This window comes from Halomonas dongshanensis (genome assembly GCF_024790395.1).
GTDB classification, from domain to species: Bacteria; Pseudomonadota; Gammaproteobacteria; order Pseudomonadales; family Halomonadaceae; genus Vreelandella; species Vreelandella dongshanensis.
The window spans coordinates 402,690-458,943 of the sequence record NZ_JAJISC010000003.1; the positions used below are offsets into that span (position 1 = coordinate 402,690).

The window sequence follows — 56,254 nt, forward strand, 5'->3', positions numbered from 1 at the left end:
CGTGGGACTGTTAGCAGCCGTAGGCGTGCCGCAGTACACCAGCCATCTGGATCGCTCTTCCGTGAGTGCCTGTATGACCGAACTCAGCGCCTATAGAACCGATGCCCTGACTACCTCCATGTTCGAAGACGCCGACACCGATCCGCCAACCTTTCCTTTTCAAGCCTGCGATATTGGCGAGGGTGACTATGGTGAGCTCGCTGCTGCTTTTCAGGCCAACGGCGAGGAGGGCAGCACCTACCCCGTTAGTACCTCGCGAGTTGAAAACGGCATCGAAATTCATCCTGATGGCACCATACGCCGCGCCGAGAGCTGATGATATCTTCTTGCCCAAACGCTCTGCCTTCTCGCTACTGTCATATCGAGCGGCTATGCTGATCGACCATTACAGTAATGTACCGCTAAGAGCGAGTTGATCGTTAAGAGCGTGTGAACATAGGAGAGAGCATGAGCCGCGACACCCACGAGCAGCGTTTGGCCAAAACCATCGAGATTGCCGAGCAGGCAGGAAAGATGATTCTGCGTGCGCGCCAAGAACAGCGCTTTGGTCAGCGCCTCAAGGCAGGTGAAGAGCTCGTCACCGATATCGATGTGGCCGTCGATCGCTTTATCAGCGAGGCGCTGGAGACAGCTTTTCCTGGCGAAGCGCGTTTGAGCGAAGAGTTGGCTCCCGAGCAGCAAGAGGTAGGCAGCGGGCCGCTGTGGGTGGTCGATCCTATCGATGGTACCGTCAACTTCGCTCATGGGCTGCGGCACGTCGCCGTTTCGATCGGCTGGATGGAGGAGGGCGTCACCCAGGTGGGTGTGGTGCACGCCCCTTTTCTCGATGAAACCTTTACCGCCCTCAAGGGCCAAGGTGCCTGGCGCAATGGCGTGGCGATCGCGCCAAGTCACACAAGCGTACTCGAGCATGCGCTAGTGGCCACGGGCTTTCCCTATCAGCGCGAGCAGCGAAAGCACCTCTTACCACGGCTAACCAAGGTGCTGGCGAACTGTCGGGATGTGCGCCGTAACGGCGCCGCTGCGCTGGATATCTGTGACATCGCCTGCGGGCGACTAGATGCCTACTACGAATCGGTGTCGCCCTGGGATTTCGTCGCTGGCTGGTTGATCGCGAAAGAGGCGGGCGCACGGGCCGGACATCTTATCGAGGTGCCCGAGGGAACACCGGAAGATATCTTCTCGCGAGAGTTGCTGGTGACGGCACCCGGGGTTTTCGAAGCCATGCGCACGCTGCTGCAGGACGAGGCGTAGGGCCAAACTGCACGGCGTAACAACGCCTAGCTCCAATGTCATCTCGGTCACGTAGACAACCGCTTGAAATAAAAGCGCAAAAAGGGCTTTTCATTTGCGCTTTAAAACGCTACTATACGCACCGTCTTGAGGGGTTAAGCCCCGTAAGGCAGTCGGAGTGTGGCGCAGCTTGGTAGCGCGTTGCAATGGGGTTGCAAAGGTCGCAGGTTCGAATCCTGTCACTCCGACCAAAATACTTAACGAAAACGGCCACTTAGCTAATTGAGCAAGTGGCCGTTTTTGGTTTTCTGCGAGATAGGTAGCAAATAGGTAGCAAGCGCCAGCAACAAGTAGCGCTTAGCAAGTGCATCTAACGTGGCTCGTGTCCACTTACAAGCGATGTCGGATTATCGGACATCGCCCCCGTGAGCTCGGTAGCGCTCGAACCTATTAGGTGGGCAGCCAGGCGTCAGGTCATCGACGATAGCATCGTCAAGCGCCTCGATACGCTGGCGCAACTTCTGGATAGCGTGAACATCCTGTTTTCGCATCGCCCACACCAGTCGGCGCTCTAGGCGCTCGCGCTCCCCTTCGAGGCGCTCGGCGCGGTATTCGCCTGCGGGTCGCTCACTCCATTCAAGCTCGCGTCTTGGATCCATCATCACAGCACCTCACTTGAGCGATACGGGGTCAGCAAAAGCTGGAATGTTGGGTTTTGCTGGTAGCCGCCGACACCGCCAAGGCTCTGACGCTCGCGGTTCTCGAATAGGTCGGCCACCAGTAGCAATACGGCGGCGCGTACTGGGGCGGGCATCGGGTCGGGCAGGCCGTCGCCCAGATAATCGGCAATGTGGCCTTCGGCGGCCAGCAGCAGCCCGCCTATGTAACCATCTTCCTCATCGTCGAGAATACGTAGGTGATCTTTGGCTTCTTGCAGCGTGACGGTACTCATACGAAAAACACCTCTGTTTCCAGATCGGTCGGTGCCTCGGCGCTTTGGGCAGCGCCCATTGCCATCGCCAGGGCTTGAATGCCATCAATGCGCCCTGTGCGGCGCGACTTGTCGAGCTTGCGGGCGCCAGCGGGGTCAGTCACGGCAACGGCGTTGGCCGCGCACATCGTCAGTACGGGGTGATTGCCGTGGGCAAGGCGACCGTTGAGCAATTCGGCCTCGAGGGCGTCCAGGGCTGGGGCCATGTCGCGGAAGCCTTGTCCGTGCGGGGTTAGCGGCAAGTCGATACCCAGCCGGTCGAGCTCCTTGCGGAAGATGTCGATACGCCAGCGGTCAAAGGCTAGCGCGTGAAGATCCACGTCTTGCAGGATCTCCACCAGATCGGCGGCGACGGCTTCATAATCCACCGTGGCGCCGGGGGTAGTGCGCAGGAAGCCGGAGCGCGCCCAAACGTCATAGGGCGCACGGTCGGTTTTGGCGCGATCGAAGATGCCTTGCTCAGGTGTCCAGAAATATGGCCGCACCTGCCACGTGCCATCGACCTTGCCCACCAGCACCAACGCGGTAAGGTCGGTACGCGCCGATAAGTCGAGGCCGCCGTATACCGGCCCGTCGAAGGGCTCAGGAGGACGCGCGCAACTAGCCCACACGTCAGGGCTAATGAAGGGGCTATCGAGGCTGACACGCTGGTTGAGCAATAGATTACGCGCCGAGTTGGACATGCTGGGCATTCGCTCGGCCTGGGCCAGCAGCTCGCGCATATCGTCCATACTGCGGAAGATGCCCAAGGCGGGGTTTGCCGCCTTCCAGGCGTCTTCGTCCATCAGCTCGCACCCTTCGGGGGCGGAGTACAAACGGCAGACCGTGCGCGGATCCTCAGAACGCAGCGCGTCGTCGATCCATTGACTTAGCAAGTCGGCATCGTTGGCCGCCTGGGTGCTGATAGTGATCAGCAAGGGATGCTCGTGCGCCCCTTGGCTGGTCGTAATGGCATCGACAAAATCGGATTGCGGGCCGCGTACCTGTCCCACCTCATCCAGAATTGCCAGTACGGGTGAAAGCCCGTGAGCTGTTTTACCATCGGCAGCCAGTGCCTTGAACTCGGTGTTCATCGTCAGACCGATAAGGCGCTTGCTACTGGGCACGATACGCACGATGCGGGAAAGCTCGGGCGACATCTGAACCATCTTCGATGCGAGGTTGAAAACCAGCGCGGCTTGATCACGGCTCATGGCGCCGCTAATGAGCTGGCTATTTTGCTTCACCTCTGGCCCTACCAGGTGCGCTAGCAGCAGCGCGGCGATAAGGCCCGTTTTCCCATTCTTGCGACCTACCGACAGAATGGCGCGCCGTGTGCCGGCCGGATTGTCGTAGACATCGACGATGAACTGCTTTTGGAACGCGGCGAGCTGCAAGGGCTGGCCCACATTGGCGCCCTCGGGGGTAACGCAATAGCGTTCGATGAATTTGATAATGCGCTCTGCTCGCGTCATTGCAGGACGATCCTCGGAATCAGGCCATCATCCTCATCGACGCCGTGGCGTGCATCGCGCTCCAGCGCGGCGCCCTTGTTGATGTCCTGGGACTTGCCCACCACGCTGATGGTGTCGATCTTGAGTTGGCGCGCAGTGGCCAACGCTCGACGGCTCATCTTGTCGAGGAGCGTGCAGGCAGGGTGCACTTGATCGCCCAGTATCATGCCCTCTTGGTCAATCAGCGTTTCAAGCTGGGCGATGTCGCCATAGGCTCGTGCAAGCTGCGCAGCCAGAATCAAGTCGGCATCCGTCCACGTATCACGCGGCCTTGCCGTCACAATGGCGTTCCAGGCGGCGCGGTCGCTATCGCGTAAGCGAACGCCAAGCGGTGGGTCAATCGGCCCTAGTGCGACCGCCTGGGCGGCGGCAACGGCCGCTTTGGCGCTATCAGATCGGTGGCGTCGGGCTGTGGTTTTCATGGCAGTTAGCAATAAAAATGAGGTGAGGGGGCGGTCTTCATTGGATCAGTTGCTGGTGATTTTTCGCCACGGGCTGGCCGGGTCGAGCGGGATGCCGCTGGTATCGCACCCCACGAGCGCGCCGCCGCGCCCCTGTGTCTCGGCCATCGTCTTGCGTGAGTGGCATTCATGGCACAGTGGCTGCAGCGCTTCGCGTCGGTTGTCGTCGGTGTAGTCGCCGGACTGGTTGACGATGTGATCGACATCGGTGGCTGGGGTCACAATGCCCAGCGCCGCGCACTGGCGGCAAAGGGGCTCATCGGCCAACACCTGGGCGCGCAGGCGCCGCCAAGCGCCACTATTCAATGGGACGTTGCGCAGCTTCTTCATCGTCGATTCCTTCAATGGCGGGCAGGTTCTCCAGGCGCCGAACTTCTGAACGCAACATCCAGCGATCGTTGATGCCGCGCTCGTAGAACTGAGCTCGGGTCAGTGAGTCGCCGCGCAGCAGCGCTTCCACGTTGTGCTCCACATAGAAGCGTGCCGGGTCATTGATCAGTACGCGGTTGATGCCTTGCTCCCAAGCCACCAGATGGCGGCGCAAGGTATGCGTAACGAAGTAACGGCCCAGCTCGACCGCGTTCGAGTAGTTGGCCTCTCGTAGATCCCCAATCAGTACGGGCGGGACACGGAATAGGCGGGCCACCTCTTCGACGGATAGGCGCCGCGCCTCGATCCACTCGGCATCCTCCAACGTCATGCTGACCGGCTTGTACTGGGCGCCTTGAGGCAGCACGGGCGTTTTCCCGTGGTTGTTCACCCCCTCTTGGCCCGCTGCCCAGCTCTCGCGAATCTGCGTGTTCTGCTCTTTGCTTAGGCCGGGCGGGGCTTCGATCACGCCTGATAGCTTGGTGCCTTGCTCGAACATCTTGCTACCGTGGGTGCGTTCGGCCAGTGCCAGCCCTACGGTATCTCGCGCCACCTGAATAGGTGAGCGCCCAACGATGCCATCATCAGTGTGGTAACGAAGGTGCAGCACCTCATCGGCCAGCAGGCGACGAACGCGGCCACTCTCGTCGGTCACGTCATACAGCAGATTGCCTACTTGGTTACGCAGGATGGTGACGCGATCAGGGTGCAGTGGCAGGAGGGCTTGGGGCTGGCCGTTACCACCGCGCACGATCTCGGCGTAGGCATTCCCGCGCAGCAGAATATGGCGCTGCATCTGCTCGCGCAGCTCCAGGGCCGTCTGGTAGCCGTTCGGGGCATCGTGAAGTAGCCGATAGAGTGGGTGTTGCCGGGCCTTCTCGCGCCCTGTATCCGTTCGCCGGTATACGTCCAGGGGCAGGCTTCCCACGCTTTCCGATATGGCCGCAATGGCCGCGTACACGGCGCTAATGCTCTCGGCGGTGTCTGGGTTCACCATGACGCCCGAGCTGGCGCCAGCAGCGCCCAGCGCGGCGTAGTACGGATCGTAATGATCACCGGCACCAGAGGGCGATGCCCGGCGCTCCAAAAAGCGGCGTAGAACGTTCATCGGCAAGCCTCCAAATAGAGTCGTGCCAAACGAATGCCACGCGGTTGCTTGCCTCTCACCTGAACGCTAGTCGTGTCGTAGGCGGGCGTAGCCGTAATAGTAACCTCCAACAGGTCGACATCCTCGAGCACGCGGGTTTCTCCTTCCCAGCTTTCCCCCTGGGCGATGAAGCCGAAAGAGCAACCGTGGACATCACCGCGCTTTACCAACGTGGCGACGTCTCGGCCCAACTGGGTGTCGGGTAAGTCCAACTCGAACGCCAGCCCTTGATCGTCCTCGTGTAGACGTAGCGAGCCCGAGCCAGCACGCCCCAGCAGCGCGCGGCCATCGTGCTCGTAAATCGCCCGCACATTCGGTGCATCTTTGCTGGCCAGTGTGCGCGTAAAAGCGCCGGGGCGGATTCGCTCAGAGAAACCATCCAGTTGCGTCGGCGCATCGAAACGGGCCGCGTAGCCATACAGCGTGCGGCCTTTCGTCTCGACGGCATTGGCAAGTGCGCGTCGCTCCATGGTTACGGCGCCGGGCGGGCGACGACAAAGCCCTGCGGATGGCGCAGCGCTACGTCAGCGGTCGCCATGGCGCGCACTTGAACACCGCCGCGGCTGTAGGCGGGCTCGGCGTAGGGGTTCACCAGGATGTCGATTTCAGACCAAATGCCCAGCATGACTTGCGACCAGTCGCCCAGCAGCAAGGTATCGGTCGGCATTTGGTTGGTGACGTTGAAGGGCTTGTCATCCATCACGCCGTTTTGCAGCAAGAAGCCGGATCCACTACCAGGCACTTTCTCGATACTGGCGAGCGAGGTTTTAATGCCCGGTGCGGACAGCCAGTTGACCGCCTCAAGGTTGGCCAGCTCCAGCAGCTCGGATAGCGCCAGCACGCCCGCCCAGTTATCGGGCATGGCGGCCTCTTGGATTCCGGCCGTATTCAGCACGCCGGTGGGCTCCTTGCCGCCTGCGCCATGGATCAGCGCCGCGTCGATTTGCTGGGCGACCAGGGCGGTCAGGTCAGCGCGCACAAGCTGTTCGATGTCGGGGCTTGATTGCTGAATCAACTGGCGGCTCATCTCGGTTTTGCCGCCGGTGTGCTTGGGCGTCAGCGTGACGCTATCAAAGCCCATCGTGCCCTCTGGCACCGCCTCACCTTCGCCCACCCAGCCTAGCGACAGCCCAGAGCCGTACTTGGGAATGCTCACGTTACCGGATAGCCCCGACAACACGCGAACGCCCAGCCGACGTGCCAATAGGCGGTTACGCAGTGGGCCGATGTAGTCCTGCGGGCGGTGCTGCGTTGGGACGATCTCGGGCGCGGCGCCGGTATCGATGGCACGCTGCTCAAGCGCCTGCATAGGGATGAAGGCACCCTGTGCTCTACGACCGCTGCGGCGTTCGGCCTCTTGGGCATACTCCCGTTCGACGCCATCCAGCGAACGACCTTCCATCTGAGCGCGCATCACCTTGAGCACGGATACACGCCGGGCCAGTTTGTCGAAGTCGGCGCCAGCATCCCCCGCAACCGGCGTGGCAGCGCTACGTCGCTCGGCTTCTGCAAGATACTCTGCACGGTCAATTTGACTGGCCAGGGTACGCTCCTCGCCTTTGAGGGCATCGAAACGTTGGGTTTCTTCGGCGGTGAGGTCGCGCCCATCGTTGGCGGCTTCATCAATCAACGCCTTCATGGTGGCGACTTTCTCTGAGCGCTGTTCACGCAGTGCTGATAATTTCATGCTGGAACCTTCTTTGAGGTGGATTATTGCCAAGTATCATATTTTTATGGCAGATAATTCCAATTATCACACCTGTTGCTTATTTATCAATACATTTACACAGTAGCTTTAAGCGACTCTGTTCAGCTTGATTACGATTTTCTGCAGGAATTTAGCGATAACAGGCACCTATACCCTTGCGCCCCCGTATCAGGGATCGAGCGTGTGGGCAAGGAGTGTGCAGACTGCTTACTCCCTCCCGGCCTGGGCCATTAGCCACTTTATTCACCCCACCCCCGTGGTATATCTAGAAGGGTGTCCATTTTTTGAACGCGGTAAACATCGAAAAACCGCCTTAAGGGTTCAATTTTTAGCCCCTTATTTCAGGCCAGCGCGGCCCATTTCCGATAAGGGTTCATTTTTTAGCCCTATAGGGTTCAATTTTTGAACGCGGTTTAAATCGAATGACCGTTCAGCAAAAAACACTCGACCAAAAAAAACCCACCTTGCGGTGGGCAATCAGGCTCTAGATAGCTTTCGCTTGGGAGCAATACTCGGCGGCATGTCCAACTCCTTGCCAGGGCAGTCGTCGATGGTTTGCCAAGTCAGAGCAAAAAGCGCACAGCGGGCGCCTTCTCGGCCATGTCGGTTCTCTCTGGTCTTCACGATCAGATGCCGCTCCTGCAGCTCTCGAAGAGCTTTAGCCAAGGTGGCCTTGGCCATACCTCCCCATTCGTCCATCATCGAATGCGTAGCGGCAAGGTCGCCGTTATTATGACCGTTGTACTGGCTTCCCAGCACCATCAGCACCTTCAATGCCGATGGTGACAATTCGCGAAAGTCGCTTTGCTCCATCAACAGTTTGGGTAACGCAAGAAAGCCGCCGGGCGTACCAACGCTATTGCGCCTCTTCTTCGCCATGGCTCCCTCCCATCAAGGAGGCCTCACAGTGAGCCCCCCCTCGCCATCACTACGATTCGATCAAGTGGTAACGCTGAATCTGTCGACCGCGTACGGATGGAGCAGGATGCTGGCGCTTATCGATGGCATAGCCCTTGCCGATAAGGTCGCGCACCACGGCACGGGCATCGGCCACTGGCAACGACCATTGCAACTCGGCGGCACTCATTGGCCGCTGGCGCAGTAGCTCTAGCACCATGCTTTGCTGAGTGTTAGGCTTCACCTTGCAGGCCTTGGAAATATCGTCACGGCCCCCGCCAGGGCCGCGACGCTCTCTTTTATCTCTCATGTCATCACCGCCTTGGACAGTGCTGCATCGGCAGTGCTGGCATAGGTGTCTCCATCAGCCAGCCAGTCGAATACATCCTTGAGACGGTACCGAACAGTCCGGCCATGCTTAACGAATCTTGGTGCTGGCTTTCCTAACAAAAGTCCGGTAGTTCTGGCTTTGCGTGCCGTGGCCGGTTGAACTGGGATCAGGTGGGGGAATACGGCTGTTTCAGGCAGTTCGATTAGGGCAGGGTCAAATCCATCACGGTAGCGAGCTAGAGCGCTAGCCAATACTTGAGGTTGGTAATTGCTGTCTATGTACATTGCGGGCGTCCTTGTGTCTGCTTGATGACGCCTAGAACAATCGCAAAATTCTTAACAGCGATGGCCCGCAATAAACTGGATTAGTTTAGGGCTGGGAGTAGGGGGCACGGCCCTCAATCTCATCCAATATTGTTGTTCCGTGCTTTTTACGTAACCGATGCACGCGTAGAAATTCAGGATAGTGGCTTTCTCGCCAGTGGCGTTCAATATCGGCCTCGCCGAGATGCATCTTTTTAGCTACTTTCTCGAACACGTTCTTGTGAACGGATTTTCGGCTCAACTTATTGTTATCGGGATCTTCCCTGCACAGTTCAAAAATCATGTTTAGAGCAATCGCCATATCGTTGCGTCGCGGATTTACCTGCCCGCGCCCTCTATGTCTCAACAAATCTTCTCCAGCATACTCACCAAAATAGTGATCGATTTTTCTAACGTACCTTTCCGCTGGCTCAGCTAGCACTTCAATTGCCCAGCGACTCAAAGGGCCTTTCCAGCTGCGTTGATCTCGGATTGAGCCAATGGCAGCCAAAAGATCCCCTTTGCGGCTCCCGTACGTGGCTTCATGAATTTGACGGAAACGTGCTTCAGTATTTCGCTGGACGTTATCCAGATGCATAGCTGTTTCTAGCTTACAATCTGCACAGCTATCACGGTCAAGTGAGTAGCGATACAACAGCGATGCCAAGCGCTCGGCTGAGTCGGGCTTGTCTCTAACATGTTCAGCCAGTCGATCGAGAACTGCGTCCAAGTCATGCTGTATCGCATCCAATTCTTCGCACATTATATTCTCCATCAAGCATCCATCTTGGCGACCAGCCAGCGCGATAAAGCCCACGCTGGCCAGCCAACCGGCTCTATTCACCAGCCGCCGTATAGACACTGCTTCCGAAAAGCCTCTATTTTCTCCAGATCATCAGTGTCGAACAGCCTTGCCAGTGCATCGTTACCTTCATACGCCTCGAGCTCTTTGACGTTGATAATCACCTGTGTGGCCTCAGCGCCTATGCTGGCTTCGACCTTGATTTCGTCGTGTAAAAGGTCGTGAATCAGCGCTACTAGCTCGCAATTACCTTCCAGATTCATGATTCTGCCTCCTGTCCTTTCGCAGCCTTATCAAGGAAATTAACTACATTGGCGAGTCCCCAATGCACTCGTTCTGATCGGTTATTAGAGCGAGTGCGAACATCGATGATTTGAGGAGATTCAGGGTCAAAGCTGATACGACAAGCGCGCTCGCCGGTATGCTCAACTAGGCAGGCATCAGGTTGTCCAACAATCCTCAAGGCATCGCGCCAGCATTTGGCGGTGATTATCTGCTGTGACCCGGTACGGGCCAGCGTAACGGTGTAGGTGGTAAACTCGCCTTGCATTTCGGCATCTCCTTTGATCAGTTGCCGTTATGTACGGCCCCGGGGTGCTTCATCATCCCGGGGCCATCCTCATTCGCCAATTTGGCGGATTCTTCACTGCCGTCCATCACCCGTGCGAAAACTTCGACCGCTTCGCGTTTGTGGTCGGGTGCCAAGTGGGCATAGAACTGTATCGTTGTCTCGATGCTGCTGTGTGCCATCAGCTTGGAGACGGTCAGAATATCGGCACCAGCCATCACCAACTGGCTTGCAAAATTGTGGCGCAGCGAATAAAGCTGCAAGTCAACAGGGAGTCCCGCTAGCCTGCGCACTGCCGCCCAAGGCTTTTGCATTGAAGTTCGATCCAGTCGCTTGCCAGTTCGCGGGCTTGGAAAGACTAGTCCCGACGCAGGCGATTCCTGTTGTATATGCCATGCCTTGAAGATTGCCACCGCCGAAGCTGACAATGGGAAGGTCTGTGGCTCCGGGCGCTTGTGGGCAGTCTTCTCAATCGTTTTTCTGATAGTGGCAAACGGGAGGTTGATATGCTCCCAGCGAAGCCCGAAGAGATCGCCGGGACGAAAGCCTGTATAGAACATCGCCAGGATCCACGGTGCGACATGATCGACATAGACCACGTGATCAAGGTCGGGAAGATAGGCTTTTCCGTGCTGACGACTACGCCGACGTTGATCCCGTTTCTCATCCTGATAGGCTTCTATCCCCGCGAAAAGAGCTTTTACTTCCCTAGGGTCAAGATAGCGGCGCTCGCTACCGAGCTCCGCGAGCTCTTCTTCAGTCAATGCCGGTTTTTGTAGCTTTACGCCCTTAAGAGGGTGCGTGGGAATCACTTTGCGTTCTTCTGCGTGAGCCAGTAGAGCCGCCAATGCATCATAGCTACGTTTTAGCGTAGAAAAAGCGCGCGGTTTCTCTTCTGTTTCCTGATTCGCTTGCCAGCGCTCGACATCAGCGTGGGCCAGACTTCCCATTGGGCGGTCAAGCCAGTCGGAAAAATCTCGGCGTATTCGGCTTACAGTGCCGCGTCCATCCTTACGGCGACTCTGGAAAGCAGTATATGGTCCTTCAAGATAGGCGCGCAGTGTCTGCTGTTGCTGCCGCTCGATCTCGACCTTTGCATCTTCGATCAATGCACGTGGGTCGCCTCCTTGGGCCACCACGGCCAGCGCTTCCTTGGCATTATCCCGTGCTTGAGTAGCGGTAAGGGTGCCATAGCGGCCCAAGGTTAAAATGCGTTGTTTTCCGGCCTTGGTTCTGTAGTAAAGACGGAACGTCAAGCCACGCTTTCCCGGGCGCACGTGATAGCCAGGTAGGTCGGTATCGAAAACGTCCTCACTTGGCAGTGTCTTGGTCATCTGATCAAGCGCTTTGGCGGTCAGTTTTAGCGTGCTTGCCATGTCTTTCCCGAACTAGGTAGCAAATAGGTAGCAAATTCAGGATATATCAATAGATAATTAGCAACAACAAGAAAACGAGATATTGTTTTAAGTTATTGATTTTAAATTAATAAAAGTAATTTGTTGTGTCTGGTTGTTTCTTGTTTTGTACGGGATGAATGCAATGGGGTTGCAAAGGTCGCAGGTTCGAATCCTGTCACTCCGACCAAAATACTTGATGAAAATGGCCACTTCGCTCATAGCGAAAGTGGCCATTTTTTTATTGCATGTATGTCTAGGTGATATACAGGTAGCAACCGCCTGGATTTTTGCATTTCATAGGTGTGCCTCTATGGAGAAATCGGGAACCTAGGTTGGCTGGTTAGCGCGGTTGAGTTGTCCGCATTTTTGGGTGATCGGACCAGCTTGCCAAAGCAGGAGGCAGGGGGCGTGTTACTCCTCTAGGGTAAGTTGACGAACATGGATACCCATAGCGGTTGCTAGCTTTTTTAACGTGGTGTGGCGAGGTTTGGCGCTGATGCTTTCCCACTGGGCAACCTGTGCCTGGGAGACGTTTAAGCGTCTAGCTAGCTCGGCTTGTGTAACGCCAAGGTATTCGCGCCAGCAGCGGGTTAGTGGCACATCATCGACCATATGGCGGCTGACAATTTCGTGAGGCAACGTCAACGCATCTACTTCACCGGCACGCTCTACCAGTTCGGTGAATTGCTCTAACGGCAGCACAGCATAGCGGCGCCCTGCCTGTTCGCTTATCTGGTAATCAATAGGTGCGTTCATCGCGTTTCTTTACCTCCTCGATAGAGACCACTTGCAGGCCCGTTTCCACATCGAACAACACGCGATAGCGGCCTACACGTAGGCGATATTGGTACTGGTGACGGGTAAGGGGTTTAATGTCGTGAGTCTCTTTACACTCTGGCCAAGTGGCTAGAGTGCCCACCCGCTCAATGACCATGGCGCGGTCAGATGCATGTAGCTTCTTAGCTTGCTTGGCCGCCTTGAGCGTCCATTGCACTTGATAGGTCATAAGTTTTTATAAGTTTAAGCGTTGATTGAGACAACAGCAAGTGTCGGCAGCAATTATCAGTGTGGCCTTGGCGCCCGTTTTCCGGGCGCCGTGTTTGCGTTAGGCGGTGAGATTGTCGCGACCGTTGGGCGTGATCAGTACGTTGTCTTCAATCCGAATGCCGCCGCAGGGTAATAGCTCCTCGATGAGGGCCCAGTTGAGCGGAAGCCCGCGTTGGCGCAGGGGTTCGAGCAGCATGGGGATGAAGTAGCAGCCGGGTTCGATGGTGATGACCATGCCGGGCGCAAGCGTTCGTGTGAGGCGAAGCGCCGGGTGCTGCGAAGGTGAGGGGCAGGGGGTGCCGTCGGTAAGGCGCTTACCCGCCACATCATGAACCTGTATGCCCAGCGAGTGGCCTAGCCCATGGGGGCAGAAGGCGCGGGTAATGCCAGCCTCCAGTGCCTGCTCGGCACTGCCGTGAAAGAGGCCGTGGGCGACCAGTACCTCGGCAAGGTAACGATGCATCAGGGTATGTAGGTCGAGAAAGGCGACGTTGGGGGCCATGGCATCGATCACGGTGTCCTTGATATTGGTTACCGCAGTGATCAAGTCGGCAAACACGGATGGCGCATCTGGCCCGGCATAGGTGCGGGTAAGGTCGGCTGCGTAGCCGCGAAAGCGATAGCCCGCATCGACCAGTAGACTGTGGCGCTGGTACGGCGCTTGCACGTCGTAGTGCTGATAGTGAAGCACGCCGGCGTGGGCGTTCAAACCAATAATATTCTGGTAGGGCACCTGGGACTCACGCTGGCGGCTCGCGGCTAGATAAGCGAGTTGAATGTCTAGCTCGCTCGCCGCGCCGAAAAACGCCGCTTCGGCAGCGCGGTGGCCATCGAGGGCGCGACGATTGGCTTCGCGTAGGCAGGCCACTTCGTAGTCGCTCTTGTGCATCCGCTGCTCATCCAGCGCCCAGTAGAGCGCCTCGGGGGCATCTATACCCTTTAGCTGGGCGCGCAGCTCGGCGGGTAGGGCATTGATATCGCCCACTAGCGCCGTGTTGGGGCTCACCGCTGGCGGCGCTATATCGCTTATCCGAATGATATCGAAGGCGTCGCACCAGGGCTCGTCAGGCAGTTGGGTGGGAAGGTGCCAAAAATCCTCCGGGGCGTGTAGATAAAGGGTGGGCTTGGTGTTCGGCGCAATCACCAGCCAACAGTGTTCGGCGTGGGGTAGCGGCACCCAGTGAACGAAGTGGCCGAAGGCTTGAAAGGCGGGGTAGTGGTCATCGGCAAAAAAAGCGCTGGCATGGCCGCTATAGAGAGCGATGGCGTCGATGTCGAAGTGTGCCATCAGGCTTTCGTAGTATGCCTGCAGTGAGGCGATATGCCGCTGCTGAAGGGATAAAAGTGAATCGGTCATGGTCATCCTTTACGATGTGTGTCGAGGCTGGCGAGCGGCCAAGGCGCTCCAAAGCTGATCCACCTCGCCGTGGGGCTTTTGATGACGGTAGAGGCGAAGCTCGAGCGCTACGTCCCACTCGCGGCCGCCAGCACGCACTAAGGTACCCTCGTCAAGCTCGCGCGCCACGCTGCGCTCGGGTAGCCAACTCATACCGTAACCCAGCTGAATGAGCTCTTTGATGCTTGGCGCATAGAGATTCTCGGTTTGGGCAACCAGATGGGCCGCCACCGGGCGGCGCGACAGATGTGCCTTGATCGCCGAGCCGAGCAAGCCCCGTTTGGGGTAAGCGAGCCAGGGAAGCGGCTGCTGGCGCGTGCCGGGTAGCGCCACTCTGGGCGCGCCCTCGGCGTCGGGTGCGGTCACTGCGATTAGGCGTTCGCTGCCGATGGTGCGAAAGTGACAGGCCGTGGTGTCCAGATCCAGCTCGCAGCGCTCGGTCGGCCAGTAGCAGATCGCCAGATCGCACTCGCCGCGCTGTAGCGCTTGAAAGTAGTCGCTGGCGACCCAGCCCGTAGCGCGCAGATAGGGCTGTAAGCGCTCTCCCCAGCCAAGCTCACCCGCCCAGTCGGCAAAGAAATTCGCCAACAAGCTCTGTGGCGCCGCCACTAACACTCGGCGTGCCTGCCCGGCGTGAATGTCGCGCATGCGATCACGGGTAAGACGTACGCGTTCGGTGACCTGCTCGCAGAGGGTGAGAAACTCCTCCCCGGCGGGCGTGAGCGAGAGCGGCAGGGTCTGGCGGTTGATCAGGGTTACCCCCATCTCCTCTTCGAGCAGCTTGATGCGCCGCGAGAAGGTGGGCTGGGTAACGTGCTGCTCCTCCGCCGCGCGGGAGAAGTGTCGGGTTCTGGCCAGGGCGATAAAGTCTTCTAGCCAGCGAATTTCCATGCCTTACCTCGCCAAAGTGAATGGAGCGCCGGGTTCATAATCGGCCTTCTTCAACAGCGTGGCACGCGACTAGCGTTCCGTCACCTTGGCGCTGTAGCTGCGGAATGTCACGCGTGCAGCGTTCATTGGCGTGCGGGCAGCGGCCATGAAACACGCAGCCGCTGGGTAAGTTGACCGGCGTCGGCACTTCACCGGAGAGGCGAATGTGCTGTGGGCGGTCGTCCTTAAGGCGCGGAATCGCTGAGAGCAGCGCCTGGGTATAGGGATGACGCGGCTTGGCGAAGAGCGTTTCGGTCGTGGCGACCTCGCACACCGTACCCAGATACATCACTGCCACGCGTGTGCCGAAATGTTCGACCACCGCCAAGTCATGGGTGATGAACAGATACGTCAAACCGCGTTCGCGCTGGGCATCCATCAGCAAGTTGAGGACTTGGGCCTGGATCGAGACGTCGAGTGCCGAGATGGGCTCGTCGGCGACGATGAACTCGGGGTCCACCGCCAGCGCGCGGGCAATGGCGATTCGCTGGCGCTGCCCGCCGGAGAACTCGTGACCGAAGCGCTTGCCCCAGTCGGGATTGATGCCCACCGAACGCATGACCTCCTCGACCTTGTCGGCGATCTGCTGGCGGCTCCAGTCGCGATGGTGCAAGCGCAGCGGCTCCTCTAGCGTTTGCTGAATGGTCATGCGCGGGTTCAGCGACGCGTAGGGGTTTTGGAAGATCATCTGCATGCGTTTGCGATATGGCAAAAGCTGGCGCGAGGTCAGCCCATCGATGCGCTCACCGCCGTAGTGGATCTCTCCCGCCGACGGGCTGATCAGCCCCATCACCGTGCGCGCTACCGTCGATTTGCCACAGCCCGATTCGCCGACCACGCAGAGCGCTTCGCCACGCTGGATATCCAGGTCGACGCCGTTGATGGCGTGTACATACTCCTGGTGGCGTACCAGCTTACCGCCTTTGAAACGCAGCTGATCGAGAAAGTCACCCGATAGCGAAAAGCGTTTTTTCAGCCCGCGAACCTGCAACAAGGCGGCATCACTGTCTTCGATGGCCGTCGCGGGAATGCGTGCCGCTTGTGGCGTGCGCGGGGTGTCGATAGCGTCGACGCTCATTGGGCTTCCTCCTTCATTCGACGGTCTTCGAGCATTTCCGCCACCATGTGGCAGGCGACGCGGCACTGCCCGGAGATGACGAACTCAGGGACTTGCTCGACGCAGGCCGGACGTGCCGTGCCATCGCTACGATGGGTGAAATCGCAGCGCGGATGAAAGGCGCAGCCGCTGGGCAGCGCGTTTAACGAGGGCATGCTGCCGCGAATTTGATTGAGTTTCTCGCCGGGGGTGGCCATCTGCGGCAGGGCGTTGAGCAGCCCCTGGGTGTAAGGGTGCTGCGGGTCGTTGATGATCTCCCGCGTTGGGCCCTGTTCGATCACGCGCCCGGCGTACATCACCAGCATACGCTGGGTGACTTGGCTCACCACGCCAAGGTCGTGGGTGATCAAAATCAGCGCTACGTTATGGGTTTCGCAGAGGCTTAGCAGCAGCGCCATTATCTCGGCTTGAATGGTTACGTCGAGGGCGGTCGTGGGCTCGTCGGCGACGATGATGTCAGGGTCGAGCAGCAGAGCAATGGCGATGATGATGCGCTGGCGCATACCGCCAGAGAGCTCGTGGGGGTATTGATCCAGGCGCTTTTCCGGCGATGGGATCTGTACCTGTTTGAGTCGATCCAACGCAATCGAGCGCGCTTCGCGGCGCGAGATGCGCCGGTGCGCCTTGAGGCACTCGATCATCTGCTCGCCGATGGAGAGCACTGGGTTCAGCGTCATCATAGGGTCTTGAAAGATCATCGAAATGCGGTTGCCCCGAATCTTGCGCAGCCCACGCTCGGACATCTTGGTCAGCGCCTGGCCGTCGAAGCGGATCTCGCCCCCGGCGATGAAACCCGGTTTGGCGATGAGGTTCAGCAGGGAAAAGGCCGCCACCGACTTGCCCGCGCCGGACTCGCCGACGATGCCCAAGCGCTCGCCGCGCTCCAGGGTGAAATTGACGTCGCGCAGCGCGCGCACCTCGCCCTGACGCAAGGCGAAGCGAACGTCCAGGTGATTGACTTCGAGTAGTGCCATGGTCGTCTCAGCCTTTGTACAGTCGAGGGTTCATCACGTCGCGCAGCCAGTCGCCCAGCAGGTTGATCGACAGCACCAGCACCACCAGCACGGCGCCGGGAATCAGGGTGATCCACCAGGAGCCCGACTGGATGTAGTCGAACCCGGCCTTGATCAGCGAGCCAAGCGATGGGTGGGTCTCTGGCATGCCGAGCCCAAGAAAGGAGAGTGCGGCTTCGGAGATGATGGCGTTGGCGATCTGTACCGTCGAGATGACGAAGATCGGCGACAGCGTATTGGGCAGTACATGGCGAAACATGATGCGCTTGCTGCGCAGGCCCATGACCCGCGCGGCATCGACGTACTCCTTGCCGCGCTCGGCCAGCACCGAAGCGCGCACCGTACGCGCATACTGCGGCCACTCGGCAAGGCCGATGATCAAAATCAGCATCACCACCGCGTATTCGCTATAGAAAGCGCTGCCGAGCGTCGACTTGACGACCGCACCGACTACGATGGCGACCATCAGCGTCGAAAATGACAGCTGGATGTCGGCCAAGCGCATCAAGAAAGCGTCGATACGCCCGCCGAGATAGCCCGCCATCAGGCCGAAAGTGACACCGATGAGCGCCTGGAGGATGACGGCGCCAAACCCAATCAGCAGTGAGACGCGAGTACCGTAGAGAATGATCGACCAAAGATCGCGCCCCTGGGCGTCGGTGCCGAGGGTGTAGCGCTCATCGAAACCATCGATCCAGAACGGCGGAAGCTCTGAGTCGAGAATGTCGATATGACGCAGATCGTAAGGATCGGTCGGGGCCAAAAGCGGCGCGCAAAAGGCGGCCACTACTAGGCAAGCAAAGACCGCAAGGCACAGCTGGGCCGTACGATCGCGCTTGAAGCTGTACCACAGGTAGGAGTCGCGAAAACGCTCCCAGCGACTGGGCGTGGTGGTCGTTGACGTGCTCATGCGGGTTTACCTGTCAGTTTTACGGTGGGATTCACCAGGCCGTAGATCAAATCCACGACGGTATTGGTGACCACGAAGATGACGCCGACCACCATCAGGTAGGTGACGATCAGCGGAATGTCGGCGCGATTGATGGCGTCGAGGAACATGAGTCCCATGCCCGGCCACTGGAAAACGGTTTCGGTGAGAATGGTGTAAGCCACCATGGTACCGATCTGCACCCCGCCGACGGTGATCACCGGCAGCATGGTGTTTTTGAGTGCATGGACGAAATAGACCCGGCGCATGGAGATACCCTTGGCGCGGGCGTACTTGACGTATTCTGACTGCATCACCTCCATCATTTCGGCGCGAATCAAGCGGATGAAGAGCGGCAGCATGATCGAGGCCAGCGAAATGGCCGGCAGCACTAGGTGGCGAATACCGTCCCAACTGGCAAGATTGGTGTCCCAGTGGCCCACCACATGCACCAGATCATGGCCGCGGCCGAAGGAGGGCATGCTGCCTTGGGTCGAAAGCGTGGCATTGAGCCAAGCGCCCCAGCTAATGTCTTGCGGAAACAGCGTCACGTTGATGCCAATGGCGAATATTTGGATCAAGACGATAGCGGTCAAAAAGACCGGGATCGAAATGCCGATGATCGAGACGCCCATGAAAAAGCGTGAAATAGGCGAGCGCGGTTTGATCGCGCTATAGACTCCGATGGGCACAGAGAGCAGCACGATCAACAGCGTTGCAGCGAACACCAGTTCGAGGGTGGCCGGCAGATGCCGGGCGATCACCTCAAGCGCCGGTTCGCGATAAAAGTAGGAGTAGCCGAAATCACCTTGCAGGGCGTTCTTGGCAAAGCGTCCGTACTGGACCAAGAAAGGGTCGTTGAGACCTAGGCGCTCGCGAAGTGCGGCGCGTTCGCTTTCGGGAACCGATTGGCCGACCATCTGCTGAACGGGGTCGCCCAGATTGTCTTGTATGGCGAAAGCCAGCACGCTGATGACGAACATCACCAATACGGCATGCATCAGGCGCTTGATGAGAAAAGCAATCATGGCGTACGCCACCTTGTCGTTACGTGGGAAAAGTCAGTGAGCATCACCGCCGCGACGAGGCCACTCCACGCGCTTCGCTCCCCTTTTGAGGGAAGCGAAGCGGTCGGGCATGATGCGTCGATAAGGCGCTAGGATCAGCGCTCGATGACGAGATCGCCGAGGTAGGGGAAGTCGATGGCGTTGACCACCGGCTCGATGTCGACACCGTCGGCAGCAGCGTAGCCCAGGTTCTGCCAATGCAGCATGACGAAGCCGACGTCCTCATAAAGCATCGCTTCGGCCTCGCGAAGCATTTCGGCGCGGCGTTCGAGATCGGTTTGGCTATCGGCAGCGGTCACCAGAGCATCGATCTCTTCGTTGCAGTAGCTGCCGTAGTTGTACTGGCCGGCGCCGCTCTCTTCGTCGATGCAGAAGGAGAGGTACTGGAAGAAGTTGGCGGTGTCTTCGGTGTCGGAGTGCCAGCCGAGCATGGCGATGTCGGACTGACGGGTGTCGTACTCGGGCCAGTACTGCGCCAGCGGCATGGTGCGCAGGTTCACCTGGATGTTGATGCGCGACAGCATGTTGGCCACGGCCTGCGCGATTTGAGCATCGTTCACGTAGCGGTTGTTGGGCGCGATCATGTCGACGCTGAACCCCTCTTCATAGCCCGCTTCGGCCATGAGCTCTTGCGCGCGCTCAAGGTCGTAGCGCGGAGTAAGATCGGGGTTGTGGCCGGAGTAACCTTCGGGGGAGAACTGCGCCGCTGGCGTGGCGAAACCGCGCATCAGACGATCGGCGATGCCTTCTTGGTTGATGGCCAGATCGACCGCTTGGCGTACGCGGACGTCCTGAAAGGGTTCGACCGTCTCTTCGTTGAGCTGGAAGCCGATGATGCGGGTGCCGGGAATCTCGATCAAGTCGACGCCGTTGGCATCGCGTACGCGGTCGAGGTCGTTGGGCGGCACGGCATCGATGAAGTCGACACCGCCGGAGAGCAGGGCGGCCACGCGCGAGGCGTTTTCGGCGATGGGCGTAAGCACGATGTTGGTCACGTTGCCGGGGCTTTCGGTGTCCCAGTAGTCATCGAAGCGCTCGAAGTCGACGCGCACGCCTTGGCGGCGTTCGGTGACCATGAAGGGGCCGGTGCCGGAGACGTTGCGCGAGGCAAAGGAGTTGCCCGCCTTGACGATCTCGGCCTTGTCGCTGCCATCGTCGGTTTCACCGCTGTAGAACGCGCTGTCCATGGGGAAGACGTAGGTCGCGAGGTTCAAAAGCAGCGGGTAGGGCTCGGTGGTGGTGATCTCGACGGTGTAGTCGTCAACAGCTTCAACGCTGGCGATCGGCTCGAAGATGGCGCGGTAATCGGGGCTCTCTTTCAAGCGCTCGATAGTCCAGACCACGTCATTGGCAGTGAAGGCATTGCCGGAGTGGAAGGTGACCCCTTCGCGCAGGGTCAGGCGCATGTGGGTGTCGTCGGTCTGCTCCCATTCGGTAGCCAGGCGGGGCTCGAATTGGAAGTCCTTGGTCCAGCGGACTAGAGGATCGAACGCCATGTGGGAGAAACGCAGCACGCCGCCAGAGAGCTGCTCGTGCAAATCCAGCGTTTCGAAATCGGCGGAGTAGCCGATGCGCAGAGTTTCGGCTTGAGCGTTGAGCGACAGCAGGCTGCCTGCCATCGCAGTGGCAATGGCGCAGGTCAGAAGTTTCTTTTTGACGTTCATGATGGTTCCCTGTCTCTTAAGCGTTATTAGGAATCAGTCGGTGCATGCCTTATCAGGCCGTTCCATTATTCGAAAACTCATGGCACAGATAAGACGCAAGCGCAGATGTTGTAGTGAAGATCTGATTTATACGCACTGCTGGTTGTAGCCGAACCTCATGAGAGGGCACGTGATTCGGCCGACACGGTCGGCATAGTCGCCATGGCCTCTACAGTAGTGAGAGAGACCGTCCCGCTACAATCGAAATAATGACAGGCTCTATTCATATGCTGAATGATCGAGCCTCGATGCCAGGAAGCTTGGGCGCTCTAGGTGCAGGATTTTCTTTCGCTGGGCTCGTGGGTTAGCTGCGTGGCAGAGGCAAAGGTGGCATCATACGAGGCATTAAAGCTCGGCGAGAAAGGAGGCGCCGTCGCCATGCACCTACACATCATCGGTATCTGCGGCACCTTCATGGGAAGCCTTGCGCTGCTGGCGCGTGAGTTGGGTTACGAGGTCAGTGGCTCCGATGCCAATGTCTACCCGCCGATGAGCACCCAGCTTGAAGCGGCCGGGATCGCACTGAGCGAAGGTTATCGCGCCGAGAATCTCACGCCACGCCCGGATCTGGTCGTGGTGGGTAACGCGCTTTCGCGGGGTAACCCCGAGGTCGAGGCGCTGCTAAATCAGGGGCTTGCCTATACGTCAGGCGCCGAATGGCTGGCGCGTTTCGTGCTGCCGGGGCGGCGCGTCGTCGCCGTTGCAGGCACCCACGGCAAGACCACGACGGCGAGTCTGCTGGCTTGGCTGCTCGAATCGGCGGGTCTTGAACCCGGTTTCTTGATTGGCGGTGTGCCGCGCAATTTCGGCGTCTCGGCGCGTCTTGGAGGAGCAGACGCGCCCTTTGTCGTCGAGGCCGATGAATACGATACCGCCTTTTTCGACAAGCGCTCGAAGTTCGTTCATTACCGACCTTCGGTGGCGGTGCTCAGCAATCTCGAGTTCGACCACGCCGATATCTTTCCCGACCTTGCCGCCATCGAGCGCCAGTTTCATCACCTGGTACGCACGGTGCCGGGTAACGGCCGCCTCTTCGTTGCCGATGGCCAGCCTGCGCTTGAACGTGTGCTTGCGCAGGGCGTATGGACCCCGGTCGAGCACTTTGGCAGTGACGCGACCAGCGAGTGGCAGCTTCGCCTCGAGCGCAGCGATGCGCAGCGTTTCAGCGTGCGTCACACAAAGGCGTCGGGTAGCGAAGAGGTGCAGGTGACTTGGACGCTTACCGGTGAACACAATGCGCGCAATGCGTTGGCCGCTCTGGCCGCTGCCCACGCTTGCGGGGTCGAGTTGGCGCCCGCTTGCGCGGCGCTTGAGCACTTTCAGACGCCCAAGCGCCGCCAAGAGGTGCGCGGTGAAATCGGTGGCGTTCAGGTCATCGACGATTTTGCCCACCACCCCACCGCCATTGCGGCAACGCTCGGTGGCTTGCGTTCGGCAACGCCCAATGGACGCTTGCTCGCAGTGATCGAGCCGCGCTCCAATACCATGCGCTTAGGTGCGCTGCGAGAGCGCTTGAGCGAAAGCGTGGCCCAGGCCGATAGCGTCTTCTGGTACCAGCCGCCGGGGCTCGACTGGTCGATGTCCTCGCTGGTCGATGCAGGGCGCCATCGTCAGCTATTCGATGACATCGATACCCTGGTCGCGGCAGTCGTGGCCCAGGCCTTTTCTGGCGATCGTATCGTCGTGATGTCTAACGGCGGCTTCGGCGGTATTCACGAACGCCTGCTAGCGGCGCTGGCCGAGAGGCAAGGATGAGCGAACAGAGCACACAGCCTGAGACTTTCAAGCCGCCGGTGACGGTCGCGCTCACCGGCGCTTCCGGCGCGCAGTATGGGTTGCGCCTGATCGAGGTGTTGGTGGCCGCCAAGCATGAGGTCTGGGTGATGATCTCCAAAGCCGCGCATATGGTGATCGCCACCGAAACCGACGTGAACCTTCCTGCCCAGCCCGCGCGTCTGGCCGAAGCGCTCGGCGCACTGTGCCGCGCGCAGCCGGGGCAGATTCGCTGCTTTGGGCGCGAGGAGTGGATGGCGCCGGTGGCGTCGGGCTCTGGCGCGCCTTCGGCGATGGTCATCTGTCCCTGCTCGACCGGTACGCTTTCAGCGGTGGCGACTGGCGCCAGTAATAACCTGATTGAGCGCGCTGCCGACGTGGCGCTGAAAGAGCGGCGCACCTTGGTAATGGTTCCGCGTGAAGCGCCGCTCTCGGCCATTCATCTAGAGCACATGTTGTCACTCACGCGCTTGGGCGCGGTGATGCTGCCCGCAGCACCCGGGTTCTATCATCGCCCGGAGCGCATCGACGATCTTATCGACTTCATCGTCGCGCGCATTCTCAACCAGCTCAACATCGAACACAGCTTGATGCCGCGCTGGGGCGAGTAGCTTTCCGGTTGCGGCTTTCGCTGCTCACGTTGGTATTTTCTTCCCTGTTTTTAAGGACGTTCGCGCATGATCTCCTGGGCCACGCTTTCGGTCTTTGTTCCCACCTTCCTGTTCGTCTCGCTGACCCCGGGAATGTGTATGACGCTCGCCATGGTGCTGGGCATGACTCAGGGCATCAAACGTACGCTATGGATGATGGTGGGGGAACTCATGGGAGTGGCCTTGGTGGCCGCTTCGGCTGGCGCGGGGGTGGCGGCGCTGATGCTGCGCTATCCGGCGGTCTTTGCGCTGTTCAAGTGGGTGGGTGGGGCCTACTTGATCTATCTCGGGGTGATGATGTGGCGCTCGCGTGGGCGTATGGCGATTCCCAGCGAACTCGACATGGGCCCGCCCGCCGGGCGTTTGCAGCTGGCGATGCAGGGCTTCGTCACCGCCATTGCCAATCCTAAAGGCTGGGCCTTTTTCATGGTGCTGCTGCCGCCATTTCTCGACGGCACGCGGGCGTTACCCGCCCAGCTCGCCGTGTTGATCGCGGTGATTCTCTCCATCGAGCTGTTGAGCCTGCTGGTTTACGCCACCGGCGGTAAGACGCTGCGCCAAGCGCTGGGCAAGAGCGGTAACGTTCGCTTGCTCAATCGCGTGGCGGGCACGTTGATGATGGGCGTTGGCTTGTGGCTGGCGCTTGGGTAAAGCGCCAAGCGCTCACACGTAAGGCAGCCACACGATCCGCGCGCTGAGCAGTACCAAAGACGCAAGCGTCAGAAGACGCCACGGGCAAGGCGCAATGCTACGACTTTGACGCTGCCAGTTGAGGCGTACCAAAGCGCAGACCACGAGCCCCAGCAGAGCGCCCCCGATGAGATCGCTCAGCCAGTGTACGCCGATCACCAAGCGTGAGAGCGCCATGGGAAAGACTACTGCCAAGGCGGCCCAGTAGATCCATCCACGCCGTTCTCGCGGTAGCACCGAGGCCGCAAAGGCCGCCGCCAGCCCGAATAGCACTACCGAGGTCGAGGTGTGAGCGCTGGGGTAAGAGAGCGATCCGGTTAGGTAGTCCGGTGTGTCCGGGCGGGGGCGGCCAAAGGCGGCCTTACCCCAGGTATTGAGTAGGGCAATACCGAGCAGCGCGCTTGCCCAGTGGACTAGCAGGCGCAGTTGGCGTCGCCACAGCATCCACACGCCCCAGGGCAGAAATAGCGCAGTGATGCCGAGCTTGTCGCCTATCTTGGCCATCAAGTCGGCGGCGGCATCGATCTGTGCGCTATCGATCCAGGCAAAGAGTCGCTGGGCTTGAAGGTCGATATCGAGCGGCCCAGGATGGTTGATGACATAGAGCGTCCAACCCGATAGCGCTGCCAGCGAAATCACCAATAACAGCAGCGAGGCGAGCGGCACTTCGCCAGATTGGCTCAGCGTGAGCCAGGAGCGGCGCAAAAAGGGAAAGCGTCGCACGACACCGGCAAGCAGTCGATAGAGCCGGCCGTGTCGGCCTACCTGGTGCCTGGCCCAGGAGAACAAAAGCGCTAGAACGACGATGGCAGCGCCAATGAACAGCAGGGCGTTTTCGATATTGGGCGGAATATCGAGATGCTGCTGCCAGGTGTGACCCAACAGGTAGCCTGGCAAAACGTAGGCGGGGGCCCAAAGCAGCGCCGAAATCACGTTGGCCCAGAGAAAGTGCTGCCGTGGCATGCGCATCATCCCCGCCACCAGCGGAATGATCGGGCGCACTGGCCCAACGAAGCGGCCAATGAACACCGAGTAGGCGCCGTAGCGCTCGAAAAAGCGTATGCCTTGCGCCAGCCACTCGGGGTGCTTCGACAGCGGCCAGCGCGTAGTCACTTGTTCACGATAGCGATAGCCGAGCTGAAAACTTACGCCATCGCCGATGATCGCGCCCACGAACGCCGCTCCCAAAAGCCACAAAAGCGCAATGTCCTGATGCCCCGCTAGCGATGCGACGGCGGTGATCAGTACCACGCCGGGTACCAACAAGCCTACCAGCGCCAGCGATTCCGCTAGCGCTATGAGTAGCACGAGTAGCACCAATACCGGTGCCGAAAGCGACATCTGATGAAACGTATCGATCCACGCTCCCACGTCACACTCCCTGTTGTCGTTGCTGGTTTACGTTGGCTGATACAGCTTCTGTTTAGGCGCTTGCCAATGCCTGAGCGCGGCCTTCAAGGCGCTTGAGATAACGCTCGAAGCTTTCGCGGGCATAGGGCAGGCAAACCGCCATGCGTGTTTCAAGCTGCCCTGTCTCGACCAAGACGCGCCGCGATAGTACGCGCTGCAGCCGCTCCCTGACCAGTAGTGCACCGCTTTCGCTGGTGTCCGGTAGTACCAACCAAAAGGTGGCGTCGCCCGCACGCCCGAGAATGTCGTGATCGCGACTATGGGTGTTGACCTCACTGCACAGCGCGCCGAGCAGTGCCTGCTTGGCCCGGTAGCCGAACTGCTCTTCGGCCATGTCGAGTTGGGGCAGGTGCATGACCAAGACGGCCAGACGCTGATTGAGCAGCGCCGCACGCTGGTATTCGCTATGCAGACGCTCGCGCAGGGTATCGATGTGGTAGGCGTTGCAGTCACCATCGTGGGGATCGGTGGCGCGTAGCAGCGCCTGACGCCGGGTGTGCTCCCAGCGCGGTAGTGCCAAAAGAAGGTTCAGAGCAAGAAAGCTCAACACAAGCTCCGCGGAGACGAGAAAGTTACCCACCACGAACGCGAGGGTGGCCAGCAGCAGGGCGTTGAGCAGCAGCGCGCCCCAAAGCGGCAGCAAAATCAGCGCCGCCGTGGCTGGTAATCCGAGCCACAGCATCGACAGCATGGGGTTATGGTAAAACGCTACGAACGTCGTGAGGTAAAGGCTTGCCACCAGGGTCATGCGTGGCAGCGGCATGATGGTGTTTTGTGCCAGATGCATTAGCAGCGCCGAGAGCAGTAACAGCGATGTAAAGGTCGGCGCGAGCATGGCGCGGTAGTCGCCCATGGCGTAGAGCCAAAAGGCGTGACCGATCATCAGAAGGCTACTGAACGCGAAGGCCGCAGATTTGATCTGACGCGACAGGTGCAGCGTATTCATGCCGTCTCCTCGCTCAGCCGTTCGCTTGTGAGGCCATGCGTCAGGTCCTCGAGCGCCAGGGCGCCGACCATCAGATCGTTGAGCGGAAGTACCTGGTGGCTAGGCGGCTCGGTAAAGGTGCCGAGCAGGCAGCGACGGCGTATCGACGCGTCGTCAGCGGTGCGTGCCAGCACCATGATAGCCAGCGTCGTGGCGTCCAGGCGGTAGACGTTCTCGAAATCGTATGCCTGGGCGCACAGTTGCTGGGCGGCAGCCCAAAGACGGTGGCGCTTGACTCGAAGGACGAGCAGTTCGCCGTAGATGCCTTCGCGGGCGCAGCGAATCTGTTCGCGCTGTAGGTCGCGTAAAAGCTGCTCGCCCGCCCAGAGGTTGAGCCCCGGCATCAGGCGCAGACGCTGACGAATCGCACTGTTGAGATCGAACAGCTGGCGCGCCCGCGAAAGTGCAAAGAGCGACAGCGCCACTAGGCAAAGCAGAAGCAATACCCACGCCGGGCCGGTCAGCTGCGGCGTGATGCTGATTAGACTCACCAGAGCCGCAACGACGTTGAAAAGCGTTACCCAGCGCGTTTGCGGCAGAGTAAACAGCGCCGCCCAGGCCCAGATGAGCAGCCCGTGGCGCTCGGGCGCCGATACGATCAGGCCCAGCAGTAAGGCACCCGGTAGAATCTGCCAGGAGAAGCCGCGTGAGCGGCGGTGGCTGAAATCGAGCAGCACCGCCGAGACGAACAGCCAACCCACGGAAAGCCAAAGCAGCACGATGGCGCCCGGCGGCGAAGCAGGCGTCAACAGCGCCAGCGCGATGGCGGCGGCGAGTAAGTTGGCGCGTAGAAGTCTGATTTTGTACTTGCTTGGCATGGTGGCTTACTATGGATGGCCTTACGCAAACGCAGTATACCGCCGTTCGCTTTCTATTCGCTTTTTTGCTCGACATTGCTGCTCTGGAGATGCCATGACTGTTTCCGACTCCCCCTCCGCTCAGTCCCTTTCCACTATGGCGCCATCCCCCGAGCTTGTCGATGACGTGCCCGCCTATCTCGAAGCGGTGGGTAAGGCGGCGCGCAAAGCGGCGAGCCAACTGCGCAGTGCCAGCACCGAGGTCAAAAACCGGGCGCTAAACGCTATTGCAGCGCGCCTGAATGGCGCCCGGGAGAGCATTCTTGCGGCCAACCAGCGCGACCTGGAAAAGGGCCGCGTAAGCGGCCTCGACGCCGCGCTCTTGGACCGTCTGGCGCTTGATGATGGGCGCATCGACGCCATGCTCGAAGGGCTCAAACAGGTGGCGGCGCTGCCCGATCCGGTAGGCGAGGTGAGCGATCTGCGCTACCGCCCGAGCGGTATTCAGGTGGGCAAGATGCGTGTGCCGCTCGGCGTGATCGGCATCATTTACGAGTCGCGTCCCAACGTCACCATCGAGGCGGCAAGCCTGTGTCTCAAATCGGGCAACGCCTGCGTGCTGCGCGGCGGCTCGGAAGCCAGCGAAGCCAACGCTGCTCTCAGCGCGTGTATACAGCAGGGCTTGGCCGATGCAGGGCTTTCGTCAGGCTGCGTTCAGGTCATCGCCACCACCGATCGCGCCGCCGTAGGCGAGATGATTCGCATGCCCGAGTACATCGATGTAATCATCCCGCGCGGCGGCAAGTCGCTGATCGCGCGTATTTCACGCGAAGCGCGGGTGCCGGTGATCAAGCACCTCGACGGCGTCTGTCACGTCTATATCGATACTACCGCCGACCCGGCCAAGGCGCTTGCTATCGCGGTCAACGCCAAGACTCACCGCTACGGCACCTGCAACACCATGGAGACGCTGTTGATCGATGCGCCGGTGGCCGATTTGCTGCTCCCCGAGCTTGCCCGGGCCTACGCCGAGCACCAGGTTGAGCTGCGTGGCTGCGAGCGCACCCGTGCGCTGCTGCCCCAGGCGCTTGCTGCCAGCGAAGAGGACTGGCAGGCCGAGTACCTCGCCCCGGTGCTCGCCATTCGCGTGGTCGACGGCATTGATGAAGCAATGGCGCATATCGAGCGCTATGGCTCGCACCATACCGATGCCATCGTTACGCAAGATTACGCCCTGGCGCGCCGTTTCATGGCCGAGGTCGATTCGAGCTCGGTGATGGTCAACGCCTCGACGCGCTTTGCCGATGGCTTCGAGTATGGCTTGGGGGCAGAAATCGGTATCTCTACCGATAAGCTTCACGCCCGGGGGCCAGTTGGTCTAGAAGGACTCACGACGCAAAAGTACGTGGTTTTCGGTGACGGCCAGGTGCGTCAATGACTCAAGCTGTTGCGCGCATTGGCATGTTCGGCGGCACCTTCGACCCGGTGCACCTAGGGCACTTGCGCAGCGCCGTCGAGCTGCGCGAAGCCCTGATGCTCGACTGCGTACACATGATTCCCGCACCGAGCCCACCTCTGCGCGGCGTGCCACAGGTGGACGCCAGCCAGCGCTTGGCGCTGCTCGAGGCTGGGGTGGGCGATACACCGGGGCTCAAGGTCGATGCTCGCGAGCTCGACCGCGTAGGCCCCTCCTATAGCGTCGATACCTTGAGCGAGCTACGCGCTGAGTATGGCCCGAGCGCGCGGCTGGTGATGGCCGTGGGTGTCGATGCGTTTTCGCGCTTTGCTCAGTGGGAGCGTCTCGAAGCGCTGTTCGAGCTGGCCCACGTAGTGGTCATGGCGCGGCCGGGTTACGACACGCCCTGGAGTGACGCGCTTCGGGAACTGCTCGGCCATCGTGAGGTCGATGACGTGGCTGCGCTGATGGCATCTCCCAGTGGCGGTATTTTGGTGCTCTCGCTGCCGTCGCGTATCGATGTGTCGGCGACCGAACTGCGCGAGCGCTTGGCCGATGGGCGCAGCGTACGCTATTTGCTGCCCGACGCCGTCGAGCGCGCCATTGTGGCGCAAAAGCTTTACCGCCGGTGACGATTGCGCTGGTAGTCATCCAAGAAGCCGTTACAATGGCCGCCTTTTACGACGCTTGAATAGCGGGGATACCTTCGAAAGATATGCAAATCGATACCTTGAAGCAGTTAGCACTCGATGCCCTGGATGAGCTCAAAGCGCGTGACGTCACTCAACTCGACGTTGCCAAGCTGACCGACGTGACCGATCTCATGATCATCGCCAGCGGCACTTCGACGCGCCACGTCAGCGCTTTGGCGCAGAACCTGGTCGAGCGTGCCAAGCAGGAGGGCTATCGCCCCCATGGCGTTGAGGGCGGTGACAATGCCGACTGGGTGCTGGTCGATCTGGGCGACGTACTGGTCCATGTCATGCTGCCCGAGGCGCGTGCGCTTTACGACCTCGAACGCCTATGGGCCGATCTGCCCAGCGATGCCGAGACGCTCGAGCGGACCGAGCTTTCATGAAAATCCGCCTGCTGGCGGTAGGCACCAAAATGCCCGCCTGGGTCGAGGAGGGTGTTGAGACCTACCGCAAGCGATTGCCGCGTGATTTTAGCCTCGAGATCGAGGAGATCGCGCTCGGGCAGCGAGGCAAAAATGCCGACGTGGCCAAGGCGCGAGCCCAGGAAGCGCAGCGTATTCGTGACCGGCTGCGTGGCGACGAGTTCATCGTTGCCCTTGAGGTCAAGGGCAAAGCGTGGACCACCGAACAGCTCGCCTTCGAAGCCGGTGAGTGGCGCATGCTGGGGCGCGATGTCGTGTTGTTGGTCGGTGGCCCCGATGGTTTAGCGCCCGAGCTTTCGGCCATGGCCGATCGCAAATGGTCGCTCTCGGCGCTGACGCTGCCGCATCCGCTGGTGCGTATCCTGCTCGCCGAGCAGCTCTATCGCGCTTGGACGCTGCTGGTAGGGCACCCGTACCACCGCTGACCGGATTCGTTGTATCCCGACGAGGCCGATAGCAACACGCCATATAGCGATACGCAGTACCGATGTGCATGGGCCTGGCCCGTTGTTAGATTCGAGAGTTTTGCTGAGAGTTTTTTGCTGTTATGCCCAAGCGCCCAGGTACGCTGAAAAATCCCGAGCAGGAACTACGCATTTTTCGCATTCGGGCGCTGTTGGCGGCGCTGGTGGTCATCGTGCTCACCAGCCTGCTGATGGGGCGGCTGTTCTATCTTCAGGTTACCCAGCACGAGATCTATACCACACGGTCGGAAAAAAACCGCGTGCGTATCGAACCGCTGCCGCCCAACCGCGGGCTGATTTATGACCGCAATGGGACGCTGCTGGCGGAAAATCGCCCCACCTACAATCTCACTCTGGTGCGCGAGCGCGTCGATGACCTCGATGAAACATTGAACCTGCTGGTTGAGTTGCTCGACGTGCCCGACGAAGAGGTCGAGGCGTTTCAGCAGCGCTCGCGTCAGCGCCAGCGGCCGTTTCAGCCTGCTCTGCTGATGAGCGATCTCAACGAAGAGCAGATTGCTAATATCGCCGTCAACCGCTACCGCCTGCCGGGTGTCGAGGTCGAAGCGCAGCTATTGCGTTACTACCCCGACGCCGAGGTGATGGCCCATGCCTTGGGATACGTTGGGCGTATCAATGCCGAAGAGTTGGCCGAACTCGACCCTGGCCGCTACGCTGGTACCCACTTCATCGGCAAGACTGGTATCGAACGCTTCTACGAAGACGAGCTGCATGGGCAGGCGGGCCTGCGTAAGGTCGAGACCAACGCGCGCGGGCGCGTGCTGCGCGAGCTAGGGCGCGTCGACCCGGTGCCGGGTGAGAATTTGACCCTGACCCTTGATGAAAACCTTCAGCGGCTCGCCTACGATCTCTTGGAAGGGCGGCGCGGTTCCATCGTCGCCATCGCCCCCGCCACGGGTGAGATTCTTGCCATGGTCTCGACACCGGGGTTCGACAGCAATCAGTTCGTCACCGGCATCGACTTTGCTTCCTACCGTGCGCTGCAAGAAGATCACGACTTGCCGCTGTTCAACCGCGCCATTCGCGGTCACTATCCCGCCGGTTCGACCATTAAGCCCTTTTTGGCCTTGGGTGGGCTGGTCGAAGGCGTCATTACACCGGATCGCGTCATCAACGACCCCGGCTATTATCAGTTGCCCAATGATACCCGCCGCTACCGTAACTGGCTGCGCTGGGGTCATGGGCGTGTCGATCTCGAACGCTCTCTAGCGGTGTCGAACAACACTTATTACTACTCGCTGGCCCACGAGATGGGCATCGACCGGATTCATGAGCAGATGAGTGGTTTTGGCTTCGGCCAGCGGGTGGGGTACGACATTCAGGGCGAGAGTAGCGGCCTTTTACCGTCACGAGAGTGGAAACGGGCGCGCTACAACCAGCCGTGGTACCCCGGCGAAACGCTGTCGGCGGGTATCGGTCAAGGCTATTGGCAGGTGACCCCGCTGCAGCTGGCGGCCGCCACCGCCACGCTTGCCAATCGCGGCCACTGGGTGCGCCCGCGTCTGGCGCTGCGCATCGGCGATGAGCCCGTGCCGCGAGATCTACCGGGCACGCTACCCGACATCGAGCTGGAAAACGATGCCTGGTGGGATCGCGTCTACAACGGGATGGAGAAAGTGCTCACCGGTAATGAAGGTACCGCACGGCGTACCGGTGTCGGCCTTGAATATCGTATGGGCGGAAAGTCGGGTACGGCGCAGGTCTTTTCGCTCGGTCAGGATCAGCGCTACAACGCCGATGAGCTCGCTGAGCGGCTACGCGATCATGCACTCTTCATCGGCTTTGCACCCATCGAAGACCCACAGATCGCGGTATCCGTGATCGTCGAGAACGCAGGCGGCGGCAGTACTCATGCGGCACACTTAGCGCGCGCCATGACCGATGCTTGGCTGCTCGAAGACGAGGCGCCCGAGGCCGAGGAAATACGCGAAACCCTCGAACATGACAACGGCCGCGTGGAGGGCAACTAAGATGGCGCTGGACAAGCTAATGCGCGCGCTGCGGGGGCATCCCGTGCGCCCGCCGCAAAGCGGTATCAAACGGCGTAAGAGCATCTGGGAGCGCATCCATATCGACCCATGGCTTGTCGGGCTTTTGATGCTGCTCATGGTGGCTGGGCTCTTCGTTCTCTATAGCGCCTCGGGCCAGCGTATCGAAAGTGTCATTGCCCAGGGCATGCGCTTTGGCCTGGCGCTTGGGGTCATGCTCTTCGTTGCTCAGCTGTCACCCTCTACCTTTCTGCGCTGGGCACCGCTTGCCTATGGCTTGGGTATGGCGATGCTATTGGCCGTGGAGATCGCCGGTGACATCGGCATGGGGGCCAAGCGCTGGCTCGAAATTCCTGGTGTCATTCGCTTTCAGCCCTCGGAGATGATGAAGCTGGCAACGCCGATCATGGTGGCGGCCTATCTCAATCGCTGCCAGCTGCCGCCAAGGCTCCGCGACATCGCCGTGTGCGGGGCGATCATTGGGGCGCCGGTGGTGCTGATTGCCATTCAGCCCGATTTGGGCACATCGCTTCTCGTCGCCAGCGCCGCTGCTATCGTCGTGCTCTTGGCCGGTCTTTCCTGGCGGTTGATTGGCTCGCTGGCAGTGCTGGCAGGGGCGGCGTTGCCGCTTTTGTGGATGAACATGCACAACTACCAGCGCCAGCGTGTACTTACCTTTTTGAATCCGGAAAGCGACCCGCTGGGGTCTGGGTGGAACATCATTCAGTCTACTACCGCGATTGGCAGCGGTGGTCTCTGGGGGAAGGGCTGGCTTGAAGGCACTCAGTCGCAGCTCGAATTCTTGCCCGAGCGGCATACCGACTTCATCATCGCCGTACTTGGTGAAGAGTTTGGGCTGGTCGGGATGCTGGCGCTCTTGACGCTCTACATCGTCATCGTTGGCCGAGGGCTGTGGCTTGCCACCAGCGCTCAGGAGACGTTTAGCCGTTTGGTGGCAGGCTGTATCATTCTTACTTTCTTTATCTACGTGTTCGTGAACGTGGGCATGGTCAGCGGCATTTTGCCGGTGGTAGGCGTGCCGCTACCGCTCGTGAGCTACGGGGGCACGTCGAGCGTGACCTTGATGGCAGGATTTGGCATCTTGATGTCGCTGCATGCACACAGACGACTGCTGCCGCGCTGAGTCGCGGTGGTAACGAACAGGCCCTACACAGGAGTGGCGATGTGAAAATCGGGGTAGCGGGAAAAGTGGTCGGTAGCCTTGCGCTGGCAGGGTGGTGTAGCGCGGGCTGGGCACAGGAGGCGCATTTTTCGCCAGCGCAGAATGCCGACGTAGAGGCGTTAGTCAGCGAGCTGAGTGACGAGGGGCTGCCGCGCGATTGGCTCGAAGATGCCATGTCCCAGGCTACTTTCGAACAGGGCGTACTGGATGCCATGGCCGGTGCCGCTGAGCGCCGTCTGCGCTGGTTCGAGTACCGCGACATCTTTCTTACCGACGAGCGCATCGAGCAAGGGGCCGCGTTCATCGATGCGCATAAAGACGCCATGCAGCGCGCCGAAGAGACCTACGGTGTGCCCGCCGAGGTGATCGCCGCGATTATTGGGGTGGAAACCTATTATGGGCGCTTCAAAGGTAACCATCGTGTGCTCGACTCGCTGGCGACGCTGGCCTTTCACCACCCCCAGCGTGGGCGCTTCTTTCGCGGCGAACTGGCGGCCTTTCTTGCCATCACCCACGAGCAGCACGTCGATCCAGACTCGGTCTACGGCTCTTACGCCGGGGCCATGGGCTACCCGCAGTTCATTCCCACCAGCTACCAAGCCTATGCCGTAGATTTCGACGGCGACGGCCTGCGCGATCTTTGGGAGAACCCCGTTGACGCGATCGGTAGCGTAGCCAACTACTTTGCCGAACACGGCTGGCAGCGCGGTGAGGCGATCTATCATGAAGCCGATGGCCCCGAAACGCTTCCCGACGCGCTTGCCTTCAATCAGACGTCGCGGCCAACCACTACCGCTGATCAGGCGGCCAACGCAGGCGTGGTCTCGCACGATACGCTTGCCCCTGAGCTAGCCGTAGTGCCCCTGGCACTTGAGATGAGCGATGATACGCGCCGCTACCGTCTGGGCGAATTCAACTTCTATGTCATCACCCGCTACAACCATAGCCACCTCTATGGCATGGCCGTCACCGAGCTGGCCGAGGCGATCCACCAACGTGTCGAGGAGGCGTCATGAGCGTCATCAAGCAACGAACGGGGCTTGCCGTCGCCCTGGCGGTTCTCATCAGCGGCTGTGCGGGCCAGCAGCAAACCCAGCGTGTAGCCTCCGACGATACGGATTTTCCTTCCGCCAGTACGCCGAGTTCATCCAGTTCGGCCGCGAACGATCGCCAAACGGCGGGCGGTCGCTACGCCATGAGCGGCGATGCCTATCCCGTCGAGCCGCCCGACGTCACCCAGGTGCCTGATGCCGAGCCGCGTATCGAGCCGCGCTCCTCGGCAGGCAATCGCTCCACTTACGAGGTATGGGGCGAGACCTACCACGTACTGCCCGATGCGCGCGGCTATACACGCCAAGGAACGGCCTCCTGGTACGGTGAAAAATTCCACGGTTACGCCACGTCTAACGGCGAAATCTACGATATGTACAAAATGTCGGCGGCGCACCGCTCGTTGCCGCTGCCGACGTTTGCGCGGGTGACCAGCCTTTCCAATGGTCGTTCGGTGATCGTTCGCGTCAATGACCGTGGCCCATTTCACAGTGACCGCGAGATCGATCTCTCTTACGCTGCCGCAGCGCGCCTGGGCATCCTCGACAACGGTACCGGTAGGGTCAAGGTCGAGGCCATCGACCCCGAGCGCTGGGTGGCGGGTGACCGCAGCATTGCGCCTGCCACGCCAGCGGCGCAGCCTGTACAAACATCGGCGCCACCGTCGCCCTCCGCTGCTGCGTCTGCCACCACGCCAGCCAATGCGCCTGCGTCCCCACCTACGGCGGGCACGATGTTTCTCCAGGTGGCAGCGGTTGGAAATCCTGAGAGCGCCCAGCAACTGCGTACGCGCCTGCAGAGTGAGCTGCCCCACGATGTACGAGTGGAGAGTAGCGGTGGCGTCTATCGCGTTCAGGTGGGGCCGCTGAGTGCCGCTCAGGAGACTCCGGCGCGTAACGCATTGCGTCAAGCGGGCTTCCCGCAGGTCTTTGTTGTGCGATAATGTTCGCCCCAAGTTTTGTGTCTGTTTTTTTACGTTAGTGAGATGCCCTTAATGAATGCCGTAATGTCCCTGTTTGCCTCCGCCAAGCGTTATTTGGCCGTGGCTGCCGTTGTGGTCGTGATACCAGCCACCACTATCGCACAACCAGCGGTTCCGCAGCCTCAGGCGCCCCAGCCACAGACGATCATTCCCGCGCCGCCGCAGATCGCTGCGCACTCGTGGATTTTAATGGACGCCAACAGTGGACGCATTCTGGCTCAGCACAACGCCGACGAGCGCGTACCGCCTGCTAGCTTGACCAAGTTGATGACCGCCTATTTGGTCGAGCGCGAGCTCAACCGTGGCACCATCAGTCTCACCGATATGGTCAATATCAGTGAGAATGCTTGGCGTATGGGCGGCTCGAAAATGTTCATCGAAGTGGGCGATCGCGTCTCGGTAGAAAACCTTCTGCACGGTATCGTTATCGTATCGGGTAACGATGCAAGCGTAGCCATGGCGGAACACTTGGCTGGCGGCGAAGGCCCCTTTGCCGATCTAATGAACCAGCACGCCGCACGATTGGGTCTCAACAATACCCATTTCGAAAATGCCACGGGCCTGCCGGGTGAGCATCACTACTCCAGCGCCCATGACATGGCGCTGCTGGCTCAGCACATCATCAACGACTACCCCGAGCACTACTCGATCTACTCTGAGCGTAGTTTTTCCTATGGCGGTATCGATCAGCCCAACCGCAACCGTCTGCTCTGGCGTGACCCGAGCGCCGATGGTCTGAAAACGGGGTGGACGACCGAGGCGGGCTACAACCTCGTCGGCTCGGCCATTCGCGACGATATGCGCCTAATTTCGGTCGTCATGGGCACCAACTCCGAAGAGGCGCGTGCGCAGGAAACGCAAAAGCTTCTGAGCTACGGTTTCCGTTTCTTCGAAACCATGAAGCTCTATGAGCGCGGTGCCGTTCTGGCCACGCCTCGCGTATGGGCCGGTGAGAGCAATCAGGTGCGTATCGGCGTCGATGATGAGGTCTACATGACCCTACCGCGTAACCGTAACGACGAGCTGCGCGCGCGCCTCAACCTGCAGTCAGATCTGCAGGCGCCGATCGCCGTAGGCGATCAGGTAGGCACTCTCGAAGTCTATCTGGGCGATGAGGTAGTGGGTGAGCGTCAGCTGGTCGCCCTGGAGGCAGTCGAGGAGGGGGGGCTCTTCAAGCGCCTGTTCGACCAGGTGCGCCGCTTCTTCAGTAACCTGATCAGCAACTTCACCGACTGATCGGGTGCTGACCCGGGTTGCTTTTGCACACTTTGGGCACCATATTCGCAATGGCTCAGGCGCTGTCCTGAGCCATTGCGTTTCGCGGCACTGGCTCATTGCGCTTCACCTCCATTTGCCAATGCCGCTATGTTCAAAGAAGGGCTACTTCCCATCAGTCGTCATGTTCGACGGTAACTAGGTTTTAAAGCAACTAGGCTTCAAAGCAACTAGGCTCCATAGTAACAAGGTTCAAAGACAACCATGTCCAAAGGTAACAAGAAGGGGTTTCACAAAGGCGCGCAGCAGGGCTTTCGCGATATGCGTCGCCCGGCTGCCCCTGTAACCCAAGCAGGCGTCAACGCCAAGATCACCTTTCCTTGCGACTACTCGCTCAAAGTCGTCGGCGACGCTGCTGAAGATTTTGCTGCCAGCGTCTGTCAGGTCGTGATTCGCCATGCCCCCGATCTCGATGCCACCAAGCTCGAGGTTGTCGATAGCCGCAATGGCCGCTTTCAGTCGGTGCGTATTACCATCCGTGCGACCGGCGAGCAGCAGCTCAACCAGCTGTTTCTCGATCTCAAAGCGACCGGTCGCGTTCACATGGTGGTGTGATTCATGACGCTGCCTGCGATTGAGCTCTACCACTTGGGGCGTAAGCCTTACCACCCGGTGTGGGAGGCCATGCGCGCGCTCACCGATAGCCGCGATGGCGATACGCCGGATCAGTTCTGGCTCGTCGAGCATGACCCCGTATTCACTCAAGGCCAAGCGGGTAAGCCCGAGCACGTTTTGATGCCGGGCGATATTCCGGTGGTGCAAACCGACCGTGGTGGCCAGGTAACCTACCACGGGCCGGGGCAGGTCGTGCTTTATCCTCTGCTCGACGTCAAGCGCGGGCGGCTCGGCGTGCGGCAACTGGTAACGGCACTGGAAGAGGCGGTGATCGATGTGCTGGCGCACTATGGAGTGAGCGCCTACGCCAAGGCGGAGGCGCCGGGGGTTTACGTCAAAACGCCTGCCCAGGAAGCCAAGATCGCCTCGCTTGGGCTGCGTATTCGCCGGGGGGCGAGCTTTCATGGCGTGGCGTTCAATGTCGATGCCGACTTGAGCCCGTTCGAACGTATCAATCCCTGTGGTTACGCGGGTATGCCGATGACGCGTTTGAGCGATGTGGTAATGCTCGAGCGCCCTCAAGAGGTAGGGTTTAAGCTTGCCCAGGCCTTGGCGGCGCGGCTAGAGCGTGGACTGGTCGATACGTCGGGTTTACCTAAAGGTCTCTGAGAATAAAGTCAGCCGATACTAATGAAAAGGCCCTGGTGCATGTGCCAGGGCCTTTTCGTGCGAGCCATCTTAACTAACGCACTTAGCCGACGTTGATCGCTGCGATGCGGTTGGTGTCGACTTCCTGGCCCGGTACGCGGGCGGGGGAGGCGAGCCCCAAGTTGTTCTTCTCGAACACCCGGTCGGCGCGGTAGCTCGAGCGAACGAGCGGCCCCGAGGCGACTTCCATGAAGCCTTTTTGCAGTCCCAGCTGACGGTAGTCTTCGAACTCTTCGGGCGTAACGTAGCGCTCGACCGGCAGGTGGTTCTTGGTGGGGCGCAGGTACTGACCGAGCGTGACGATATCGACGCCAATGGCGCGTAGCTCATCGAGCGTCTGGATGATCTCGGCATCGGTTTCACCCAGCCCCAGCATCAAGCTCGTTTTGGTGAGAATGTCGGGGCGGTACGTTTTGGCGTAGGCGAGTACATCGAGGGTCTTACGATACCCTGCACGCGGATCGCGCACGCGATGTGTCAAACGCTCCACGGTTTCGACGTTCTGGGCAAAGACTTCGAGGCCAGAGTCGAGTACGCGTTCGATGGCCTGGCGCTCGCCATCGAAATCAGGTGTCAATGCTTCGACCACCACGTGGGGCGTGCGCGCTTTGATCGATTGAACGCACTTGGCGTAGTGGCTAGCGCCGCCGTCAGGAAGATCGTCCCGGTCGACCGAAGTGAGAACGATATAGCGCAGGCCCATGAGCTCGACCGACTTGGCGGTGTTCTCGGGCTCTTCGCGGTCGAGCCACCCCTTGGGGTTACCGGTGTCTACGGCGCAGAAGCGGCAGGCGCGGGTACACACCGAGCCCATCAGCATGATGGTAGCAGTGCCGTTGCTCCAGCACTCACCCATGTTGGGGCAGTGCGACTCGGCACAAACGGTGCTCAGGCGGTGGGTAGCAACGTTACGCTTGACCGCCTCGAAGCGATCACCTGCGGGAATCTGGGCACGCAGCCATTTGGGCTTACGCTCGAGCGGAGGGCTCTCCTGCTCGACCTTGCGCTGCTTGATGCCATCCTTGATCACCGTCATGCCGTGTTCGTTGCGGAATTTACCGCCGCTGGGGACACGCTGTGAGGTGTTGTCGCTCATAGTCGAAGAGCCTCTACTATGCGGTGGGGTTGGCGAAGGCGCTGTACCGAGCGCGACGCCACACGCCCAACTCAACAAGTAATGTGATACCTATATTGCTTGCTACATATCGCATCGCTTCGTATCGCATCAATGCACGCCGTTTCACGACGAAAACGCGTTGCGCTCTAGATGCTGCGACAAGTCCCAGCGACACTAGTTATGCGACGACACTGGTCTGCGACATGGCCCTGCAACATAAGTCTTATGTGCTTAATGTAACATATGCAGCTATGCCGAGGACACCGCCCGAGGGTCGAATCAGCTACTGCTAGCGCTTGGGCGGACGACGGGAAGACAGGCAACGCCGTGGCTTGGAAGCGGGTCGAGCGGCGCCTGGAAATGGCGCTGCACATCGGCGCGCTGTTCGCGTAGAAAACGCAGGAACAGCTCGGCGGCGGGGGTGGGTAAGCGCTCCCGACTCTGCACCGCACACCAGGGTCTGCGAATGGGAAAGCCGGGAAGCGTAAGCTCGCTAAGAAGCCCTTGCGCGAGCTCCAATTGCACGGCCAGTCGTGGCAGTACGGCGACGCCCAAATGCGCCATGACGCCTTGCTTGACGGCTTCATTGGTGCCCATCTCGATACGGTGCGCTAGTGCTACCTCCTGGCGCGCAGCGAGCTGTTCGAAAGCGTTGCGTACTCCCGAGCCCGCCTCGCGCATCAGTACGTAGTGGCGGGCGAAGTCGGTAAGCGTAGGGCGCGGCATCGTCAGCAGCGGATGGTCTGGCCAGACCAACGCGATTAGCTCGTTATCGAGCAGCGGCGTGACCAGTAAGCGCTCATCCTCGGGCACCATGGCCATGACCACGATGTCGTCCTGCTGCTGCGCCAGGCGCTCGAGAGCCTGACGTCGGTTACACACCTTCAGACGCAGCTGAATGCCTGGATACTGGGCGCGAAAGCGGGCAAGCAGATAGGGCACGACGTACTGCGCGGACGAAACCGCAGCGATGTTCAACTCGCCGCTGATGTTGCCATCGAGATCGTCGAGGCGCATCTGCAGGCGTGCAAGCTGAGCAAAGATTTCGCGCGTCGAAAGGGCCAGCGTATCGGCGGCAGGCAGTACGTAGAGCGTTTTGCCCGCGTAGTGAAAAAGCGTCTGGCCCAGGGCTTGCTCGAGCTGGCGCACCTGAGCGCTAACCGCGGGCTGAGTCAGGCCGAGCTCGTCGGCGGCGCGTGAGTAGGAGCGCCGACGATAGACCGCCTGAAATACCTGTAGCTGGCGAAAGGTGAGGCGATTGAGCAACGCCGGTGACGACATAACGACCTCGAAAAAAACGACGCAGTGCGCGTTGAAGGCGCTCTATCCTACCACCGCTTCAGGTGGAAAGGAGTAGTGATCGTGCGTGTCGCATAGACGCTGCATTGGCATCGACGAACCCTGCGGGGTCATCTACACTGTATTGCACTGCAGCATGATGCCGGATCCTGGAAACGGGTGCCTTGCCCTCTATTCTGGAGCGCTTATGAACGTTGGTTTCAACCCCTGGCTGTTTGCCTCCTCTGCTTCCGCGAGCTCTAACGCTACTAACGAAAACGCCTCATCCCCCTCTGCATCGATGATGGATCTGTTCGACCCCTTTGGCGTTGGCCGGGCGGCGTTCGATTACTGGCGGGACAGCGTCGAGCGCGGCGTGCTCTATCTCGATGTCATGCGCGAGCGGGGCAATCAGTATCTCGAGCACATGGAGCAGACCAAACCAAGCGTGCTGGGGTTTAAAAGCGAAGTGCTGATCGACGGGCGCGAGCTGCCCCAGCCAACCAACTACGAGCTTTTACGCGTGCTGCCACCCGAAGGCGTCGAGATCGACGAGAGCAAGCGCCCCTTCGTGGTGGTCGACCCGCGCGCCGGGCATGGTCCAGGCATTGGGGGCTTCAAACCCGACAGCGAACTGGGTGTTGCCTTACGTGCCGGGCATCCATGCTACTTCATCGGTTTTCTACCTTTTCCCGAGCCGGGCCAGGGCGTCGAAGACGTGGTCGAAGCCGAAATCGCTTTTTTGCGTCACGTCATCGAGCGCCATCCTGGCACCTCAGAAAAACCCATGGTAGTGGGCAACTGCCAGGCGGGCTGGCAGATCATGATGGCTGCAGCACTAGAGCCTGACCTCTTTGGTCCTATTCTGGTCGCTGGGGCGCCGCTTTCATATTGGGCCGGCGAGCGCGGTAACGCGCCGATGCGCTATACCGGCGGCATGACCGGCGGCAGCTGGATCACCGCCTTGACCAGCGACATGGGCAACGGGCTCTTCGATGGCGCTTGGCTGGTGCAAAACTTCGAGCGCCTCAACCCGGCCAATACCTACTGGAAAAAGCAGTACCACCTCTATGCCAACATCGACACCGAGTTCAAACGCTACCTCGACTTCGAGCGCTGGTGGGGCGGACACGTGGTGCTGGGCGGCGAAGAGATTCAATACATCGTCGATAACCTGTTCGTGGGCAATCGGCTCTCGACTGCTCAGTTGGTAACTCGCGACGGTCGACGGATCGACCTGCGCAATTTGCGCTCGCCGGTGGTGGTGTTTTGCTCACGCGGTGACGATATCACCCCGCCACCTCAGGCGCTGGGATGGATCCGCGATCTCTACGAAGGCGAAGAGGATATCGTCGCTAATGACCAAACCATCGTCTACTGTCAGCACGATAGCACTGGTCATTTGGGCATCTTCGTTTCGGGCAGTGTCTCGCGTAAGGAGCACACTGAATTCACCGCCAACATGGACTACATCGACGTGCTGCCGCCGGGGCTTTATGAAACCACGGCAACCCACGCCAAGGACCACCCCGGCGGCGATACGTTCGAGCGCGAGTACTTGCTCGAGTTCACGCCGCGCAGCTTCGATGAGCTCGACGAGGTGGTGAGGCACCGCCCCGATGACGACCGTCGCTTCGCCACCGTAGCGCGCATTTCGGAAATCAACCTGGGGTTCTATCGCCTTTACGTGCAGCCATGGATTCAGGCGGTGATGACGCCTGAGGCGGCGCGCTGGATTCGGCGCATGCACCCGATACGCTTGGGTTACAAGCTGCTTTCTGATCGCAACCCGTTATCCGTGCCTTTGCCGGTCATGGCTGACTGGGTGCGCCGCCAGCGCCATACGCTGGATGCAGACAACCCCTTCAAGCGTTTAGAAGAGATCGTCTCCGATCAGATCGTTGCGGGACTGAATGCATGGCGCGACGCGCGTGATGCCACTACCGAGCGCATCTTTCTCGATGTCTACGGGCAGCCACTGCTGCAGGCGGCCGTGGGGCTCTATGGTGATGCCCACGTGCATCGCCGCCGCCCGGGGGCTGAGCCTGAGCACCGGCGCTTCATCGAGCGCCGTAAGGAGGAGCTACGTCAGCGTATCGACGAAGGCGGCCCGCAGGCAGGATTGATGCGAGCGATCATCTATATTCTTGGCGGCGCGCCTGCCACCGATGAACGTAACTTCAAGCGTCTGCGCGCGTCGCGCCTGCAGCTCAACCCCGAAAGCAAGCTATGTGACTTCAAGCGTCTGGTGCGCGAGCAGTTCTTCATTCTCAAGCTCGACCGCGAACGCGCGTTGGCCGCACTGCCTAGTCTGCTAGGAGAAAATGATGGCGAGACGCTCGACGCGCATCTGCGCCATCTCGAAGAAGTGCTGGCCGCAAGCGGTGAGCTTTCGGAACAGGCTGCCGAGCGCTTCGATCAGGTGAAAGCGCTCTTCGAGCAGGTACGCTCGGCCTCGCAGGACGAGCTTGAGCAGCCAGAAACACGCGCCAAGACCGAGCCAGACGCTGAACCCTCATCGCCCCAGGCGCTGGCCGCGGCGGTGGCAGCTACCACGCAGTCGAAATCATCCTCCTCCAAAGGCGCAACAGCTAAACCTGTAGCGGCTAAAAATAAGGTGACTAAGGAAAAGGCCTCGGTTAAGGGCGACACGGTACGTAAACGCAGCGCCGTCAAGCCATCGGGCAGTGCCAATGGCAAAGATTAGCGTTGCCTTGGTTTCATCGCTTGAAAGAAAAGCCACGAAAATCGTCGCCACTATATAGGAGCAGCAAGAGGGATGTAGCACCACGCGGTGATGGCTTCGATAAAAATTTTGCCCCTGTCGTAAGACAGGGGCATTTTATTGGTACGGCGTTTTGTGGTTGCCGATCGCAGGCGCTGGGTCTAGTGTCTAGCTACGCAAACCGAGGTTCCCTTGGCTTAAGACGGTAGTGAACTGTCACTGTCTTGAGAATCGAAGCGCAAATAGGCCTTGACGTTTTTCGCTAGCGCTTGATCAAGGGCTAAGGTAGGGTAGGCGCATTTTTTTGAAGGGTGCTTTTTAAAGAGCTCTTTTTTGAAGCGCTTTTCGCCTAGGCCAATTCAACGGTCGCATATTCAACGCTCGAGCCTCTGAGGCTCGAACACCAGAAAAGTGGAGCACTATGGGCAAGTCACTGGTCATCGTCGAGTCGCCTGCCAAGGCCAAGACGATCAACAAATATCTCGGCAACGATTTCATCGTTAAGTCGAGTGTGGGTCATATCCGTGACCTGCCGACCAGCGGCTCGGGTAAGACGGCCTCCGATCCCAAGGAGCGCGCTCGCCAAGCCGCCGAGACCCGCAAAATGTCGGCGGAAGAGAAGGCCGTCTACAAAAAACGCAAGGCCCACGATCAACTGATCCGCCGCATGGGGATTGACCCCGAGCATGGCTGGAAGGCGCACTACGAGATTCTACCGGGCAAGGAAAAGGTCGTTACCGAGCTCAAGAAACTCGCCGAAAAGGCCGATGCCATCTATCTGGCTACGGATTTGGACCGCGAAGGGGAGGCGATTGCTTGGCACCTGCGCGAGACCATCGGCGGCGATGAACAGCGCTATAAGCGCGTGGTGTTCAACGAAATCACCAAAAACGCCATTCAGGATGCCTTCAAGGCGCCAGGGGCGTTGAACATTCCACGCGTCGAAGCTCAGCAGGCGCGGCGCTTTCTCGATCGCGTCGTCGGCTTCATGCTCTCACCGCTGCTGTGGGCCAAGATCGCCCGAGGGCTCTCGGCTGGTCGCGTTCAATCGGTGGCCGTGCGTTTAATCGTCGAGCGTGAGCGCGAAATTCGCGCTTTCATTCCCGAAGAGTTTTGGGATGTGCACGCTGACCTTGTTACCCCAGACGGTGAGGCGGTGCGTTTTGCCGTGGCCCGTCAGGACGGTAAGGCATTTCGGCCGACCTCCGAGAGCGAGACGCTGTCGCGTATTGCGCCTCTGAACGAGGCCAAGCTCGCCATCACCTCGCGCGAGGACAAGCCGACCCGCTCGAAGCCGACCGCGCCCTTTATCACCTCGACCCTACAGCAGGCCGCCAGCGGTCGTCTTGGCTTCTCGGTGAAGAAGACCATGACCATGGCCCAGCGGCTTTATGAAGCGGGTTACATCACCTATATGCGTACCGACTCGACCAACCTCTCAACGGAAGCGGTCGAGAGCGTGCGCAGCTATATTGCGGAAAACTTCGGCGCGCGGTATCTACCTGATAGTCCCAACCGCTACAGCAGCAAGGAGAGCGCGCAGGAGGCTCACGAAGCGATTCGTCCGTCGAGCGTCGAGCGCAAGGCGAGCGATCTAGCGGGTATGGAGCGCGATGCCGAACGACTCTACGAACTGATCTGGCGTCAGTTCGTGGCCTGTCAAATGACGCCTGCCGAATACCTCTCCAGCACGCTGTCGGTCGATGTGGCAGGTTTTGAGTTGCGAGCCAAAGGCCGCGTGCTCAAATTCGACGGCTATACCCGGGTGATGAAGCCCTCGGGCAAGAACGAAGATCAGTCCTTACCAGATCTAGCCACGGGCACGCCGCTGACGCTCGATGCGCTCGATCCGCAGCAGCACTTCACCAAGCCTGCGGCGCGCTACACCGAGGCGAGCCTGGTTAAAGAGTTGGAGAAGCAGGGGATCGGGCGGCCCTCCACGTATGCAGCGATCATTTCGACGATTCAGGATCGCGGCTACGTCAAGCTGGAAAATCGGCGTTTTTATGCCGAAAAGCTAGGCGATATCGTTACCGAACGTCTCAAGGAGTCTTTCCCCGACCTGATGGACTACTCCTTCACTGCGCGTATGGAGGATAGTCTCGATGAGGTCGCCGACGGTGAGCGCAACTGGCAGGCGCTGCTCGATGCCTTCTATGCCGAGTTCAGCGCCGAGCTTAGCAAAGCCGAAAGCGATGAGGGCATGCGCCCCAACCAGCCGGTACCTACGGATATCGACTGTCCCAGCTGTGGGCGCAAGATGCAGATTCGTACCGCCTCGACGGGCGTTTTTCTCGGCTGCAGTGGCTACAATCTGCCGCCCAAGGAGCGCTGCAAGACCACCATCGATTTGATCCCCGGTGAGGAAGCCGTGGCTGCCGACGCGGGGGAAGAGGCCGAAACCGACGCCCTGCGCGCCAAGCGCCGCTGCCATAAGTGCGGCACGGCGATGGATAGCTACTTAATCGACGAAACGCGCAAGCTGCATATCTGTGGTGATAGCCCCGACTGCGATGGCTACGAGATCGAAACCGGTCGTTTCAAAATCAAAGGCTACGATGGCCCGGTCATCGAGTGCGATAAGTGCGGCAGCGAAATGCAGCTCAAGTCCGGGCGCTTCGGCAAGTACTTCGGCTGCACCAATAGCGAGTGCAAGAACACCCGCAAGCTATTGCGTAGCGGCGACGTTGCTCCGCCCAAGATGGACCCCATCCCAATGCCAGAGCTTGCCTGCCAAAAAGTCGACGACACCTACGTGCTGCGCGATGGTGCTAGCGGACTTTTTCTCGCTGCGAGTAAGTTTCCCAAAAACCGCGAAACGCGCCCGCCCTTGGTCAAAGAGCTCAAGGCCCATGCCGATGAGCTGCCCGAGAAGTATCACTTCCTGCTCCAGGCGCCCAGTGAAGATAGCGACGGCCGCCCGGCGCAGATTCGCTACTCGCGCAAGAACAAGGAACAGTACGTGATGACCGAAGAGGAAGGTAAGGCGAGCGGTTGGAAAGCCACCTATGAAGCGGGTAAATGGCACGTGGAGGATAAGCGCAAGTGACCCCACGCGGACGCACCAATCAGCTGCTCTATCAGGCCGAAGTGCTGCTTGCCACACCCGTGGGCGACGATGAGCATGCGCCTGCCCGTCGCCTTGCTCTGCAAGAGGGGGCGTTGGCGCTGTTCGAGCTTGCGCTGAATTCGCTGTTGCGCGAAGTGACCGAGCATGCCCGGTTGCCACGCCATGATTGGCGTCTGCTACTAGGCGTAGAAGGGCCCGCGCTCGCTGAACTGGAGCGGCTGCGTGATTTGGCGCGTCAAGAGAGTTGGTTGGGTTGGCTCATTGCCCAACTCGAGCGGCTGCACGATATCGACGGTGCCAGTGAGCGACGCGCGCCCGTGCGCGAGCAATTCATTGCGGTGTCGGCATCGACCTCCCTCGAACAGACGCTGCTGGATCAACTCGCGGCCGCCAAGCGCGACATTGCCGCACTGCGTGAGACCAGCTTCGAATGGTAGCGGCTTAACGCTTTCCCATTGTGTTAGTGGCCCGCTTTGTGCGGGTCGCTTGCGTTAGGAGTTGCGCCGCTTGGGGCAGAGTGAACTCTAAGGCGGCCGCGTTGCCTTAAAAGCGCAGTGACACGCTTTCACCCCATCGACGTAAGGAGACATAGATGCGCTATAACACCGTTAAGGATTTGATCGACTGGGCCATCGGTTTTCATGAGCGCATGGCACATCAGTATCGCGATGCGGCGGCGACGGCAAAGTCTCGTGACGAGCGCTTGGCCATGGCGCTCGATTACCTCTCTGACCGCGAACTCAAGTTGAAGTCGGGGCTGGAAACGCTTACTCACGATGGTTTCGACCACCGCGAAGTACTTGACACCTGGTTCGATGAAACCGGCGAGTTTCCCGAGCCACCTGCACTGGATGCGTTGGCAGAGCGCCCAGTGGCGGACTCCATCGATGCCCTCATGCGCACCGCAGCCGATGAGCACGAGCGGCTTGAATCGCTCTATCGTCATCGCGCCGAGCAGGCGGGGATCGAACCTGAGGAGGAGTTCTTTACCGCCCTGGCCGATGGTCACAATGCCGAAGGCAAGCGCATGGTCATGAGCTTAAAAGAGCTGCAAAGCATGTAACAGAGCCTGGCGCTCTTGCAGAAAAATGCGTTTTGGCGCTGACAGGCGCGGTGGCGATAAGGTATAACAGCGCAGTCATACACCGCTTGCCTGCTTGGGCTTGCCTACGTCGAGAGTCGTCATGTCATATGTCAATCGCCGCCGATTCCTGGCCATGGCGCTAGGCTGGCCTGTAGTGGCCCATGCCAGCCCCGTTATTCCCAGTGTCAATACGCAGCCCGTCGACTTGGTCGAAACGCTTCTCGCACGTGCGCCCGTGCCGCGGCACAGCGGCGAGCTCTGGGTGCTCGTCGATGACCGTGATTCGACGCTGAGCATCTTTCGTGGCAGCGCCCTGCTCGAACGCTTCACACCGGTTTCTTTGGGGCGTGGCGGCGCCAAGACGCAGAGAATCAGTGGTGGCAACGTGACGCCGCTCGGCGAATTTCGCATTAACCGCTTCAATTATCAAAGTCGCTGGCATATTTTCCTCGGGATCGATTATCCTACGCCGCCTCATGCGCGCATGGCCCTCGAAAACGGTATCTACTCCCAAGCGGACTATGAAGCCTACTTCGATTACTACCGTCGCCATGGCTACCCACCGCAGAATACGCGTCTCGGTGGTGCCATCGGTATCCACGGTCTGGGCCAGGCGGACCCCGATATTCATGGGCGTTTCAACTGGACGCAGGGGTGCGTAGCGCTCACCAACGAGCAAATCGATACGCTTGCATCGCTTGTCAATGTTGGCACTCGCGTGGTGATCCGCTAAGCTTATGTCGTTGAAAGAAGTTATAGGTTTTGAAGGAACGGCTCTAGACAACCGCTGTGGTCTATAATAAAACAGCGTTTGACTTCTGTGCTTCTCGGCACGAGTCGTTGTAAGGAACCTGCACCGCAGGTAGGCAATGCAGGCACCGCTTGTTTGCATACCACTAACGTTGTATCCAAGGAAGACTCAAGGAGAACACTATGACTCTGAAGACTACTCTGAAGCTGACCGCTGCTGCCGCTTCTCTGGCCGTTCTGGCTGGCTGTGCTTCTACCAGCGCTCTGGAAGAAGTTCGCATGACTGCTGAATCTGCCCAGGCTGACGCTGCTGAAGCTCGCAGCATGGCTTCTCAGGCCCTGAACACTGCAAACCAAGCTCAGCGCGACGCGCAAGCCGCTCTGCAGCTGTCTGAGCAGAACCGCGAAGAAATGAACCGCATGTTCCAGCGCTCTATGCAGAAGTAATTCTGCTTGGGCATCATGCGGCCTTGCGCCGCATGGTGGCTGGAGATGTAAAAAACCCCGCCAATTGGCGGGGTTTTTTTGTGGGCGCTATTTTGAGCGTTTGTCTTCGTTCTTCTCGTTACTGCGTTTGCGTAGGCGAAACGACATCATGGCCAGCGCGTGGCGCTGGCCATAGGATCACGAAGCGTTTTGCTCGCCTTCTACGGCGGCGTTGAGCTCGATCTGTTCGAACAGGCTGTCAGCTGGTGTTTCAGCTTCGGCAGGCGCTACGGGGGCTGCCTGAGGGCCGTATAGGGCGATGAAGCTGCCATCGGGTGATTCGACGGCCTGACGCACCAATTCATCGTCGATCTCGATGTTTTCATCGCTCATCGCCGTTACCTGCTCCAGCGCGTTACGAATCGGCTCGAAATCACCTACGTTCTCCTCCAACTGCGGGAAGGATTGAACGTAGAGGGTGCCATCGGCAGCCCAGCCGACCTTGAAGGGCGAATCGATCAGGTTGACCTGAGTATTGCTGGGAACCCGGTTGTAGAGCGATTCGATGTCCTCGGGGTACATGCGAATACAGCCACGGCTTGCCCGCATGCCTACGCCGTCAGGACGGTTGGTGCCGTGAATCAGGTAGCTCGGCAGCCCCAGCAAGATGGCGTGACGGCCCAGAGGATTGTCGGGACCCGGTGGAACCACGCTGGGTGCCGGTTCGCCTCGCTCGGCAGCTTCACGGCGCATGGAGGCGGGAGGGGACCACGCCGGATCCTTGACCTTGACGGTAGTGCGGGTAATGCCTACCGGTGTTGAAAAGCCGTCACGGCCGACGCTTACCGGGTAGGTTTCGACGATGCCGGGCTTGTCTGCCGGGTAGTAGTAGAGGCGCAGCTCAGACAAGTTGATCACGATACCTTCGCGCGGCGCCGCAGGCAGGATGTACTGGGCCGGAATGACGATCTCGGTGCCTTCACCCGGTACCCACATACTCACCCCAGGATTGGCCATGCGCATCTCTTCGAAGCCAACGTTATGGCGCCGGGCGATGTCCATTAGCGTTTCGCTAGGGTCTTCCACGGTGATGGTGTAGCGCTGCCCAATGACGCTGCCTTCTTCGGGAATGCGGTAGTTGCCACGAGGTAGTTCGTTTTCTTGGCCCCCGAGCTGTTCGGCGCTAGCCAGCGCCTGCTCGTTAAGTGCTGCTGTGCCCTCGCTGTCGGATTGTGCGTAGACCGGCGAGGCAAGGCTCGCGGCCATCAATACCGCCAGGCTGGTGGGACCCCAGGTAGTGAGGATTTGACGAATGTTCATGTAAGTTCCTAATCGATTGATCCACGACTTACGTACCCAATGCCCTAGGGCGTTGGCTTGGTATAAGTCTGGGCCAAGTTTCACGCGGCCGCTACCTTTTGATTGAGCGCGGAGAGCAGAGCTTCAAGCTGTTGGAAGCGCTTGTCGACCGTTTCCATTGGCAATTCAAAACGTAGCGTATCGGAGCCATCCAAACGAAAGTGCTGCGATTGGGTCTGTATAAGTTTGACCAGTGTCAGCGGATCGACCTGCGTGTTCGTCTCGAACAGCACCCGTCCCCGCGTCTCGCCCGCCTCGATGCGCCGTATGCCTAGCGCCTCGGCACGCTGACGCAATAGCGTCTGACGTATGAGGTTCTTGAGCGGCAAAGGCAGCAGCCCGAAACGGTCGATGAGTTCCACTTGCAACTCTTTAAGCTCTCCAGCGCTTTGCGTATTGGCGATGCGTTTATACATCACCAGGCGCTGTTGTACATCATGAATGTAGTCGTCAGGGATCAACGCGGGCAGATTGAGGCTGATTTCGACCCCAGTGTGGAAGGGCGCTTCGATATTGGGTGTCTTGCCCGCACGAATTGCCTTCACCGCGCGATCCAGCATCTCCATATAGAGGGTGTAACCAATGGTCTCCATCTGACCGCTCTGCTCGTCGCCCAGAAGCTCACCGGCGCCGCGAATCTCCATGTCGTGGCTGGCGAGGGTGAAGCCCGCGCCAAGATCGTTGGACGCGCTGATTGCCTCCAGCCGTTTGACGGCATCGCGGGTCATCGCCTTGGGTGAAGGCGTGAGCAGATAGGCATACGCCTGATGGTGGCTACGCCCAACGCGACCGCGTAGTTGGTGAAGCTGGGCCAGGCCAAACTTATCGGCGCGCTCGATGATGATGGTATTGGCGCTGGGCACATCGATACCGGTCTCGACGATGGTCGAGCACACTAGTACGTTGAAACGGCGATGGTAAAAGTCCGACATTACCCGCTCGAGGCTGCGCTCTGGCAGCTGGCCGTGAGCGATGCCGACCCGCGCTTCGGGAATCAGCTCGCGAATGCGCTCGGCGGCGTTTTCGATCGTCTTCACTTCGTTGTGCAGCACGTAGGCTTGGCCGCCACGTAAGATTTCGCGCAGCAGTGCCTCCTTGACGATGCTGTCGTCGCGTTGCTGAACGAAGGTCTTCACCGACAGGCGCCGCGCTGGCGGTGTGGCAATGATGGAGAGATCACGAATGCCGCTCATCGCCATGTTCAGCGTGCGTGGAATCGGCGTTGCGGTGAGGGTAAGAATGTCGACCTCGGCGCGTAGCGACTTGAGCTTCTCTTTTTGCGCGACACCAAAGCGGTGCTCTTCGTCGATGATCAGTAGGCCCATCTGCGGCAGCTTGACGCTATTGGAGAGCAGCTTATGGGTGCCGATGACGATATCGGTCTTGCCTGCTTCGATATTGGCAAGCGCCGCGCTCATCTCCTTACCCGAGGTAAAGCGCGATAGCAGGCTGATGGTAACGGCGGTATCGGCGAAGCGGTCGCGGAAGTTCTCGAAGTGCTGCCGCGCCAATAGCGTGGTGGGTACCAATACAACCACCTGGCGGCCCGATTGCACGGCAAGGAAGGCTGCGCGCATTGCCACCTCGGTCTTGCCGAAGCCGACGTCACCGCACACCACGCGATCCATGGGCTGGGGTGAGGTCATATCGGCAATGACCGCTTCGATGGCAGCGCGCTGATCAGGTGTCTCTTCGAAGGGGAAGGTGCCGGCAAAGCGGGCGTACTCGGCGTCGGGTGCGTCGTATACGGTGCCCTCTTGCGCTTCGCGACGGGCGTAGATGTCGAGAAGCTCAGCGGCAGTGTCGCGAATCTTCTCGGCGGCTTTGCGTCGCGCTTTTTCCCACTGATCCGATCCTAGCTTGTGCAGCGGCGCATGCTCGTCCTCGGCACCGCTGTAGCGAGAGATCAGGTGCAGGCTATCCACGGGCACGTAGAGTTTGGCGCCGTCGGCGTAGGAGAGGGCAAGAAACTCGTTGGCCTGTCCGCCTGCTTCTAGTGTCTCTAGTCCCAGATAGCGGCCTACGCCGTGGGCCTGTTGCACCACCGGCGCGCCGGGTCGGAGCTCGGAGAGATGGCGAATGGCGAATTCGTTGTCGTCGGTGGCTTTTTCGCGGCGGCGGCTCTGGCGCACGATGTCACCAAAAAGCTCGCTTTCGCTAACCACCGCGATGCGAGGCTCGGTGAGCCAAAGACCACTGGCGATGCTGCCTTCGGTGATGGCAAGCGGTGTATCACCTGTGAGGAAGGCTTCGAAGCTTTCGCAGTGGGGTAGGGCGCGCTTGAGTGGGGCTAGGGTCTCTTCCAGCGCTTCGCGGCGCCCTCGTGTTTCGGCGACGATAAGCACGCGGGTGTCGGTGTGGGCATCCAGGAAGTGATTAAAGGCGCTGAGCGGCTCGCGGGCACGGGCGTCGATGGCAAGTGTGGGCAGCACTTCGGCGGCGGGCGCTTTAGCGTGGCGCTGGTTGGGGTCTTCGCTGAGCTCGATGCGCGGGCGCTGCTTGATGCCAGCAAAAATCTCGGCCACCGGAAAGAACGCGCGATGCGGTGGCAGTAGCGGGCGCGTCGGGTCGACGCCGAGGTTGGCGTAGCGCGCCTCGATGCTGCGCCAGTGCTGTTCGGCAGCCTCTTGAACGCCGGGCAGTAGAGCGACGCGGGTCGCCGCATCGACGTGGTCGAACAGCGAAGCCGTCTCTTCGAAAAATAGCGGCAGATACTGCTCGAGCCCCGGCGAGGGGATGCCCTTGAGCGCATCGTTGTACAGAGGGCACTGGCGCGGGTCGACGTCGAAGAGCGTTTCGAAGCGCTCGCGAAAGCAGGCAATGGCGCTGCGGCTCAATGAGTACTCATGAGCGGGTAATAGCTCGATGGCATCGAGCTTGTCGGTGGAGCGCTGGGTGCCCGGGTCGAAGTAGCGCAGGGTGTCGATCTCGTCGTCGAAGAGGTCGATACGAATCGGTGCCTCGGTGCCCATGGCGTAGAGATCGATCAAGGCCCCACGCATGGCGTATTCACCGGGCTCGTAAACGGTCTCTACTGCCCTATATCCGGCGCGAGCGAGGGCATCGCGAAACTGCTCGCGGTCCAGGCGGGCGCCGGTCTTGAGGCTCATTACCCGCCCGGCGATATAGTCGACCGGCGGCAGGCGCTGCATTAGGGTATTGATGGGCACCAAGACGATGCCGTGAACGCCATCTTGTAGTTGGCGCAGCGTTTTGAGCCGCGCCGAGACGATGTCCTGATGGGGCGAAAAACTGTCATAGGGCAGCGTTTCCCAGTCGGGAAAGGGCAGGATCGGCACGCGACTATAAAAGGCCAGATCCTGTTCGAGCTGCTGGGCGCTTGCCGTGCTGGGGGTGATGATCAGTAGCGGCTGGCTCGCGGCTACGCGCGAAAGCGCAAGGGCCGTGGCGCTGCCCGGCGGCGAGCGCCAATAGAGCGTCTCACGGATGCCGTGCGGCTGGGGTGGATCGAGTAGGGAAAAGGTCGACATGGTGGGTGTGATCGACATAGATAAGTGTACATAGTAGGTGTACGGGGAGGCGACGCTGGCGCCTGAGCGTAAGCTCATGATACACGAACGTAGCGCGCCTTGAGACGCAGATTGCAAGCTTGTAGTCAATCCCTCATTTCTGTAATACCCCTACACCAAGTGCGACCATCCATTCATTGCAGCCTTTCTAATGCCTCGCGATAATAGTCCTTGCCTATCGAATGATCGCCAATGCTAAGGGCGTACTTTGTTTTTTGGTAGGTGCTTATTTAGATTAGTGTTTTTCACTAGTTGTGTGATGTCTCCCTTACTCAATGAGGCTGCCCGTGAGTCAATCGACGCCCGATAACGTTTTTCAGCAATGGCAAAACAATGAAGCACTAGCAGAGCAAATGATCCCTCTGGTGGGGCGTCTGTATCGCCAGAACAACGTTGTCGCCACCATGTTCGGGCGTTCGTTGATCAAGCGGTCGGTCATCCGCATTCTCAAGGATCACCGCTTCGTGCGTAAGCTCGAAGGCACCGAGCTCTCGGTCGCGGATACGTTCGCTATCGTTGAGGCGTTGGTCGAGCTGAACCTGGCCCCGGCCCACGTCGATGTGGGCAAGTTGGCGGTGATGTTCAAAAAGCAGGGTGGCGGCGATCTCAATGCTTTCTTGCGCAAAGAACTTGCCGAAATCGTCGATGGCTACCGTGAGGGCGCCAGTACCGGCGAGCCGCAGGACGTCGTGCTCTATGGCTTTGGGCGTATCGGTCGCTTACTAGCGCGTATCCTGGTCGAGAAGGCGGGCGGCGGTAACCTTTTGCGCCTACGCGCCATCGTCGTACGCGGTCGCGGCGACGTCGCCAAGGATCTAGAGAAGCGCGCCAGCCTGCTGCGGCGTGATTCCGTCCATGGGCCGTTCGATGGCACCATCGTGGTCGATGCCGAGGCGCGTACGCTCACGGTCAACGGTAACGTCATTCAGGTCATCTACGCCGATTCACCCAGCGAGATCGACTACACCGCTTACGGCATCGATAACGCCGTTATCGTCGATAATACCGGTATTTGGCGCGACGAAGCGGGTCTGGGTCAGCACCTGGCCTGCAACGGCGCGGCCAAGGCGCTGCTGACGGCTCCTGGCAAGGGCGATATCAAAAACGTCGTTTTTGGCATCAACCACGAGACCATTGGCAGCGACGACCGCATCGTGTCAGCGGCTTCTTGTACCACCAATGCCATCGTGCCGGTGCTTAAAGTGCTCAACGACGAGTTCGGGGTGGTGACCGGCCACGTCGAGACCGTTCACGCCTATACCAACGACCAGAATCTGATCGACAACTACCATAAGGGTGACCGTCGCGGCCGTAGCGCGGCGCTGAATATGGTGTTGACCGAAACGGGCGCGGCCAAAGCGGTCGCCAAGGCGCTACCGGAGCTTGAAGGCAAGCTCACCGGCAACGCCATTCGCGTGCCCACGCCTAACGTCTCGATGGCAATTCTCAATCTGACGCTGGAGAAGGGGACCGATGCGGCCTCCCTCAACGACTATCTGCGCCGTATGTCGATCGACTCCGCCTACCAGAAACAGATCGATTTCGTCGATTCACCCGAAGTGGTGTCATCAGACTTCGTGGGTAACCGTCACGCCGGTATCGTCGATGCCAAGGCCACCATCGCCAATGGCAATCACGTCGTGGTCTACGTTTGGTACGACAACGAGTTCGGTTACAGCTGTCAGGTCGTGCGCATTCTTCAGCACATGTCCAACGTTCGCTTTTTAAAGCTGCCGCATCAAGCTCACTGAGTATTAACGGTGCGCGTTGATTAAGCGTGTTCTTAATTGTTAGTGCATTATACTAAAGTATTAGCGTCGCTGAGTGCGGCGCTTTTTTTTGCGCCAAATCAAGCGTTATTTCTTTGCTCGCTGCCCTTTAGGGAGAGGGAGGGCTGTAGTCATTGCCGATGCTTATCTTTATAATACGGAAGATTTTTCGGGGTGGTTCGGGCCTTGCCTGAGCCTGACTGGTAACAATCTGACACCCAACAAGAATTCGAATCCATTCGAACCCCTACCTTCGTTTATCCGATCCATCAACTGGGCGAGACTATGATCGAAGTCAAAAAAGGCCTGGATCTCCCCATCACGGGAGCGCCCGAGCAGCGTATCGATGATGCGCAGCCCGCGCGCCACGTGGCAATCCTGGGTACCGACTACGTTGGCATGAAGCCGACCATGGAAGTTCAGGAAGGGGATAAGGTCAAATTAGGCCAATTGCTCTTCACCGACAAGAAAACTGAGGGCGTGCGTTTCACCGCGCCGGCCTCTGGTGAAGTGCTGGCCATCAACCGTGGCGAAAAACGTCGACTGCTCTCCGTGGTCATTAAAGTCGACGAGAATGAAGAGGCGATCACCTTCGCTTCCCATGAGCGCAGCGCTCTGGCACAGCTGGACCGTCAGGTGGTCGTCGACCAACTGGTCGAATCCGGTCTTTGGACCGCGCTGCGTACCCGTCCTTTCTCACGTACACCGGCCAGCGACAGTACGCCTAGCGACATCTTCGTAACGGCCATCGATACGCATCCGTTGAGTGCAGATCCTAGCATCATCATCAACGAAAACCCGCAGGCGTTCGAAGATGGTTTGGCGGTGCTAACACGCCTGACGCAGGGTAAGGTTTTCCTGTGTACTGGCGCTGGTGCCTCTATTCCCGGTGGCGATGTGGCCGGTGTTCAGGTGCAAGAGTTTGGCGGACCGCACCCGGCAGGTCTGGTCGGCACGCATATCCACTATCTCTCGCCGGTAGCGCTGCACAAGCGCGTGTGGCACATCGGCTATCAGGATGTCATCGCTTTTGGCAAGCTCTTCGTCGAAGGCAAGCTGGACATGACGCGTATCGTCGCTGTGGGTGGCCCGCGCGCTGAAAAGCCGCGTCTGCTCCGTACCCGCGTTGGCGCCAGCACTGA

General features: G+C 59.6%; 55 protein-coding genes and 1 tRNA gene (2 of these 56 only partly in view). 25 read left to right on the forward strand and 31 right to left on the reverse strand.

From position 1 onward, the window contains the following. The 3 genes from LLY24_RS18295 to LLY24_RS08615 form a co-directional block, all read left to right on the forward strand. On the forward strand, nt 1-316 hold the 3' portion of the coding sequence (locus LLY24_RS18295) for a pilin (RefSeq protein ID WP_282563386.1). 92 nt of this gene lie to the left of the window's left edge; the window shows 316 of its 408 coding nt (coding positions 93-408); its start codon lies off the left edge, out of view; it ends in the stop codon at nt 314-316. Between the two features lie 131 nt (nt 317-447). Continuing rightward, complete coding sequence (locus LLY24_RS08610; RefSeq protein WP_259035872.1) at nt 448-1,254, forward strand: inositol monophosphatase family protein; 807 nt, start codon at nt 448-450, stop codon at nt 1,252-1,254. Between the two features lie 153 nt (nt 1,255-1,407). After that, nucleotides 1,408-1,484 (forward strand) — tRNA-Pro (locus LLY24_RS08615). Nucleotides 1,485-1,640: 156 nt separating this feature from the next. Here LLY24_RS08615 and LLY24_RS08620 read toward each other — a convergent pair. The 24 genes from LLY24_RS08620 to LLY24_RS08730 form a co-directional block, all read right to left on the reverse strand. Beyond that, nucleotides 1,641-1,895 (reverse strand): hypothetical protein, encoded by a 255-nt coding sequence (locus LLY24_RS08620; RefSeq protein ID WP_259035873.1) that lies wholly within the window; start codon nt 1,893-1,895, stop codon nt 1,641-1,643. Continuing rightward, entirely contained in the window at nt 1,895-2,185 is a 291-nt protein-coding gene (locus tag LLY24_RS08625; RefSeq protein WP_259035874.1) for a head-tail connector protein, read from the reverse strand. The genes LLY24_RS08620 and LLY24_RS08625 overlap by 1 nt, the downstream gene beginning before the upstream one ends. Next, nucleotides 2,182-3,678 carry a terminase large subunit gene (locus LLY24_RS08630; RefSeq protein WP_259035875.1) on the reverse strand — a complete coding sequence of 499 codons (1,497 nt, stop codon included), beginning with the start codon at nt 3,676-3,678 and terminating at the stop codon, nt 2,182-2,184. The genes LLY24_RS08625 and LLY24_RS08630 overlap by 4 nt, the downstream gene beginning before the upstream one ends. Further along, on the reverse strand, nt 3,675-4,139 hold the full coding sequence (locus LLY24_RS08635) for a P27 family phage terminase small subunit (RefSeq protein WP_259035876.1): 465 nt from the start codon (nt 4,137-4,139) through the stop codon (nt 3,675-3,677). Before LLY24_RS08635 ends, LLY24_RS08630 begins: the two co-directional genes overlap by 4 nt. Before the next feature lie 45 nt (nt 4,140-4,184). Continuing rightward, on the reverse strand, nt 4,185-4,508 hold the full coding sequence (locus LLY24_RS08640; RefSeq protein ID WP_259035877.1) for an HNH endonuclease: 324 nt from the start codon (nt 4,506-4,508) through the stop codon (nt 4,185-4,187). Next, nucleotides 4,477-5,655 carry a phage portal protein gene (locus tag LLY24_RS08645; protein ID WP_259035878.1) on the reverse strand — a complete coding sequence of 393 codons (1,179 nt, stop codon included), beginning with the start codon at nt 5,653-5,655 and terminating at the stop codon, nt 4,477-4,479. The genes LLY24_RS08640 and LLY24_RS08645 overlap by 32 nt, the downstream gene beginning before the upstream one ends. Further along, nucleotides 5,652-6,164: an HK97 family phage prohead protease gene (locus LLY24_RS08650; protein ID WP_259035879.1), complete on the reverse strand. Its 513-nt coding sequence runs from the start codon at nt 6,162-6,164 to the stop codon at nt 5,652-5,654. Before LLY24_RS08650 ends, LLY24_RS08645 begins: the two co-directional genes overlap by 4 nt. A 2-nt stretch (nt 6,165-6,166) precedes the next feature. Next, nucleotides 6,167-7,381: a phage major capsid protein gene (locus LLY24_RS08655; protein ID WP_259035880.1), complete on the reverse strand. Its 1,215-nt coding sequence runs from the start codon at nt 7,379-7,381 to the stop codon at nt 6,167-6,169. A 498-nt stretch (nt 7,382-7,879) separates the two neighbouring features. Next, complete coding sequence (locus LLY24_RS08660; RefSeq protein ID WP_259035881.1) at nt 7,880-8,281, reverse strand: hypothetical protein; 402 nt, start codon at nt 8,279-8,281, stop codon at nt 7,880-7,882. Between the two features lie 49 nt (nt 8,282-8,330). After that, nucleotides 8,331-8,609: a helix-turn-helix domain-containing protein gene (locus LLY24_RS08665; protein ID WP_259035882.1), complete on the reverse strand. Its 279-nt coding sequence runs from the start codon at nt 8,607-8,609 to the stop codon at nt 8,331-8,333. Further along, the gene (locus LLY24_RS08670; protein ID WP_259035883.1) at nt 8,606-8,914 is read right to left on the reverse strand and encodes a hypothetical protein; all 309 of its coding nucleotides are present in this window, start codon (nt 8,912-8,914) and stop codon (nt 8,606-8,608) included. Before LLY24_RS08670 ends, LLY24_RS08665 begins: the two co-directional genes overlap by 4 nt. Nucleotides 8,915-8,999: 85 nt before the next feature. Beyond that, nucleotides 9,000-9,695: a hypothetical protein gene (locus LLY24_RS08675; protein ID WP_259035884.1), complete on the reverse strand. Its 696-nt coding sequence runs from the start codon at nt 9,693-9,695 to the stop codon at nt 9,000-9,002. Nucleotides 9,696-9,772: 77 nt separating this feature from the next. Then, nucleotides 9,773-9,997 (reverse strand): hypothetical protein, encoded by a 225-nt coding sequence (locus tag LLY24_RS08680; RefSeq protein WP_259035885.1) that lies wholly within the window; start codon nt 9,995-9,997, stop codon nt 9,773-9,775. After that, the gene (locus LLY24_RS08685; RefSeq protein ID WP_259035886.1) at nt 9,994-10,284 is read right to left on the reverse strand and encodes a hypothetical protein; all 291 of its coding nucleotides are present in this window, start codon (nt 10,282-10,284) and stop codon (nt 9,994-9,996) included. The genes LLY24_RS08680 and LLY24_RS08685 overlap by 4 nt, the downstream gene beginning before the upstream one ends. Before the next feature lie 17 nt (nt 10,285-10,301). Then, nucleotides 10,302-11,678, reverse strand: a complete 1,377-nt coding sequence (locus LLY24_RS08690) for a site-specific integrase (protein ID WP_259035887.1) — start codon at nt 11,676-11,678, stop codon at nt 10,302-10,304. 432 nt (nt 11,679-12,110) lie between these two features. Beyond that, nucleotides 12,111-12,455, reverse strand: coding sequence for a helix-turn-helix domain-containing protein (locus tag LLY24_RS08695; RefSeq protein WP_259035888.1), 345 nt, complete (start codon nt 12,453-12,455; stop codon nt 12,111-12,113). After that, nucleotides 12,439-12,705 (reverse strand): type II toxin-antitoxin system RelE family toxin, encoded by a 267-nt coding sequence (locus LLY24_RS18320; protein WP_345799646.1) that lies wholly within the window; start codon nt 12,703-12,705, stop codon nt 12,439-12,441. Before LLY24_RS18320 ends, LLY24_RS08695 begins: the two co-directional genes overlap by 17 nt. Nucleotides 12,706-12,804: 99 nt before the next feature. Continuing rightward, nucleotides 12,805-14,103, reverse strand: a complete 1,299-nt coding sequence (gene pepQ / locus LLY24_RS08700) for a Xaa-Pro dipeptidase (protein WP_259035889.1) — start codon at nt 14,101-14,103, stop codon at nt 12,805-12,807. Nucleotides 14,104-14,112: 9 nt separating this feature from the next. Then, nucleotides 14,113-15,033: a LysR family transcriptional regulator gene (locus LLY24_RS08705; protein WP_259035890.1), complete on the reverse strand. Its 921-nt coding sequence runs from the start codon at nt 15,031-15,033 to the stop codon at nt 14,113-14,115. 34 nt (nt 15,034-15,067) lie between these two features. Beyond that, nucleotides 15,068-16,150: an ABC transporter ATP-binding protein gene (locus LLY24_RS08710; RefSeq protein ID WP_259035891.1), complete on the reverse strand. Its 1,083-nt coding sequence runs from the start codon at nt 16,148-16,150 to the stop codon at nt 15,068-15,070. Further along, the gene (locus LLY24_RS08715; protein WP_259035892.1) at nt 16,147-17,163 is read right to left on the reverse strand and encodes an ABC transporter ATP-binding protein; all 1,017 of its coding nucleotides are present in this window, start codon (nt 17,161-17,163) and stop codon (nt 16,147-16,149) included. The genes LLY24_RS08710 and LLY24_RS08715 overlap by 4 nt, the downstream gene beginning before the upstream one ends. 7 nt (nt 17,164-17,170) lie before the next feature. Continuing rightward, nucleotides 17,171-18,112 carry an ABC transporter permease gene (locus LLY24_RS08720; protein ID WP_259035893.1) on the reverse strand — a complete coding sequence of 314 codons (942 nt, stop codon included), beginning with the start codon at nt 18,110-18,112 and terminating at the stop codon, nt 17,171-17,173. Beyond that, the gene (locus LLY24_RS08725; protein WP_259035894.1) at nt 18,109-19,158 is read right to left on the reverse strand and encodes an ABC transporter permease; all 1,050 of its coding nucleotides are present in this window, start codon (nt 19,156-19,158) and stop codon (nt 18,109-18,111) included. Before LLY24_RS08725 ends, LLY24_RS08720 begins: the two co-directional genes overlap by 4 nt. Nucleotides 19,159-19,292: 134 nt before the next feature. Beyond that, nucleotides 19,293-20,861 carry an ABC transporter substrate-binding protein gene (locus LLY24_RS08730; protein WP_259035895.1) on the reverse strand — a complete coding sequence of 523 codons (1,569 nt, stop codon included), beginning with the start codon at nt 20,859-20,861 and terminating at the stop codon, nt 19,293-19,295. A gap of 417 nt (nt 20,862-21,278) precedes the next feature. Here LLY24_RS08730 and mpl point away from each other — a divergent pair, with 417 nt between their 5' ends. The 3 genes from mpl (at nt 21,279) to LLY24_RS08745 (ending at nt 23,974) form a co-directional block, all read left to right on the forward strand. Next, nucleotides 21,279-22,655 (forward strand): UDP-N-acetylmuramate:L-alanyl-gamma-D-glutamyl-meso-diaminopimelate ligase, encoded by a 1,377-nt coding sequence (gene mpl, locus LLY24_RS08735; RefSeq protein WP_259035896.1) that lies wholly within the window; start codon nt 21,279-21,281, stop codon nt 22,653-22,655. Beyond that, the gene (locus LLY24_RS08740; protein WP_259035897.1) at nt 22,652-23,284 is read left to right on the forward strand and encodes a flavin prenyltransferase UbiX; all 633 of its coding nucleotides are present in this window, start codon (nt 22,652-22,654) and stop codon (nt 23,282-23,284) included. Before mpl ends, LLY24_RS08740 begins: the two co-directional genes overlap by 4 nt. 66 nt (nt 23,285-23,350) lie before the next feature. Next, nucleotides 23,351-23,974 (forward strand): LysE family translocator, encoded by a 624-nt coding sequence (locus LLY24_RS08745; protein ID WP_259035898.1) that lies wholly within the window; start codon nt 23,351-23,353, stop codon nt 23,972-23,974. Between the two features lie 12 nt (nt 23,975-23,986). Here LLY24_RS08745 and LLY24_RS08750 read toward each other — a convergent pair whose 3' ends face one another. The 3 genes from LLY24_RS08750 to LLY24_RS08760 form a co-directional block, all read right to left on the reverse strand. Beyond that, nucleotides 23,987-25,354: a bifunctional DedA family/phosphatase PAP2 family protein gene (locus LLY24_RS08750; RefSeq protein WP_259035972.1), complete on the reverse strand. Its 1,368-nt coding sequence runs from the start codon at nt 25,352-25,354 to the stop codon at nt 23,987-23,989. 82 nt (nt 25,355-25,436) lie between these two features. After that, on the reverse strand, nt 25,437-26,369 hold the full coding sequence (locus tag LLY24_RS08755; RefSeq protein ID WP_259035899.1) for a diguanylate cyclase domain-containing protein: 933 nt from the start codon (nt 26,367-26,369) through the stop codon (nt 25,437-25,439). Then, nucleotides 26,366-27,226 carry a hypothetical protein gene (locus LLY24_RS08760; RefSeq protein WP_259035900.1) on the reverse strand — a complete coding sequence of 287 codons (861 nt, stop codon included), beginning with the start codon at nt 27,224-27,226 and terminating at the stop codon, nt 26,366-26,368. Before LLY24_RS08760 ends, LLY24_RS08755 begins: the two co-directional genes overlap by 4 nt. Nucleotides 27,227-27,362: 136 nt before the next feature. Between LLY24_RS08760 and LLY24_RS08765 the strand changes: the two genes are divergently transcribed. The 11 genes from LLY24_RS08765 (at nt 27,363) to lipB (ending at nt 37,965) form a co-directional block, all read left to right on the forward strand. Next, nucleotides 27,363-28,643 (forward strand): glutamate-5-semialdehyde dehydrogenase, encoded by a 1,281-nt coding sequence (locus tag LLY24_RS08765; RefSeq protein WP_259035973.1) that lies wholly within the window; start codon nt 27,363-27,365, stop codon nt 28,641-28,643. After that, nucleotides 28,640-29,293, forward strand: coding sequence for a nicotinate-nucleotide adenylyltransferase (gene nadD, locus LLY24_RS08770; RefSeq protein ID WP_259035901.1), 654 nt, complete (start codon nt 28,640-28,642; stop codon nt 29,291-29,293). Before LLY24_RS08765 ends, nadD begins: the two co-directional genes overlap by 4 nt. Before the next feature lie 83 nt (nt 29,294-29,376). Next, entirely contained in the window at nt 29,377-29,739 is a 363-nt protein-coding gene (rsfS, locus tag LLY24_RS08775) for a ribosome silencing factor (protein ID WP_259035902.1), read from the forward strand. After that, the gene (gene rlmH, locus LLY24_RS08780; RefSeq protein ID WP_259035903.1) at nt 29,736-30,203 is read left to right on the forward strand and encodes a 23S rRNA (pseudouridine(1915)-N(3))-methyltransferase RlmH; all 468 of its coding nucleotides are present in this window, start codon (nt 29,736-29,738) and stop codon (nt 30,201-30,203) included. The genes rsfS and rlmH overlap by 4 nt, the downstream gene beginning before the upstream one ends. A gap of 122 nt (nt 30,204-30,325) precedes the next feature. Then, nucleotides 30,326-32,233 (forward strand): penicillin-binding protein 2, encoded by a 1,908-nt coding sequence (gene mrdA, locus LLY24_RS08785; RefSeq protein WP_259035904.1) that lies wholly within the window; start codon nt 30,326-30,328, stop codon nt 32,231-32,233. Nucleotide 32,234: 1 nt separating this feature from the next. Then, nucleotides 32,235-33,395: a rod shape-determining protein RodA gene (rodA, locus tag LLY24_RS08790; protein ID WP_259035905.1), complete on the forward strand. Its 1,161-nt coding sequence runs from the start codon at nt 32,235-32,237 to the stop codon at nt 33,393-33,395. 47 nt (nt 33,396-33,442) lie between these two features. Beyond that, nucleotides 33,443-34,450, forward strand: a complete 1,008-nt coding sequence (gene mltB / locus LLY24_RS08795; RefSeq protein ID WP_427854552.1) for a lytic murein transglycosylase B — start codon at nt 33,443-33,445, stop codon at nt 34,448-34,450. Beyond that, complete coding sequence (locus LLY24_RS08800) at nt 34,447-35,427, forward strand: septal ring lytic transglycosylase RlpA family protein (RefSeq protein WP_259035906.1); 981 nt, start codon at nt 34,447-34,449, stop codon at nt 35,425-35,427. The genes mltB and LLY24_RS08800 overlap by 4 nt, the downstream gene beginning before the upstream one ends. A 51-nt stretch (nt 35,428-35,478) precedes the next feature. Continuing rightward, the gene (locus tag LLY24_RS08805; protein WP_259035907.1) at nt 35,479-36,702 is read left to right on the forward strand and encodes a D-alanyl-D-alanine carboxypeptidase family protein; all 1,224 of its coding nucleotides are present in this window, start codon (nt 35,479-35,481) and stop codon (nt 36,700-36,702) included. Between the two features lie 243 nt (nt 36,703-36,945). Continuing rightward, a complete protein-coding gene (locus LLY24_RS08810) occupies nt 36,946-37,296 on the forward strand; it encodes an HP0495 family protein (RefSeq protein WP_427854550.1) in 351 nt (116 codons plus the stop codon). 3 nt (nt 37,297-37,299) lie between these two features. Beyond that, on the forward strand, nt 37,300-37,965 hold the full coding sequence (gene lipB, locus LLY24_RS08815) for a lipoyl(octanoyl) transferase LipB (protein WP_259035908.1): 666 nt from the start codon (nt 37,300-37,302) through the stop codon (nt 37,963-37,965). 82 nt (nt 37,966-38,047) lie between these two features. Here the strand turns inward: lipB and lipA are convergent, their stop codons facing one another. Both lipA and LLY24_RS08825 read right to left on the reverse strand, forming a co-directional pair. Further along, the gene (gene lipA, locus LLY24_RS08820) at nt 38,048-39,100 is read right to left on the reverse strand and encodes a lipoyl synthase (RefSeq protein ID WP_259035909.1); all 1,053 of its coding nucleotides are present in this window, start codon (nt 39,098-39,100) and stop codon (nt 38,048-38,050) included. Between the two features lie 300 nt (nt 39,101-39,400). Further along, complete coding sequence (locus LLY24_RS08825; RefSeq protein ID WP_259035910.1) at nt 39,401-40,402, reverse strand: LysR family transcriptional regulator; 1,002 nt, start codon at nt 40,400-40,402, stop codon at nt 39,401-39,403. A gap of 205 nt (nt 40,403-40,607) precedes the next feature. Here LLY24_RS08825 and LLY24_RS08830 point away from each other — a divergent pair, with 205 nt between their 5' ends. The 6 genes from LLY24_RS08830 (at nt 40,608) to LLY24_RS08855 (ending at nt 48,475) form a co-directional block, all read left to right on the forward strand. Then, nucleotides 40,608-43,106 carry a DUF3141 domain-containing protein gene (locus tag LLY24_RS08830; RefSeq protein ID WP_259035911.1) on the forward strand — a complete coding sequence of 833 codons (2,499 nt, stop codon included), beginning with the start codon at nt 40,608-40,610 and terminating at the stop codon, nt 43,104-43,106. A gap of 439 nt (nt 43,107-43,545) precedes the next feature. Then, nucleotides 43,546-46,173, forward strand: a complete 2,628-nt coding sequence (gene topA / locus LLY24_RS08835; protein WP_259035912.1) for a type I DNA topoisomerase — start codon at nt 43,546-43,548, stop codon at nt 46,171-46,173. Then, nucleotides 46,170-46,631, forward strand: coding sequence for a DUF6586 family protein (locus LLY24_RS08840; RefSeq protein WP_259035913.1), 462 nt, complete (start codon nt 46,170-46,172; stop codon nt 46,629-46,631). Before topA ends, LLY24_RS08840 begins: the two co-directional genes overlap by 4 nt. Before the next feature lie 155 nt (nt 46,632-46,786). Next, the gene (locus tag LLY24_RS08845; protein WP_259035914.1) at nt 46,787-47,257 is read left to right on the forward strand and encodes a 2-hydroxyacyl-CoA dehydratase; all 471 of its coding nucleotides are present in this window, start codon (nt 46,787-46,789) and stop codon (nt 47,255-47,257) included. Nucleotides 47,258-47,378: 121 nt separating this feature from the next. Next, nucleotides 47,379-48,011 carry a L,D-transpeptidase family protein gene (locus tag LLY24_RS08850; RefSeq protein WP_259035915.1) on the forward strand — a complete coding sequence of 211 codons (633 nt, stop codon included), beginning with the start codon at nt 47,379-47,381 and terminating at the stop codon, nt 48,009-48,011. 200 nt (nt 48,012-48,211) lie between these two features. After that, nucleotides 48,212-48,475: an Lpp/OprI family alanine-zipper lipoprotein gene (locus LLY24_RS08855; RefSeq protein ID WP_259035916.1), complete on the forward strand. Its 264-nt coding sequence runs from the start codon at nt 48,212-48,214 to the stop codon at nt 48,473-48,475. 177 nt (nt 48,476-48,652) lie between these two features. Here LLY24_RS08855 and LLY24_RS08860 read toward each other — a convergent pair whose 3' ends face one another. Both LLY24_RS08860 and mfd read right to left on the reverse strand, forming a co-directional pair. Then, on the reverse strand, nt 48,653-49,774 hold the full coding sequence (locus LLY24_RS08860; RefSeq protein ID WP_259035917.1) for a L,D-transpeptidase family protein: 1,122 nt from the start codon (nt 49,772-49,774) through the stop codon (nt 48,653-48,655). An 80-nt stretch (nt 49,775-49,854) separates the two neighbouring features. Beyond that, on the reverse strand, nt 49,855-53,304 hold the full coding sequence (mfd, locus tag LLY24_RS08865) for a transcription-repair coupling factor (protein ID WP_259035918.1): 3,450 nt from the start codon (nt 53,302-53,304) through the stop codon (nt 49,855-49,857). Nucleotides 53,305-53,630: 326 nt separating this feature from the next. Between mfd and LLY24_RS08870 the strand changes: the two genes are divergently transcribed. Then, nucleotides 53,631-55,094, forward strand: a complete 1,464-nt coding sequence (locus LLY24_RS08870) for a glyceraldehyde-3-phosphate dehydrogenase (RefSeq protein ID WP_259035919.1) — start codon at nt 53,631-53,633, stop codon at nt 55,092-55,094. Between the two features lie 303 nt (nt 55,095-55,397). Beyond that, nucleotides 55,398-56,254: the 5' portion of a Na(+)-translocating NADH-quinone reductase subunit A gene (locus LLY24_RS08875; RefSeq protein WP_259035920.1), read on the forward strand. It continues 493 nt past the right edge of the window; the window shows 857 of its 1,350 coding nt (coding positions 1-857); the start codon lies at nt 55,398-55,400; the stop codon falls past the right edge of the window.

Coding starts and splice junctions, on each gene's coding strand:
- LLY24_RS08610 (WP_259035872.1), top strand. CDS start 448: ATGAGCCGCGACACCCACGAGCAGCGTTTGGCCAAAACCATCGAGATT.
- LLY24_RS08620 (WP_259035873.1), bottom strand. CDS start 1,895: ATGATGGATCCAAGACGCGAGCTTGAATGGAGTGAGCGACCCGCAGGC.
- LLY24_RS08625 (WP_259035874.1), bottom strand. CDS start 2,185: ATGAGTACCGTCACGCTGCAAGAAGCCAAAGATCACCTACGTATTCTC.
- LLY24_RS08630 (WP_259035875.1), bottom strand. CDS start 3,678: ATGACGCGAGCAGAGCGCATTATCAAATTCATCGAACGCTATTGCGTT.
- LLY24_RS08635 (WP_259035876.1), bottom strand. CDS start 4,139: ATGAAAACCACAGCCCGACGCCACCGATCTGATAGCGCCAAAGCGGCC.
- LLY24_RS08640 (WP_259035877.1), bottom strand. CDS start 4,508: ATGAAGAAGCTGCGCAACGTCCCATTGAATAGTGGCGCTTGGCGGCGC.
- LLY24_RS08645 (WP_259035878.1), bottom strand. CDS start 5,655: ATGAACGTTCTACGCCGCTTTTTGGAGCGCCGGGCATCGCCCTCTGGT.
- LLY24_RS08650 (WP_259035879.1), bottom strand. CDS start 6,164: ATGGAGCGACGCGCACTTGCCAATGCCGTCGAGACGAAAGGCCGCACG.
- LLY24_RS08655 (WP_259035880.1), bottom strand. CDS start 7,381: ATGAAATTATCAGCACTGCGTGAACAGCGCTCAGAGAAAGTCGCCACC.
- LLY24_RS08660 (WP_259035881.1), bottom strand. CDS start 8,281: ATGGCGAAGAAGAGGCGCAATAGCGTTGGTACGCCCGGCGGCTTTCTT.
- LLY24_RS08665 (WP_259035882.1), bottom strand. CDS start 8,609: ATGAGAGATAAAAGAGAGCGTCGCGGCCCTGGCGGGGGCCGTGACGAT.
- LLY24_RS08670 (WP_259035883.1), bottom strand. CDS start 8,914: ATGTACATAGACAGCAATTACCAACCTCAAGTATTGGCTAGCGCTCTA.
- LLY24_RS08675 (WP_259035884.1), bottom strand. CDS start 9,695: ATGTGCGAAGAATTGGATGCGATACAGCATGACTTGGACGCAGTTCTC.
- LLY24_RS08680 (WP_259035885.1), bottom strand. CDS start 9,997: ATGAATCTGGAAGGTAATTGCGAGCTAGTAGCGCTGATTCACGACCTT.
- LLY24_RS08685 (WP_259035886.1), bottom strand. CDS start 10,284: ATGCAAGGCGAGTTTACCACCTACACCGTTACGCTGGCCCGTACCGGG.
- LLY24_RS08690 (WP_259035887.1), bottom strand. CDS start 11,678: ATGGCAAGCACGCTAAAACTGACCGCCAAAGCGCTTGATCAGATGACC.
- LLY24_RS08695 (WP_259035888.1), bottom strand. CDS start 12,455: ATGAACGCACCTATTGATTACCAGATAAGCGAACAGGCAGGGCGCCGC.
- LLY24_RS18320 (WP_345799646.1), bottom strand. CDS start 12,705: ATGACCTATCAAGTGCAATGGACGCTCAAGGCGGCCAAGCAAGCTAAG.
- pepQ (WP_259035889.1), bottom strand. CDS start 14,103: ATGACCGATTCACTTTTATCCCTTCAGCAGCGGCATATCGCCTCACTG.
- LLY24_RS08705 (WP_259035890.1), bottom strand. CDS start 15,033: ATGGAAATTCGCTGGCTAGAAGACTTTATCGCCCTGGCCAGAACCCGA.
- LLY24_RS08710 (WP_259035891.1), bottom strand. CDS start 16,150: ATGAGCGTCGACGCTATCGACACCCCGCGCACGCCACAAGCGGCACGC.
- LLY24_RS08715 (WP_259035892.1), bottom strand. CDS start 17,163: ATGGCACTACTCGAAGTCAATCACCTGGACGTTCGCTTCGCCTTGCGT.
- LLY24_RS08720 (WP_259035893.1), bottom strand. CDS start 18,112: ATGAGCACGTCAACGACCACCACGCCCAGTCGCTGGGAGCGTTTTCGC.
- LLY24_RS08725 (WP_259035894.1), bottom strand. CDS start 19,158: ATGATTGCTTTTCTCATCAAGCGCCTGATGCATGCCGTATTGGTGATG.
- LLY24_RS08730 (WP_259035895.1), bottom strand. CDS start 20,861: ATGAACGTCAAAAAGAAACTTCTGACCTGCGCCATTGCCACTGCGATG.
- mpl (WP_259035896.1), top strand. CDS start 21,279: ATGCACCTACACATCATCGGTATCTGCGGCACCTTCATGGGAAGCCTT.
- LLY24_RS08740 (WP_259035897.1), top strand. CDS start 22,652: ATGAGCGAACAGAGCACACAGCCTGAGACTTTCAAGCCGCCGGTGACG.
- LLY24_RS08745 (WP_259035898.1), top strand. CDS start 23,351: ATGATCTCCTGGGCCACGCTTTCGGTCTTTGTTCCCACCTTCCTGTTC.
- LLY24_RS08750 (WP_259035972.1), bottom strand. CDS start 25,354: ATGTCGCTTTCGGCACCGGTATTGGTGCTACTCGTGCTACTCATAGCG.
- LLY24_RS08755 (WP_259035899.1), bottom strand. CDS start 26,369: ATGAATACGCTGCACCTGTCGCGTCAGATCAAATCTGCGGCCTTCGCG.
- LLY24_RS08760 (WP_259035900.1), bottom strand. CDS start 27,226: ATGCCAAGCAAGTACAAAATCAGACTTCTACGCGCCAACTTACTCGCC.
- LLY24_RS08765 (WP_259035973.1), top strand. CDS start 27,363: ATGGCGCCATCCCCCGAGCTTGTCGATGACGTGCCCGCCTATCTCGAA.
- nadD (WP_259035901.1), top strand. CDS start 28,640: ATGACTCAAGCTGTTGCGCGCATTGGCATGTTCGGCGGCACCTTCGAC.
- rsfS (WP_259035902.1), top strand. CDS start 29,377: ATGCAAATCGATACCTTGAAGCAGTTAGCACTCGATGCCCTGGATGAG.
- rlmH (WP_259035903.1), top strand. CDS start 29,736: ATGAAAATCCGCCTGCTGGCGGTAGGCACCAAAATGCCCGCCTGGGTC.
- mrdA (WP_259035904.1), top strand. CDS start 30,326: ATGCCCAAGCGCCCAGGTACGCTGAAAAATCCCGAGCAGGAACTACGC.
- rodA (WP_259035905.1), top strand. CDS start 32,235: ATGGCGCTGGACAAGCTAATGCGCGCGCTGCGGGGGCATCCCGTGCGC.
- LLY24_RS08800 (WP_259035906.1), top strand. CDS start 34,447: ATGAGCGTCATCAAGCAACGAACGGGGCTTGCCGTCGCCCTGGCGGTT.
- LLY24_RS08805 (WP_259035907.1), top strand. CDS start 35,479: ATGAATGCCGTAATGTCCCTGTTTGCCTCCGCCAAGCGTTATTTGGCC.
- LLY24_RS08810 (WP_427854550.1), top strand. CDS start 36,946: ATGTCCAAAGGTAACAAGAAGGGGTTTCACAAAGGCGCGCAGCAGGGC.
- lipB (WP_259035908.1), top strand. CDS start 37,300: ATGACGCTGCCTGCGATTGAGCTCTACCACTTGGGGCGTAAGCCTTAC.
- lipA (WP_259035909.1), bottom strand. CDS start 39,100: ATGAGCGACAACACCTCACAGCGTGTCCCCAGCGGCGGTAAATTCCGC.
- LLY24_RS08825 (WP_259035910.1), bottom strand. CDS start 40,402: ATGTCGTCACCGGCGTTGCTCAATCGCCTCACCTTTCGCCAGCTACAG.
- LLY24_RS08830 (WP_259035911.1), top strand. CDS start 40,608: ATGAACGTTGGTTTCAACCCCTGGCTGTTTGCCTCCTCTGCTTCCGCG.
- topA (WP_259035912.1), top strand. CDS start 43,546: ATGGGCAAGTCACTGGTCATCGTCGAGTCGCCTGCCAAGGCCAAGACG.
- LLY24_RS08845 (WP_259035914.1), top strand. CDS start 46,787: ATGCGCTATAACACCGTTAAGGATTTGATCGACTGGGCCATCGGTTTT.
- LLY24_RS08850 (WP_259035915.1), top strand. CDS start 47,379: ATGTCATATGTCAATCGCCGCCGATTCCTGGCCATGGCGCTAGGCTGG.
- LLY24_RS08855 (WP_259035916.1), top strand. CDS start 48,212: ATGACTCTGAAGACTACTCTGAAGCTGACCGCTGCTGCCGCTTCTCTG.
- LLY24_RS08860 (WP_259035917.1), bottom strand. CDS start 49,774: ATGAACATTCGTCAAATCCTCACTACCTGGGGTCCCACCAGCCTGGCG.
- mfd (WP_259035918.1), bottom strand. CDS start 53,304: ATGTCGACCTTTTCCCTACTCGATCCACCCCAGCCGCACGGCATCCGT.